Source organism: Stenotrophomonas sp. GD04054 (assembly GCF_029836955.1).
Lineage (GTDB): Bacteria > Pseudomonadota > Gammaproteobacteria > Xanthomonadales > Xanthomonadaceae > Stenotrophomonas > Stenotrophomonas maltophilia_A.
This window is the reverse complement of record NZ_JAOECR010000006.1, coordinates 56,151-110,825: the sequence shown is the minus strand read 5'-3', so window position 1 is coordinate 110,825 and position 54,675 is coordinate 56,151. Positions and strand designations below refer to the sequence as shown.

General features: G+C 65.1%; 50 protein-coding genes (1 of these 50 cut by a window edge). 31 read left to right on the top strand and 19 right to left on the bottom strand.

The features are described from left to right. The 9 genes from N7573_RS05725 to N7573_RS05685 form a co-directional block, all read left to right on the top strand. The coding region (locus tag N7573_RS05725) for a hypothetical protein (protein WP_279943098.1) at positions 1-239 on the top strand (239 nt) is incomplete at its 5' end. Beyond that, complete coding sequence (locus N7573_RS05720; RefSeq protein WP_279913749.1) at positions 230-2,062, top strand: monovalent cation:proton antiporter-2 (CPA2) family protein; 1,833 nt, start codon at positions 230-232, stop codon at positions 2,060-2,062. The genes N7573_RS05725 and N7573_RS05720, both read left to right, overlap by 10 nt. A 239-nt stretch (positions 2,063-2,301) precedes the next feature. Beyond that, complete coding sequence (folD, locus tag N7573_RS05715) at positions 2,302-3,180, top strand: bifunctional methylenetetrahydrofolate dehydrogenase/methenyltetrahydrofolate cyclohydrolase FolD (RefSeq protein WP_005409307.1); 879 nt, start codon at positions 2,302-2,304, stop codon at positions 3,178-3,180. A 433-nt stretch (positions 3,181-3,613) separates the two neighbouring features. Then, positions 3,614-5,071 (top strand): IMP dehydrogenase, encoded by a 1,458-nt coding sequence (guaB, locus tag N7573_RS05710; RefSeq protein ID WP_005409308.1) that lies wholly within the window; start codon positions 3,614-3,616, stop codon positions 5,069-5,071. A 107-nt stretch (positions 5,072-5,178) separates the two neighbouring features. Further along, positions 5,179-5,655 carry a hypothetical protein gene (locus N7573_RS05705; protein ID WP_345781974.1) on the top strand — a complete coding sequence of 159 codons (477 nt, stop codon included), beginning with the start codon at positions 5,179-5,181 and terminating at the stop codon, positions 5,653-5,655. Beyond that, a complete protein-coding gene (gene guaA / locus N7573_RS05700) occupies positions 5,652-7,217 on the top strand; it encodes a glutamine-hydrolyzing GMP synthase (RefSeq protein WP_005413109.1) in 1,566 nt (521 codons plus the stop codon). The genes N7573_RS05705 and guaA overlap by 4 nt, the downstream gene beginning before the upstream one ends. A 348-nt stretch (positions 7,218-7,565) precedes the next feature. Next, positions 7,566-8,717, top strand: coding sequence for a DNA methyltransferase (locus N7573_RS05695; RefSeq protein ID WP_279943095.1), 1,152 nt, complete (start codon positions 7,566-7,568; stop codon positions 8,715-8,717). 3 nt (positions 8,718-8,720) lie between these two features. Then, positions 8,721-10,214, top strand: coding sequence for a hypothetical protein (locus N7573_RS05690; RefSeq protein WP_279912613.1), 1,494 nt, complete (start codon positions 8,721-8,723; stop codon positions 10,212-10,214). Beyond that, positions 10,215-11,285, top strand: coding sequence for a hypothetical protein (locus tag N7573_RS05685; RefSeq protein ID WP_279912615.1), 1,071 nt, complete (start codon positions 10,215-10,217; stop codon positions 11,283-11,285). Between the two features lie 50 nt (positions 11,286-11,335). On the opposite strand, the gene N7573_RS05680 is transcribed toward N7573_RS05685, so the two are convergent. Both N7573_RS05680 and N7573_RS05675 read right to left on the bottom strand, forming a co-directional pair. Next, positions 11,336-11,695 (bottom strand): hypothetical protein, encoded by a 360-nt coding sequence (locus N7573_RS05680; protein ID WP_279912616.1) that lies wholly within the window; start codon positions 11,693-11,695, stop codon positions 11,336-11,338. Positions 11,696-12,236: 541 nt separating this feature from the next. Then, positions 12,237-13,154 carry a LysR family transcriptional regulator gene (locus N7573_RS05675; RefSeq protein ID WP_279912617.1) on the bottom strand — a complete coding sequence of 306 codons (918 nt, stop codon included), beginning with the start codon at positions 13,152-13,154 and terminating at the stop codon, positions 12,237-12,239. A 97-nt stretch (positions 13,155-13,251) separates the two neighbouring features. On the opposite strand from N7573_RS05675, the gene N7573_RS05670 reads away from it, so the two are divergent. From N7573_RS05670 to N7573_RS05655, 4 genes are all read left to right on the top strand, one after another. Continuing rightward, positions 13,252-14,091, top strand: a complete 840-nt coding sequence (locus N7573_RS05670; protein ID WP_279912618.1) for a type 1 glutamine amidotransferase domain-containing protein — start codon at positions 13,252-13,254, stop codon at positions 14,089-14,091. A gap of 98 nt (positions 14,092-14,189) precedes the next feature. Beyond that, positions 14,190-14,921, top strand: coding sequence for a hypothetical protein (locus N7573_RS05665; protein ID WP_088025737.1), 732 nt, complete (start codon positions 14,190-14,192; stop codon positions 14,919-14,921). A 79-nt stretch (positions 14,922-15,000) separates the two neighbouring features. Continuing rightward, complete coding sequence (locus N7573_RS05660; protein WP_279912619.1) at positions 15,001-15,480, top strand: hypothetical protein; 480 nt, start codon at positions 15,001-15,003, stop codon at positions 15,478-15,480. 1,128 nt (positions 15,481-16,608) lie between these two features. After that, entirely contained in the window at positions 16,609-17,391 is a 783-nt protein-coding gene (locus tag N7573_RS05655) for a 3-hydroxybutyrate dehydrogenase (RefSeq protein WP_279912620.1), read from the top strand. Positions 17,392-17,462: 71 nt separating this feature from the next. Here the strand turns inward: N7573_RS05655 and N7573_RS05650 are convergent, their stop codons facing one another. Genes N7573_RS05650 through N7573_RS05640 form a run of 3 tightly spaced genes read right to left on the bottom strand, consistent with a single transcriptional unit; the run spans position 17,463 to position 18,722 of the window. Beyond that, complete coding sequence (locus N7573_RS05650; protein ID WP_032129304.1) at positions 17,463-17,921, bottom strand: SRPBCC family protein; 459 nt, start codon at positions 17,919-17,921, stop codon at positions 17,463-17,465. Between the two features lie 2 nt (positions 17,922-17,923). Further along, positions 17,924-18,256, bottom strand: a complete 333-nt coding sequence (locus N7573_RS05645) for a metalloregulator ArsR/SmtB family transcription factor (RefSeq protein WP_049399064.1) — start codon at positions 18,254-18,256, stop codon at positions 17,924-17,926. A 10-nt stretch (positions 18,257-18,266) separates the two neighbouring features. Next, positions 18,267-18,722 (bottom strand): SRPBCC domain-containing protein, encoded by a 456-nt coding sequence (locus N7573_RS05640; protein WP_279912622.1) that lies wholly within the window; start codon positions 18,720-18,722, stop codon positions 18,267-18,269. 165 nt (positions 18,723-18,887) lie between these two features. On the opposite strand from N7573_RS05640, the gene N7573_RS05635 reads away from it, so the two are divergent. Next, the gene (locus N7573_RS05635; protein WP_279912623.1) at positions 18,888-19,412 is read left to right on the top strand and encodes a GNAT family N-acetyltransferase; all 525 of its coding nucleotides are present in this window, start codon (positions 18,888-18,890) and stop codon (positions 19,410-19,412) included. A gap of 141 nt (positions 19,413-19,553) precedes the next feature. Next, positions 19,554-21,323, top strand: coding sequence for an oleate hydratase (locus tag N7573_RS05630; RefSeq protein ID WP_279912624.1), 1,770 nt, complete (start codon positions 19,554-19,556; stop codon positions 21,321-21,323). Positions 21,324-21,366: 43 nt separating this feature from the next. Here N7573_RS05630 and N7573_RS05625 read toward each other — a convergent pair whose 3' ends face one another. Both N7573_RS05625 and ftrA read right to left on the bottom strand, forming a co-directional pair. Continuing rightward, complete coding sequence (locus N7573_RS05625) at positions 21,367-22,638, bottom strand: hypothetical protein (protein WP_279912625.1); 1,272 nt, start codon at positions 22,636-22,638, stop codon at positions 21,367-21,369. A gap of 95 nt (positions 22,639-22,733) precedes the next feature. Then, on the bottom strand, positions 22,734-23,735 hold the full coding sequence (gene ftrA / locus N7573_RS05620; protein WP_279943094.1) for a transcriptional regulator FtrA: 1,002 nt from the start codon (positions 23,733-23,735) through the stop codon (positions 22,734-22,736). 261 nt (positions 23,736-23,996) lie between these two features. On the opposite strand from ftrA, the gene N7573_RS05615 reads away from it, so the two are divergent. The 9 genes from N7573_RS05615 to N7573_RS05575 all read left to right on the top strand — a co-directional run bounded on the left by N7573_RS05615 (position 23,997) and on the right by N7573_RS05575 (position 34,621). Beyond that, the gene (locus N7573_RS05615) at positions 23,997-26,573 is read left to right on the top strand and encodes a TonB-dependent receptor (RefSeq protein ID WP_279912627.1); all 2,577 of its coding nucleotides are present in this window, start codon (positions 23,997-23,999) and stop codon (positions 26,571-26,573) included. An 80-nt stretch (positions 26,574-26,653) separates the two neighbouring features. Continuing rightward, positions 26,654-27,241, top strand: a complete 588-nt coding sequence (gene msuE / locus N7573_RS05610) for an FMN reductase (RefSeq protein WP_279912628.1) — start codon at positions 26,654-26,656, stop codon at positions 27,239-27,241. Between the two features lie 157 nt (positions 27,242-27,398). Further along, complete coding sequence (locus N7573_RS05605; RefSeq protein ID WP_014036937.1) at positions 27,399-27,761, top strand: DUF3088 family protein; 363 nt, start codon at positions 27,399-27,401, stop codon at positions 27,759-27,761. A gap of 14 nt (positions 27,762-27,775) precedes the next feature. Next, positions 27,776-28,753, top strand: a complete 978-nt coding sequence (locus N7573_RS05600; protein ID WP_279912629.1) for an MsnO8 family LLM class oxidoreductase — start codon at positions 27,776-27,778, stop codon at positions 28,751-28,753. A gap of 18 nt (positions 28,754-28,771) precedes the next feature. Next, entirely contained in the window at positions 28,772-30,115 is a 1,344-nt protein-coding gene (locus tag N7573_RS05595; protein WP_279912630.1) for an LLM class flavin-dependent oxidoreductase, read from the top strand. A gap of 4 nt (positions 30,116-30,119) precedes the next feature. Further along, positions 30,120-31,340 (top strand): M20 family metallopeptidase, encoded by a 1,221-nt coding sequence (locus N7573_RS05590; RefSeq protein ID WP_279912631.1) that lies wholly within the window; start codon positions 30,120-30,122, stop codon positions 31,338-31,340. Next, complete coding sequence (locus tag N7573_RS05585) at positions 31,337-31,888, top strand: GNAT family N-acetyltransferase (protein WP_279912632.1); 552 nt, start codon at positions 31,337-31,339, stop codon at positions 31,886-31,888. Before N7573_RS05590 ends, N7573_RS05585 begins: the two co-directional genes overlap by 4 nt. Continuing rightward, positions 31,885-33,630, top strand: a complete 1,746-nt coding sequence (locus tag N7573_RS05580) for an amino acid ABC transporter permease/ATP-binding protein (RefSeq protein WP_279912633.1) — start codon at positions 31,885-31,887, stop codon at positions 33,628-33,630. The genes N7573_RS05585 and N7573_RS05580 overlap by 4 nt, the downstream gene beginning before the upstream one ends. 16 nt (positions 33,631-33,646) lie before the next feature. Beyond that, on the top strand, positions 33,647-34,621 hold the full coding sequence (locus N7573_RS05575) for an ABC transporter substrate-binding protein (RefSeq protein WP_279943093.1): 975 nt from the start codon (positions 33,647-33,649) through the stop codon (positions 34,619-34,621). An 89-nt stretch (positions 34,622-34,710) separates the two neighbouring features. Here the strand turns inward: N7573_RS05575 and N7573_RS05570 are convergent, their stop codons facing one another. Together N7573_RS05570 and N7573_RS05565 are read right to left on the bottom strand one after the other, a co-directional pair. After that, positions 34,711-37,830 (bottom strand): discoidin domain-containing protein, encoded by a 3,120-nt coding sequence (locus N7573_RS05570; RefSeq protein WP_279943092.1) that lies wholly within the window; start codon positions 37,828-37,830, stop codon positions 34,711-34,713. A 198-nt stretch (positions 37,831-38,028) separates the two neighbouring features. Next, positions 38,029-39,105 carry an MBL fold metallo-hydrolase gene (locus tag N7573_RS05565; RefSeq protein WP_279912062.1) on the bottom strand — a complete coding sequence of 359 codons (1,077 nt, stop codon included), beginning with the start codon at positions 39,103-39,105 and terminating at the stop codon, positions 38,029-38,031. A gap of 104 nt (positions 39,106-39,209) precedes the next feature. Between N7573_RS05565 and N7573_RS05560 the strand changes: the two genes are divergently transcribed. Continuing rightward, on the top strand, positions 39,210-39,821 hold the full coding sequence (locus N7573_RS05560; RefSeq protein WP_049398557.1) for a TetR/AcrR family transcriptional regulator: 612 nt from the start codon (positions 39,210-39,212) through the stop codon (positions 39,819-39,821). Here the strand turns inward: N7573_RS05560 and N7573_RS05555 are convergent. Together N7573_RS05555 and N7573_RS05550 are read right to left on the bottom strand one after the other, a co-directional pair. Continuing rightward, entirely contained in the window at positions 39,818-41,764 is a 1,947-nt protein-coding gene (locus N7573_RS05555) for an EAL domain-containing protein (RefSeq protein WP_279912063.1), read from the bottom strand. The genes N7573_RS05560 and N7573_RS05555 overlap by 4 nt on opposite strands. 63 nt (positions 41,765-41,827) lie before the next feature. Then, complete coding sequence (locus tag N7573_RS05550) at positions 41,828-42,730, bottom strand: LysR substrate-binding domain-containing protein (RefSeq protein ID WP_279912064.1); 903 nt, start codon at positions 42,728-42,730, stop codon at positions 41,828-41,830. 165 nt (positions 42,731-42,895) lie between these two features. Between N7573_RS05550 and N7573_RS05545 the strand changes: the two genes are divergently transcribed. Next, a complete protein-coding gene (locus tag N7573_RS05545; RefSeq protein ID WP_279912065.1) occupies positions 42,896-44,362 on the top strand; it encodes an MFS transporter in 1,467 nt (488 codons plus the stop codon). Here the strand turns inward: N7573_RS05545 and N7573_RS05540 are convergent. The 3 genes from N7573_RS05540 to N7573_RS05530 are packed head-to-tail and all read right to left on the bottom strand — an operon-like array spanning position 44,356 to position 46,509. Further along, the gene (locus tag N7573_RS05540; protein WP_071228927.1) at positions 44,356-45,072 is read right to left on the bottom strand and encodes an SDR family oxidoreductase; all 717 of its coding nucleotides are present in this window, start codon (positions 45,070-45,072) and stop codon (positions 44,356-44,358) included. The genes N7573_RS05545 and N7573_RS05540 overlap by 7 nt on opposite strands. Before the next feature lie 28 nt (positions 45,073-45,100). After that, entirely contained in the window at positions 45,101-45,829 is a 729-nt protein-coding gene (locus N7573_RS05535; protein WP_279912066.1) for a GNAT family N-acetyltransferase, read from the bottom strand. A gap of 14 nt (positions 45,830-45,843) precedes the next feature. After that, entirely contained in the window at positions 45,844-46,509 is a 666-nt protein-coding gene (locus tag N7573_RS05530) for a metalloregulator ArsR/SmtB family transcription factor (protein ID WP_032129739.1), read from the bottom strand. 55 nt (positions 46,510-46,564) lie between these two features. On the opposite strand from N7573_RS05530, the gene N7573_RS05525 reads away from it, so the two are divergent. Next, the gene (locus N7573_RS05525; protein WP_343238859.1) at positions 46,565-47,068 is read left to right on the top strand and encodes a DUF2938 domain-containing protein; all 504 of its coding nucleotides are present in this window, start codon (positions 46,565-46,567) and stop codon (positions 47,066-47,068) included. Between the two features lie 41 nt (positions 47,069-47,109). After that, the gene (locus N7573_RS05520; protein WP_262094839.1) at positions 47,110-47,913 is read left to right on the top strand and encodes an APH(3')-II family aminoglycoside O-phosphotransferase; all 804 of its coding nucleotides are present in this window, start codon (positions 47,110-47,112) and stop codon (positions 47,911-47,913) included. Here the strand turns inward: N7573_RS05520 and N7573_RS05515 are convergent. Next, positions 47,886-48,311 (bottom strand): DoxX family protein, encoded by a 426-nt coding sequence (locus tag N7573_RS05515; protein ID WP_262094838.1) that lies wholly within the window; start codon positions 48,309-48,311, stop codon positions 47,886-47,888. The genes N7573_RS05520 and N7573_RS05515 overlap by 28 nt on opposite strands. Before the next feature lie 143 nt (positions 48,312-48,454). Here N7573_RS05515 and N7573_RS05510 point away from each other — a divergent pair, with 143 nt between their 5' ends. The 3 genes from N7573_RS05510 to N7573_RS05500 all read left to right on the top strand — a co-directional run bounded on the left by N7573_RS05510 (position 48,455) and on the right by N7573_RS05500 (position 51,180). Next, the gene (locus N7573_RS05510) at positions 48,455-49,045 is read left to right on the top strand and encodes a TetR/AcrR family transcriptional regulator (RefSeq protein WP_279912068.1); all 591 of its coding nucleotides are present in this window, start codon (positions 48,455-48,457) and stop codon (positions 49,043-49,045) included. Continuing rightward, the gene (locus tag N7573_RS05505; RefSeq protein WP_279912069.1) at positions 49,042-50,076 is read left to right on the top strand and encodes a heparan-alpha-glucosaminide N-acetyltransferase domain-containing protein; all 1,035 of its coding nucleotides are present in this window, start codon (positions 49,042-49,044) and stop codon (positions 50,074-50,076) included. The genes N7573_RS05510 and N7573_RS05505 overlap by 4 nt, the downstream gene beginning before the upstream one ends. Positions 50,077-50,175: 99 nt before the next feature. Then, positions 50,176-51,180, top strand: a complete 1,005-nt coding sequence (locus N7573_RS05500; RefSeq protein WP_279912070.1) for an aminoglycoside phosphotransferase family protein — start codon at positions 50,176-50,178, stop codon at positions 51,178-51,180. A 141-nt stretch (positions 51,181-51,321) separates the two neighbouring features. Here the strand turns inward: N7573_RS05500 and N7573_RS05495 are convergent, their stop codons facing one another. The 4 genes in view from N7573_RS05495 to N7573_RS05480 are tightly spaced (at most 32 nt apart) and all read right to left on the bottom strand, a layout consistent with a single transcriptional unit that may run on beyond the window. Then, positions 51,322-52,209: a DMT family transporter gene (locus N7573_RS05495; RefSeq protein ID WP_125892989.1), complete on the bottom strand. Its 888-nt coding sequence runs from the start codon at positions 52,207-52,209 to the stop codon at positions 51,322-51,324. A gap of 32 nt (positions 52,210-52,241) precedes the next feature. Next, positions 52,242-53,303: a UDP-N-acetylmuramate dehydrogenase gene (murB, locus tag N7573_RS05490; protein WP_107431775.1), complete on the bottom strand. Its 1,062-nt coding sequence runs from the start codon at positions 53,301-53,303 to the stop codon at positions 52,242-52,244. An 8-nt stretch (positions 53,304-53,311) separates the two neighbouring features. Beyond that, positions 53,312-54,367 carry a quinone-dependent dihydroorotate dehydrogenase gene (locus N7573_RS05485; RefSeq protein ID WP_279912071.1) on the bottom strand — a complete coding sequence of 352 codons (1,056 nt, stop codon included), beginning with the start codon at positions 54,365-54,367 and terminating at the stop codon, positions 53,312-53,314. Positions 54,368-54,375: 8 nt separating this feature from the next. Beyond that, positions 54,376-54,675 carry the final stretch of a class I SAM-dependent methyltransferase gene (locus tag N7573_RS05480; protein WP_071228918.1) on the bottom strand. The gene runs 471 nt beyond the window's last position, so 300 of the gene's 771 nt are visible here — the last part of the coding sequence; the start codon falls outside the window, past its right edge — the gene reads right to left on this strand; its stop codon occupies positions 54,376-54,378.

Sequence of the window (54,675 nt, the reverse complement as noted above, 5' to 3'; positions counted from 1 at the left end):
TGTGCCAACCAAGGTTGGCACCTACCGAAGCGGGTGCATGGTTGGCGCCCGCCGATGCGCATGCATGGTTGGCACCCATCGACGCGCATGCATGGTTTCGGGATGATGCTGGGGGTCGCTCCCTGCATCGTTCCACCTCCAAGACAATCCGGCGCAACATGCGTGCTATTGCCGTCATCGGCATTGCTCTATTGTTGAAGCCGATTCTGGATCTTGGGGAAAACACCGCATGGCGGTAGAAGCAGCGACCAGCGAGCTGGTCAAGGTCGTGGCCCTGTTGGGCGCGGCGGTGGTGATGGTGCCTTTGTTCCGCCGGGCCGGCCTGGGCTCGGTGCTGGGCTACTTCGCTGCCGGCCTGGCGATCGGACCGTTCGGGCTGGGCTGGTTCTCCGACCCGCAGGCCATCCTGCATACCGCCGAGCTCGGCGTGGTGATGTTCCTGTTCGTGATCGGCCTGGAGATGCGGCCCTCGCACCTGTGGAGCCTGCGCAAGGAAATCTTCGGGCTGGGCACGCTGCAGATCGTCACCTGCGCGGTGGTGCTGACCAGCATCGCCAAGCTGTTCGGCCTGCCATGGCAGGTGGCCTTCATCGGCGCCACCGGTTTCGTGCTCACCTCCACCGCGGTGGTGATGCAGCTGCTGGCCGAGCGTGGCGACATCGCGCTGCCGTCGGGGCAGAAGATCGTCTCCATCCTGCTGTTCGAAGATCTGCTGATCGTGCCGTTGCTGGCGCTGGTGGCCTGGATGGGTCCGAGCGCCGGCAGTGCCGACGGTGAGGGTTCGCGTTGGTTGTCGGTGGCGATCGGTGTTGGTGCCATCGTCGGCCTGGTGCTGGTCGGCCGCTTCCTGCTCAACCCGCTGTTCCGCGTGCTGGCCGAATCGAAGGCGCGCGAAGTGATGACCGCCGCCGCGTTGCTGGTGGTGCTGGGTGCGGCGCTGCTGATGCAGCTGTCCGGCCTGTCGATGGCGATGGGCGCGTTCCTCGCCGGTGTGCTGCTGAGCGAGTCGACCTTCCGGCACCAGATTGAAGCGGACATCGAGCCGTTCCGCGGGATCCTGCTCGGCCTGTTCTTCCTCAGCGTCGGCATGGCGCTGGACCTGAGCGTGGTGGCCGCGCACTGGCAGCTGATCCTCGGCCTGGTGTTGGCGCTGATGGCGGCCAAGGCAGTGTGCATCTACGTGGTGGCGCGCATCATGGGCAGCGACCACGCGCAGGCGCTGGACCGTGGCGTGCTGATGGCGCAGGGCGGCGAGTTCGCCTTCGTGTTGTTCTCTGCTGCCGCCTCGGCCGGCGTGATCGACCTGGAGATCAATGCCAACTTCACCGCCGTGGTGGTGCTGTCGATGGCGCTGACCCCGCTGGTGGTACTGGTCTACAAGCGCATCGCACCGAAGCCGACGGTGAACATGGACGGCGTGGACGAGGCCGACGGCCTGTCCGGCAGCGTGCTGCTGATCGGCTTCGGCCGCTTCGGCCAGGTCGCCAGCCAGTCGCTGCTGGCGCGCGACGTGGACGTGACCATCATCGACAACGATGTGGAGATGATCCAGAGCGCGGCGCGATTCGGTTTCAAGATCTACTACGGCGATGGCACGCGTCTGGATGTATTGCATGCCTCCGGTGCAGCGACCGCGCGTGCGATTGCAGTGTGCGTGGACAAGGCCGAGGCCGCCGACCGCATTGTGGAATTGGTGGCGCACGAGTTCCCGCAGGCCAAGCTGATGGTGCGCTCGTTTGACCGCGAGCATTCGCTGCGGTTGATCCATGCCGGTGTCGATTTCCAGATCCGCGAGACCTTTGAATCGGCGGTGCTGTTCGGCCAGGCTGCGCTGGTGGAGCTGGGGGCGGATGAGGATGATGCGGTGGAGATTGCCGAACAGATCCGCCGCCGCGATGCCGAGCGTTTCGAGCTGGAGATTGCCGGCGGTGGTTTGAATGCCGGCGCGCGGATGATCTACGGCAACAGCCCGCAGGGCGTGCCGACGCCGACGCCGTTCACCGCACCGAAGCGGGAGAGCAAGACGCTGAACCCGCAGGATGTGCCGGAAGAGGAAGAGTAGCCCCGGTAGTGCCGGCCGCTGGCCGGCAAATACGGAAACGTTCCGACGTCATGAGGTTGCCGGCCAGCGGCCGGCACTACCGGTGGTCGGCCATTTGCCGTTGTCAGCCAGCGGCCTGTGTTGCCGGTCGGTGGCAATGTGCCGTTGTCGGCCAGCGGCCGGCATTGCCGACGCCGGCGGTGGGCGAGGGGGCCTGAATCGGGGACAATAGCGTCCCCGCCGCCCCACGCCCGCTCCCGATGACCGATTCCGCCTCCCAGCTTCCTGCCCGCATCCTTGATGGCCGCCGCATCGCCGAGGACCTGCTTGACAGCCTGAAGGTGCGCGTCGACGCGCGCGTGGCCGCCGGTGGCAGCCGCCCGGGCCTGGCCGTGGTGCTGGTCGGTGGCGACCCGGCCTCGACCGTGTACGTGCGCAACAAGCGCCGTGCCGCCGAGAAGGTCGGCATCGAAGCACATGACTACGATCTGCCGGCCGGCACCACCGAAGCCGAGCTGCTCGACCTGATCGACCAGCTCAATGCCGATCCGAAGATCAACGGCATCCTGATCCAGCTGCCGCTGCCGGGCATCCCGGACGCGCGCCGCCTGATCCAGCGCATCGACCCGCGCAAGGACGTGGACGGCTTCCACCCGGAAAACGTGGGCCACCTGGCCCTGCGCGAGTTCGGCCTGCGCCCGTGCACCCCGCGTGGCATCACCACGCTGCTGGGCCACACCGACCAGCCGGTGCGCGGCCGCAACGCCACCATCGTGGGCGTCAGCAACCACGTCGGCCGCCCGATGGGCCTGGAGCTGCTGATTGCCGGCTGCACCGTGACCAGCTGCCACAAGTTCACCCCCAAGGACGTACTGGAACAGGCCGTGCGCAACGCCGACATCCTGGTGGTGGCCGTGGGCCGCCCGGGCATCGTGCCGGGCGAGTGGGTGAAGCCGGGCGCGGTGGTGATTGATGTCGGCATCAACCGGTTGGATGACGGCCGGTTGGTGGGTGATGTCGGGTTTGAGGCGGCTGCCCAGCGGGCCAGCTGGATCACCCCGGTGCCGGGTGGCGTGGGCCCGATGACCGTGGCCACGCTGATGCAGAACACCCTGGAAGCCGCGGAAGCGCTGAGCTGACCTTTTGGGGTGGGTGCCGACCGTTGGTCGGCACAATGCCGGCGGGCGATGACCCGCTCCTGGTAGGTGCCAACCTTGGTTGGCACATCCATCGGGGCCATCGGCCCATCTGGGGCACCGGTGCCGGATGGATCGTGCCAACCAAGGTTGGCACCTACCAAAGGCAGTTTCAGGACTGGCCCGAGTGATCCTCTTGGGGTGGGTGCCGACCGTTGGTCGGCACATCCATCGGGGTCATCGGCCCATCTGGGGTCCAGGTGCCGGATGGGCCGTGCCAACCAAGGTTGGCACCTACCAAAGGCGGTATGCCGCTGGCCCGGATGGCCCCCCTGAACCAACCACCGCCCGCGCGACACTGCGTCGCATCTACCCCCTGCCACAGGGCGCGAAAAAGGGGTAAAATGTCGCGCTTCCCCACATCTCGGGTATGCCGATGCTGCGCATCCAGGCTGAAGCACTCACTTACGACGACGTCTCGCTCGTCCCCGCCCATTCGACCATCCTGCCCAAGGACGTCAACCTCGAAACGCGGTTGACCCGAGACCTGAAGCTGAAGCTTCCGATCCTGTCCGCAGCCATGGATACCGTCACCGAAGCCCGCCTGGCCATCGCCATGGCCCAGCTCGGCGGCATGGGCATCATCCACAAGAATCTCAGCCTGGAACAGCAGGCCGCGGAAGTGGCCAAGGTCAAGAAGTTCGAGGCCGGTGTCATCCGCGACCCGATCACCGTCGGCCCGGAAACCACCATCCGCGACGTACTGGCCCTGACCCAGGCGCACAACATCTCCGGCGTGCCGGTGGTGGGCAGCGACGGCCTGCTGGCCGGCATCGTGACCCACCGTGACATGCGCTTCGAGACCGAGCTGGACGATCCGGTCCGCCACATCATGACCAAGAAGGATCGCCTGATCACGGTCAAGGAAGGCGCCGCGTCTGACGAAGTGCTGCAGCTGCTGCACCGCAACCGCATCGAAAAGGTGCTGGTGGTCAATGATTCGTTCGAACTGCGTGGCCTGATCACCGTCAAGGACATCCAGAAGAACACCGACTTCCCGAACGCTGCCAAGGATCTGTCGACCCGCCTGCTGGTCGGCGCTGCCGTCGGCGTGGGTGGCGATACCGACCGCCGCGTGGAAGCGCTGGTCGCCGCCGGCGTGGACGTGATCGTGGTCGATACCGCGCACGGCCACTCGCAGGGCGTGCTGGACCGCGTCAGCTGGGTCAAGAAGAACTTCCCGAACGTGCAGGTCATCGGTGGCAACATCTGCACCGGCGAAGCCGCACTGGCGCTGCTGGACAGCGGCGCGGACGCGGTGAAGGTCGGCATCGGCCCGGGCTCGATCTGCACCACCCGCGTCGTCGCCGGCGTCGGCGTGCCGCAGGTCACCGCTATTGATCTGGTGGCCGAGGCCCTGCAGGACCGCATCCCGCTGATCGCCGACGGTGGCATCCGCTACTCGGGCGACATCGGCAAGGCGCTGGCCGCCGGTGCCTCGACCATCATGGTCGGCGGCCTGCTGGCCGGTACCGAGGAATCGCCGGGCGAGACCGAGCTGTACCAGGGCCGTTCGTACAAGAGCTACCGCGGCATGGGTTCGCTGGCTGCCATGGAGAAGGGGTCGAAGGACCGCTACTTCCAGGACGCCGCCACCGCCGACAAGCTGGTGCCGGAAGGCATCGAAGGCCGCGTGCCGTACCGCGGCCCGGTGGGCGGCATCATCCACCAGCTGATGGGCGGCCTGCGCGCCACCATGGGTTACGTGGGCTGCGCCACCATCGAAGACATGCGCAGCAAGCCCAAGTTCGTGAAGATCAGCGGCGCCGGCCAGCGTGAGAGCCACGTCCACGACGTGACCATCACCAAAGAGCCGCCGAACTACCGCGCCTGATGCGCTTGCGAACTGCTCTTGCGATTACGGGCAGCCTGCTGATGGCAGGCTGTTCGTTGTCCGAACCGCCGCCGCGCTCCGGGTCTCCGGGCGCGGCGGTTTCGCAATTGCAGGACGTACAGGCGTGCCAGAACGCGTTCTCGCTGCCGAAGGGCTGGCAGGTGCAGGCCGCTGGCGAGCAGCGCTGGCTGCTGAAAGGCACCGGCGAGCGCCCGCTGCAGGTCACGCTGCAATGCATTACCGAGCTGCTGCACGGGCCGGATGATCCGGTGCTGACGCCGGTACTGGGCGCGCTGGAGCCCGCACGGATGAGCGTGCGCTGGGCGTCCTGGGGCGCTGCGGATTCTGGCGTCTCGATGGCGGCGCTGCAACGGCGCATCGTGCCCGGCACCGAGGTGCAGGAAATCGCCGAGCTGCCGCGCGCCGACCGCGCCAACCCCAACGCACCGCACGGCCTGCTGATGCTGCGCTGGGATGAGGAAGACCCCTCACATATTCAACAACGCGAGGCGTTCATCGCCACGCTGACGCAGAGCCTTGAAGCACCGGGCACTGCGAAAAACACCACTGGAACGGCACCATGACCAACATCCATAACGACAAGATCCTCATCCTCGATTTCGGCGCGCAGTACACGCAGCTGATCGCCCGCCGCATCCGCGAGCTGGGCGTCTACTGCGAAATCTGGGCGTGGGACCACAACCCGGCCGAGATCGCGGCGTTTGGCGCCAAGGGCATCATCCTGTCCGGTGGCCCGGAATCGACCACGCTGCCAGGTGCCCCGGCCGCGCCGCAGGAAGTGTTCGACAGCGGCCTGCCGATCTTCGGCATCTGCTACGGCATGCAGACCCTGGCCGCACAGCTGGGCGGTGCCACCGAAGCCGCTGACCAGCGCGAGTTCGGCCACGCCGAAGTGAACGTGATCAACCCGGATGCACTGTTCAAGGGCCTGAGCGACCACGGCGGCGAGCCGAAGCTGAATGTCTGGATGAGCCACGGCGACCACGTCTCCGTTGCGCCGCCGGGCTTCACCATCACCGCCACCACCGACCGCATTCCGGTGGCCGCGATGGCCAACGAAGAAAAGCGCTGGTACGGCGTGCAGTTCCACCCGGAAGTGACCCACACCCTGCAGGGCCAGGCGCTGCTGCGCCGCTTCGTGGTGGACGTGTGCGGCTGCCAGACCCTGTGGACCGCCGCCAATATCATCGACGACCAGATCGCCCGTGTGCGCGAACAGGTGGGCGATGACGAAGTGATCCTGGGCCTGTCCGGCGGCGTCGATTCGTCCGTGGTGGCGGCGCTGCTGCACAAGGCCATCGGCGAGAAGCTGACCTGCGTGTTCGTGGATACCGGCCTGCTGCGCTGGCAGGAAGGCGACCAGGTGATGGCGATGTTCGCCGAGCACATGGGCGTGAAGGTGGTTCGCGTGAATGCCGCCGACCGTTACTTCGCCGCGCTGGAAGGCGTGAGCGACCCGGAAGCCAAGCGCAAGATCATCGGCAACCTGTTCGTTGAGATCTTCGACGAAGAGTCGAACAAGCTGAAGAACGCCAAGTGGCTGGCGCAGGGCACCATCTACCCGGACGTGATCGAGTCGGCCGGCAGCAAGACCGGCAAGGCGCATGTGATCAAGAGCCACCACAACGTGGGCGGCCTGCCGGAGCACATGAAGCTGGGCCTGGTGGAGCCGCTGCGCGAGCTGTTCAAGGACGAAGTGCGCCGCCTGGGCGTTGAGCTGGGCCTGCCGCGCACCATGGTCTACCGCCATCCGTTCCCGGGCCCGGGCCTGGGCGTGCGTATCCTGGGCGAAGTGAAGCGCGAATACGCCGAACTGCTGGCCAAGGCCGATGCCATCTTCATTGATGAGCTGCGCAAGGCGGATCTGTACGACAAGACCAGCCAGGCGTTTGCCGTGTTCCTGCCGGTGAAGTCGGTGGGCGTGGTGGGAGATGCGCGCGCTTATGAGTGGGTGATTGCACTGCGGGCCGTTGAGACCATCGACTTCATGACGGCGCACTGGGCGCATCTGCCGTATGAGTTCCTGGGTACGGTGAGCAACCGGATCATCAATGAGTTGCGGGGGGTGTCGAGGGTTGTCTATGACATCTCGGGGAAGCCTCCGGCTACTATTGAGTGGGAGTGAGTTGAGAGAATCAGGGGCGCCGAGAGGCGCCCTTGTCCTGTGTGTGGCGACGCGCCGAGTTGGGTGCGCATGGCAGCGTCGGGGTCACTGCACTATGATGCAAAGTGGTTCACTACTGGATCTTGTGAAGTGAACGCTATCAGCGTCCGAGAGCCGACTGGTCTGGCTAAAGCGATACAGGCGGCCGCGCGAGTACCCCGTGGGAAATTGCCTAGTTCGTCAAAAGGCTGTCAACAGAATGAAAGTGTCGGTGGTTTGGGTAATCCGAGATGTTGCCGAAGAATGTGCTGAAAAAAAAGACCCTCGATGCAGTCATCGTAGAGGGCTACCATGATTTTGGAAGAGTATATGGGTGAATTTGATCGCGGTAGTGTTAATGAGTCTTCTGCATTGGAAGGGGCGGGGCTTGAGGCAATCGATTGGAGTTTCTCTAGCCGTGTGCGTGCCCATCCTATTGAAGCCATTCATCCATATCCTGCCAAGTTCATTGGAGAGATTCCGCGCGCATTGATGCGCGCGCTGCCCTGTCCTTCAGGAACCTCTGTGTTTGATCCGTTTGCCGGGAGCGGCACCACGCTAATGGAGGCCCAGCGAATGGGGCTGCCAGCTGTTGGTGTTGACCTCAATCCAATTGCTTGTCTGATCTCGCGCGTAAAGACGAGCTCTCGCCCAGCGGACTTACTCGAAATTGCGCGTGAGGTAAGCGCTAAGGCAAGTCAGATTCAAAGCGCACAGAAGTGGGAAATACCGAATGTAGATCACTGGTTCAAGCCAGAGATTCAGGGGGCAATCTCTGCCCTACTTTGGGAGATTTCTTCCGTGGCCGATCCTTCATGCCACGATGCTCTTCGCCTTGCTCTTTCTTCTATTCTGGTTCGTGTTTCGAATCAAGATAGTGACACGCGCTACGCAGCAGTGGAAAAGGGAACCACTCGTGAGGCCGTATTCACTGGCTTTGTTTCCGCTGCTCAGAAGCTTGATAGAGCATTGAGTGAAAGGGATTGGGAGATTGGGCCTGCAAAAGTTGTTGAGGGGAATACCTTGACGGTAGCTCCCGAGCAGTTAGGGGGGGCAGTAGGGTTGGTTATTACGTCTCCCCCCTACCCCAATGCCTATGAATACTGGCTTTATCACAAGTATAGAATGTGGTGGCTGGGCTTTGATCCTCTCTCTGTGAAGGAGCAGGAAATTGGTGCAAGAGCGCACTTCTTCAAGCGTAATCCTCACACGGAAGACAATTTTGTCGAGCAAATGCGGGGCACGCTAAGTCTTATTGATCGCGTGCTAGTGACCGGCGGGTATGCATGCTTTGTCATCGGCCGATCAAAAATACGGGGGAAAATTGTCGACAATGCCAGCATCATTCAGAGTGCTGCTGAAAGGCTGGGTTTCGATCCTGTTGCTAATATTGAGCGGACAATCTCGTCTAATCGAAAATCATTCAATCTCGCGCACGCGAACATTAAGACAGAGACAGTACTCGTCCTGAAGAAGAGCTAAAGAATGGCCGAACTGATCCGTCACCCATACAAGTATTTCCCCTATGAGCTTGAGTTGGCTAAGCGAGAGGCTGCCGCTCTTTTGCCTGGTGCCAGTTTTACTGATACCCCCAAAGGGCTGGCTACCCGGACTCAACTTGATGCAGAAGCAGTGCGTAGGCTCGTTTATTTTGCGGGGATGCAAGATGGTGAGCGATACGAGCCGACAATGCAGTCACAGCTCGAGCAATTGAATGGCGCTAACCAAAAGCGGCAGTCAACTCGATATTCCTCGCATGGCCTTCATGAGTACAAAGGAAAGTTTAATCCACAGATTGTTCGGGCAATTTTGAATGTTCTTGATATCCCGAAGCAATCTCGGGTTTTTGATCCATTTTGTGGATCGGGAACGTCTCTTCTGGAGTGTGCTCATCTGGGGATGAGCGCGACAGGTGCGGATATTAATCCTTTGGCTGTTTTCCTCGCCAATGCAAAGTTGGAGGCGCTACGAACTCCAGCGAACATCCTGCGCGAAGAACTTGCCAGAGTTCTTGCTGTTAGAGCGCGGCTTAAGATTAAGTCGGAATGCGCGGACTGTGAGCGCGACGAATACTTGCTGGGCTGGTTCACGCCAAGTGTTTATAAGGAAATTGAAACTCTTCGCATTTCGATTGAAAGTGCGGACGTTACCGCCGCCTCTTGTTTGTTGGCCATTGCGAGCAATTTGCTCAGAGACTATTCTCTGCAAGATCCTGTCGACCTTAGGATTAGGCGACGAAAGTCGCCTCTCCCTGAAAAGGCATTTGTGTTGGCCTATGAAGAGGCTGTTAACACTTTCATTGACAAGCTGGACGCGACGCAGTGTATTGTCGGGGCGATTCGCTCAGACAATAGGGCGGTATTGGCGGATAGCAGGTCTTTGAGCTCGTCTACATTGGGGGGAGGGGGGAAGTTTGATTGTGCACTTACCAGCCCCCCCTACGCGACTGCGCTTCCTTATATTGATACTCAGCGCCTGAGTCTAGTATGGCTTGGCTTGATTCCTGCGGCCGAAATTGTCCCGCTTGAGTCCAGACTTGTTGGTAGTCGAGAGGTTCGAGGAAAGCAGTCCAAGCAAGCGCTTTTCGAGCAGTTGCATAGTAATTCTGCTGAACTTCCGCAAGAGCAAGCGGATTATTGTCTAATGCTTCAACGATCTCTGAGTGATGCTGATGGCTTTAGGAGGCAGGCGGTTCCGCTCTTGCTTTACAGATACTTTGACGGCATGCGTAGGGTGTTCGCATCTCTACTTCCGCTGATGAGTGCTGGGGCGCCGTTTGCATTAATTGTTGGCGGGAATCATACCGTTCTTGGCGGAACGCGATTTGATATTGACACCCCATATCATCTTGCAGAGCTTGCTCGATCAGCTGGCTGGGAGCATTCCGAGATTTTAAAGTTGCAGACCTATCAACGTTATGGCTATCACAAGGAGAATGCAGTGACTGCAGAGGCGATGGTGATTGTGAGGGCGCGGTAAATGGAACTTACTCTGCATCCGAATGTTTATTCGACCGGTCGTAGTAAGGGGTTGGTCAATCTGTTGGAGCGAGTTTGGGTCCGCGAACATACGCCTGGCGATGGCACTATTTTCGTCATGTCGGGCTTCGGGAACTACAATGGGGGTGTTCGATTTTTCGAAACTTTCAAAAAGCACAAGGAGCGGGGCGGCAGCCTAGTTGCGATTTTTGCGGGGAGCTCGCGGGCCAGATTGACCAGTAAACAGCTAATTCTTGAGCTGTTGGAGTGCGGGGCCGAAGTGCATGTTGTAAATCGAAAGCGCCTTCTTCATATGAAGTGCTATGGGGCTGTTTCCGGGCGCGGGCAATCTCTTGTAGTCACGTCTGGCAATTTCACCGGACCTGGAATGTCGCAGAACGTTGAGATTTCCGTCTTGTTGGGGGCGCAGCAAACGGCGGAAATGAGTTTTTCATGGCGCGACATGGTGAATTCAGTGCTCAGTCAAAAATGGGCTCTGTATAGGCCGACTCTTGATAATTTAACTGCTCCGGCATGGCAGTTACTTTATGATGAGCAGGGTGGTTCAGTTATTATGGAGGATACTGATAAAATGACTATGATTCTGCTTCTGGGTCACGCGGACACGGTTCGCGTGCAGGCTACCCCCGGTTCCGTGGAGGGAAAAGGATCGCAGTATTTCTGGCTCAGCAAGGACTGTTACGATTTCTTTCCTGCGCTGACAATTAGAAATGAACGGGGGCATAAAGCGACGTATTCCTGTTTGGTGCGAATGAATTATGTAGACTTGGGTCTTATTGATAATGATTGTCGTGTCACATTCGAAGCTGAGAATAATGTCGACTTCCGCCTTGGTACCGGCCCGCTGAGATATAGTGGAATAGTCTCTTCTGGGGACTTGGCTGCGATCACGAGAGTTGGAGAGTCTAGCTACGAGATGCGTTTTTATAGGCAGGGGACGGCAGTGCACGCGGCACTGCTCCCGGCGGCCGTCCATATGATTGGCCACCAGGGAAAGAGGTATGGATATCTTTCTAACGCCGAATTCGCCACTATAGCCGGGATTAATTAAGCAGCCAGTTTTCTCTGGACAGTTGGTTTTGGGAGTAGTCAAGACGCGCTTCATCGCTCCGGTCGGACCTCTCGACAAGCCCACTCAGCCAATCCGCGGCAAGCCAGAAACAACCCATCTACCACCCCTTCATCCAGATGCCGTTCCGGCTCCGCTGCCACCCGGCAGCGGTCCGCCGCGTGCAACAGCTCCAGCACTGTCAGCAGCCCCACCAACGCGCGCTCGGTTCTTGCCAAGCTCACACGCCTGCCAGGTGACACGTCGTTCTCCGGCCAGGGCAGCCCATCAGCCCCCTCGCAGCCGCGCATGCGCTTGAGGATGCCAAGCAGGGAGTTCAGGTCGGGCAGTGGCGTGTCGTCGTTGACGGGCTCAACAGCTGCGTACGGGGAGAAGGTGTCGGATTCGTTCATGGCGTCGGTTTCCTTGGCTGTGCTTAACAGCGCCACCGCGTAGCGGGGTGGCGGACGATGCGTGGCTGCAAACCGGACGATAGTTGTCAGTACCCGGCGGGCCCGAAGGCCCCCACGCACCGCCCGCCATAAAGGCCGACGGATTACCCGCCGGCACCGGTTAAGGACGGTGCCGACGGGTAAGCGTAAACAACTAACAGTTCGGGTTTGCAGGCCCGGCCACCCGTTGTCGGTGGCACGCCATGGTGTTTACGCCCCCGCTTCGAATGCCAATAGAAATTCGCGAAGGAATCGCGGAATCCGAGAGCGAAGAACTATTGTTGCACGCTCCATTCGTGCAGCACGCGACGCCAGCAGACGCATTCGCGCATCTGCTCTGCTGATAGCGAATCAACATGGCGCAATCGCCCACGCCACAAGCGAATAGCGCGACAGCCTGCTTTGCAACAGTTCTTAGCCCGGCTCGCCAAGTAACGGCGCGCGATCAGCCGCACACCCCGAAAAACGGTTCAATCCCGACACTGTTAACAAGCCCCCGGCTTCAGCCAACACCATCCTCAGCCGCATTCCCCACCAGCAACTCAATCATCGCCCGCGCCGCCGCCGACTGCCGCCGATGCGGCGCATAGATCACCGAGAACGGCCTCGACCGCCCGCGCAACTGCGGCAGCACCTCCACCAGCTGCCCACACTGCAACCGTTCGCGCACGATGAACGCATAGCTCTGGCAGATGCCGATACCCTGTTCGGCCAGCGACACCACGCCCAGCACATCGTCGGAGGTCTCGATGGACGAACGCGGCAGCCAGTCCACGTCGCGCCCGCCGTCGCGGAAGATCCATGGCGCAAGTCGCCCGGTGCGCGGCATCACGAAGGGCAGGCACAGGTGCTGCTGCAGGTCGTCCAGCGTCTGCGGCGTACCCCGACGCTGCAGGTAGTCCGGCGAAGCCACCAGCAGCAGCGGCGCATCTTCCAGCTTCCGCCCCACCAGCCCGCTGTTCGGCAGCTGGCCCAAGCGGATGGCCAGGTCGAAGCCTTCGGCCACCAGGTCCACGTTTCGGTTGGTGATGTTCAGTTCCACCTGCACCTGCGGGTACTGCTGCGCAAAGCGCGCCAGCACGGGCGGCAGCCGGTAGTGGCCATAGGTGGTGGGCACGCTCAGGCGCACGCGGCCGGCCAGCGCACCGTCCTGGGCCAGCACGTCGCGCTCGGCGTCGTCCAGCAGGCCGAAGGCGGTGCGCACCTGTTCCAGATAGAGCCGCCCGGCATCGGTCAGGCCCACGCGGCGGGTGGTCCGCTGCAGCAGCTGCCGGCCCAACCGCGCTTCCAGGCGCGTGACCGCGCGGCTCAATACCGACGGCGTGGTGGACAGCGCCACCGCGCCCGCCGTGAACGAGCCGTGCTCGACCACCGTCAGGAACACCTCCACATCGCCCAGGTAGTCGAACTTGCGGCTCATTTGGCTCTCCGGGGAACAGATGTTTTGCGATGAGGCCAATTTATCGCCGCTGGGGCGATGAATAAAGTGGCCGCCATTCCCTGATAGGAGCTACCCCATGAACCTGATGACCCGGCTGGCCGCAGCGCTGGCCCTGACCCTGGCCGCGACCGGCGCGCAGGCCGCCAACGTGCTGGTGGTGCTGTCCGACGAAAGCCACCTGGACCTGAAGGACGGCAAGGTGCTGTCCACCGGCTTCTATCTCAACGAGCTGATGCAGCCGGTCAAGCTGCTGCTGGACGCCGGCCACGAGGTGACCTTCGCCACGCCGCAGGGGCGGGCACCGACGGTGGATGCGTCCTCGGTGACGCCGGCCTACTTCGGCAACGATGCCGCGCAGCTGAAGCTGCACAAGGATCTGCTGGAGAAGCTGGCGCTGACCTCGCCGACGGCCTCGCCGGTGGTCAGCCTGGCGCGCATCGAGCAGCAAGGCTACGCGCGTTTCGATGCGGTCTACATTCCCGGTGGGCACGCGCCGATGCAGGACCTGCTGAAGAGCCCGGCGCTGGGCCGGTTGCTGGCCGACTTCCACCAGCGCAACAAGACCACCGCGCTGGTCTGCCACGGGCCGATCGCGCTGCTGTCCACGCTGCCGGATGCGAGTGGTTTCGCGGCAAAGCTGGAGCTGGGTGCGATGCCAGCCACGCCGAAGTGGATCTACAGCGGCTACCAGATGACGGTGATCAGCAACCAGGAAGAAGAGCAGGCCAAGCCGCTGCTGGGCGGTGGCGAGATGAAGTTCTACCCGCAGACCGCGTTGCAGCGGGCGGGTGCGAAGTTCAGCAGCAACACCACGCCGTGGACCGGGCATGTGGTGGTGGACCGCGAGCTGATTACCGGGCAGAACCCGGCTTCGGCGCTGGAGGTGGGGCAGCGGTTGGTGGAGCGGTTGAAGTAAGGCGGGTTCTGCATCACATGCGGTGCCGTGGCACCATGGCGGACTGGCCTCGTCCTTCCGGGCGGGGCCGTTTTCCCAGGGAAGCCCTCGAGCACGACATGCGAACGTCCTTCTTCATTCTCTCCGCCCTGTGCCTTGGCTTGCTGTCTGGCTGTGCCAGTGGCCCGGAGGAGCACGCCTCAAGCCGCGAGATCACCGGTGCGTTCGTGGCCGACGACGGCCAGCTGTACCTGCTGCCGCGCTTTGAAGAACCGATGCGCTTCAATGCCGCGCCGTTCCGCGAGTACCGCGCGCTGATGGACAGCCCGCTGCGCGAGGCGGTGGCCTGCGCGCAGATGTACTTCCATGAGGATTGGCGCGACCCGGCCAACAAGGCCAAGGTGCACGGCAGCTATGCGCTGCTGCTGCGGCCGGAGCAGGTGACGCCGGAACAGGCCGCGCAGTTCAAGCTGGAGCGGATCGAGGTGCTCCCGCGCGAGGCGAAGTATGTGGATGAGCGGGCGCGCTACTACCTGCCGCAGGACCGGAGCCGTTATGCGCTGGCGTTTGATCGGGCCTGCAATCTTTCAAAGAAGGGCGGCAGCTACTACAGCGCGCTGTTCGAGGGCGACGGCGAGCGGGTGAAGTTGCCGGACGCTGCTGCGTTGGCGGAGAAGGGGAAGCTGGCGCAGCCGATCAGTGCGCGGGCGCAGCGGATCCTGCCGGAGCGGGAGGACAAGCCGGGTGTTGGGACGGCGGCCGGCAAGGTGCTGGGCGCTGCGTTGATTCCTGTGGCGGTTCCGGTGTTTGTGTTGAGCCTGCCGTTCCTGGGGCCGGATCACTGGAAGTGAAAAGGCGTTGAGGGAGAATCATCCACGCATGGCGTGGATCTACTTGGGCATCGCCTGAAAGTTCATCCGGGAGATCTGTGTGCCCAGCACGCTGGAAACTGTTTTGAAGACTGTAGGCTTCATTGTCGTTGCGGCGCTTCCGTTGGTGATCCTCTGGTTCACCCTTCGGCGAATGTCAGCGACCGCGCGTTCTGCATTGGGATCAGGGCTGCGTTTGGATCCCCCTCGCCGGATTTCTGGCAAGTCCATGACCTTGGTGATGGTGGATGGCAAAGAGGATCGCGAGCACTATTTCTTTGATACAGAATCCTTCTACCTGCGACGTGGGCCGGTGCCCACGGCGGTTCCGCTTTCGCAGATCACCTCAGTCACACGAACGTCCGACAGGATCTACGGGCGCTATGTCTGGAAGGTGTGCTTCAGCAGAGCATCGGGCAGAAAGGGTGTGACGTTCACCAACAACCTGACGCTGTTCAACCGCGACTTCCTGCTGTTCCTGGAGGCGGTGCGGAAGGTCAATCCGCTCGCGACCGTTGAGCGGGCAAGCGTCATCTTCTAGAGCGTGTTTGAAGTTCGGTATGAACAGTGTCACTGCAATGGCATCACAGCGCGCAGCTCCTGTTCGGCCAATGTGATCGATGAGAAATGGGCGTTTGTTGCGCGCTATCTGATACTGAAGCATTCTCATGCGTGGCAGTGCAAGTATGATCTGCGATGAACACGCAAAGCCCGCAACATAGAACGAGGCCCGCTCGTTTCTGCGCGCGATGCGAAGCGTGGGCCTTATCACCTGTGACGAAGACGCATTTGAGGCAATTGTCGAGACGATTTACGTTTAATGCATGCGGTCAATCTCTGCGGAGTAGTTCCTGATGATGTGCCGATCGACGCTGGACGTATCCCTGATTCACGCCTACGCGCTTCCTCTCGGCATATGTGCTTCAAGGATCACGCTGCCTCACCGGCAACTTGGAACGAGCACCGGTGGCGTTGAGCTTGGCAAGTTCCGCATGCACAGCGGTCGCAACGTCTTCGTGCTGCGCATGGACCGTAGCTCTGTTCTCGTCACAGCCAGAGGGGATACTGACTTGATTCTGGACCGACGTCTTCACGAACAGCTCAAAGCATGCTTGGATCAGGTACGTGAGACCGGCGGCCATCGAGGAAGATTGCAATGATCAGCAGGAAGTACTGGTTTACCAGGAAAAAGTACGGATGGGGTTGGGGGATGCCGTGCGCGTGGCAGGGCTGGCTTGTGTACGCAGTCGCATTCGGCCTGCTGCTGGCAGGTCCGTTTCTGTTCTCTCCATTTCGCGAGCCCATCGCGTTTCAGCTCTACACGTGGGCCGTAGTGTTGGTCCTTGTCCTTATCTGCTGGATGAAAGGCGCCCCGCCCGGTTGGCGGTGGGGGGAGTAGAACGGCCGCAGAAGCTATTTTCGGACCTGTTCGATTTCGATCCGCCGGGCAAAGCATGGATGCATTGCTCTATGTCGGAGTCGGACAGTATCGCTAGGAGGCCACGACTGTGCCCCCTCTGAGGTGTACCGTCCGTTTTGAATGAACGCTGGACACTTCCCTCGGCGGGTACCTAACGCGTTCTAACCGTTGATTGACCAAGGTAGCGTCGCTTAAAGGGGCGCGCCGGTGAAGCTACACTGGCCACCTACGCCCAATGGAAGCTCACCCATGTTCAGTGGAAAGGTTGCGGTGGTTACCGGCTCCACCAGTGGTATCGGCCTTGGCATCGCCACCGCGCTGGCGCGGCAAGGCGCCGATATCGTGCTGAACGGCTTCGGCGATGCGGCGGAAATCGAACGCATCCGCACCAAACTGGAAGCCGAGTTCGGCGTGCGGGTAGCGCACGATGGCGCGGACCTTTCCCGTGGCGAGGCAGTGCGCGGACTGATCGACCACGCCGTGGCGACGATGGGGCGCATCGACATTCTGGTGAACAATGCGGGCATCCAGCACACCGCGTCGATCGAGGAATTCCCGGTCGAGAAGTGGGACGCGATCCTGGCGCTGAACCTGTCGGCGGTGTTCCATGCAACGGCGGCGGCGTTGCCCCATATGAAGCAGCAGGGCGCTGGTCGCATCATCAACATCGCGTCGGTACACGGCCTGGTGGGCTCGGTGAACAAGTCGGCCTATGTGGCGGCCAAGCATGGCGTGGTGGGCTTCACCAAGGTGACCGCGCTGGAGAATGCGGGCACCGGCATCACCGCCAATGCCATCTGCCCGGGCTGGGTGCGAACGGCGCTGGTCGAGCAGCAGATCACCGCGTTGGCCGAGCGCGAGGGCACAGATCAGGAGACCGCCGCCCGCGCGCTGCTGACCGAGAAGCAGCCTTCGTTGCAGTTCGTGACGCCCGAGCAGCTGGGGGAGATGGTGGTGTTCCTGGCTTCGGACGCTGCGGCGCAGATCACTGGCACGGCGTTGCCGGTGGATGGGGGTTGGACGGCCCGCTAGCGGACCCGCATCGGCCGCATTGCCGACGCCGCAGCAGCCAAGGCCCTGCGGCGTCGTCCCGACGCAGCCGTCTACTGCGGCTTCGCAAACACATCCAACCCCTTGCCCGTCTCCAACAACGACTTCAGGCTCGACAGCACGATCGGCCAGCCCTGGCGGATGCCGGTATCCATGCCGCTGCCCGGTTCCAGTTCGTCGTGGGTGACGGTCAGCCGCACCATGTCCTGGTAGGGCACGATGTCGAAGGTGACGCGGCTGTAGGCATCCGGGTTTTCGGCCTGCGAGGCGGCGGCCCAGGTGATGACCAGCCGCGAGGGTGGGGTGCTTTCCACCACTTCGCCGACCAGCTCGACCGAGCGCGTTTCGTTGGCGCGCACATGCTGCCAGCGCGAGCCGGGCTTCCAGTCCGAGACGTTCTCGTGGCCCCAGTAGCGGCTGGCGATCTCGGGGCGGGTGATGGCCTCGAACACCTTCTGCGGCGTGGAGGCGATGTAGATCACGTGGATGAAGCGGGTGGACTCTGCGGACATCGTCATTCTCCTTCCAGTTCTCGTTTCAGGTCATGCAGCAGGCTCAGGCGCTGCTGCTCGAACTTGCGTACCCAGCGTTCGTACACCTCGTGCAGCGGCACCGGGTTGATGAAGTGCAGCTTCTCGCGGCCGCGGCGCACGGTGCTGATCAGGTTGGCGTCTTCCAGCAGGCCCAGGTGCTGGGTGACCGATTGCCGGGCCATGTCCAGGTGCTCGCACAGCTGGCCGAGCGTCTGCCCGTTGTCTTCGCAGAGCAGATCCAGCAGCGTCCTGCGCGTGGGGTCGGCCAGTGCCTTGAAGACCTTGTCTGTGTTGCGCGCGTTGTCTACCGCCATGGGAATGTCTTCAATTCCAGTTATCGATCCTGACGTCGTGTGGGTTGGGCTGGCCCTTGCCGGTTTCCAGCAGCGCCTTCAGGCTCATCAGGAACACCGCCCACTTGGTGCTGCAGTGGGAGGTGAACTCGACGCGCTCTTTCCAGCCTTCATGGGTGAACAGCACGATGCAGTAGTCGCCCTCCTGCTTCAGCAGGAAGCGCGCGTGGGTGCCGATCCATTCGGCGGGGCCGGCGAGGAACTGCCAGAGCACGAGCTCGCCTGGAACAAGCTGCTCAAGTTTCATTTCCATGGCGCCGATTTCCTGGCCGTTGTTCGTGAAGCGAACCTTGACCGTCCCGCCGGCCACGCGGTCACCATGGGTGTCTTCGGCCCACCAGGCGGCGACGCCTTCGGGGGTTGCCAGAGCTTGGTACACCTGGCTTGCAGGGGCCTTGATGCCGACCCTGTGTGCGATATCGACCATTGCAGGTTCCTCGCGTGGGCGGACAGGCGCCGTCCTTGGGTGGACTATAGGCAGGTAAATGCCTGCATGTCAAATCCGGTGGACGGGGGGCTGGATCAATACACTGGGCACCTGCCAGGCATGGCCTGGCACTACTGGATCTACGGGACGTCAAGGAGTGCAGGCATGACTGAAGCTGGAAAGGAAATCTTGAACATCCGCCGCGCCAACGTAGACGATGCCCCTGCGGTGCTGATGCTCTTCGACGAAGTCATCGAATGGTTCGTGTCGATCGGCAACCTGCAGCAATGGGGCAGTGAGCCATGGTCCACGATGCCGCGCCGGATCACCCAGGTGACCGATGCGTGCGCGCTGCCGGGTGCATGGGTGGCGCAGAACGAGCAGGGTGACGTGCGCGCGTTCCTGGCGCTGGGCGAGTCGATGCCCTATGTGCCTGCGCCCACCGGCCCGGAACTGTATGTACGGGTACTGGTGGCATCGCGTGATGCGCGCGTGCGTGGCATCGGCCGGCGCCTGATGGCCTTTGCCGATGAGCAGGCGCGCGCTGCCGGGCTCGACCATCTGCGTGTGGACTGCTACGGCGGTGGCAACGGTGATCTGGTGCGCTTCTATGAGACCTGCGGCTACACGCGCATCGCGCCGTTCACTGTGGATGGCTGGCCGGGCATGCTGCTGGGGCGACAGCTCTGACGTGGCTGCGTCACTCGGTCGCAGCCTGTGTGCACGAAACGGTACATCGGTTCGGCGCTAGAGTAGGGGCATGACCTGCATGGAATGGCTGTGTCATTCCACTGCGGGTTCCTGATGACCCCCTCCAGGAAGGAGCAACGCATGTACTACAGCAGTGGCAACTACGAAGCCTTCGCGCGCCCGCGCAAGCCCGCCGGTGTCGATGACAAGCGGGCATGGTTTGTCGGTTCGGGCCTGGCCTCGCTGGCCGGTGCCGCGTTCCTGGTGCGCGACGGCCGCATGGCCGGTGAGCGCATCACCATTCTCGAGCAGCAGCAGATTCCCGGCGGCGCGCTGGATGGCCTGAAGGTGCCGGAGAAGGGCTTCGTGATCCGCGGCGGCCGCGAGATGGAAGACCACTTCGAGTGCCTGTGGGATCTGTTCCGCTCGATTCCGTCGCTGGAGATTGAAGATGCCAGTGTGCTGGACGAGTTCTACTGGTTGAACAAGGACGACCCGAACTATTCGCTGCAGCGTGCCACGATCAATCGCGGCGAAGATGCGCACACCGACGGCCTGTTCACCCTGAGCGAACAGGCGCAGAAGGACATCATCGCGTTGTTCCTGGCCACCCGGCAGGAGATGGAGAACAAGCGCATCGACGAGGTGCTGGGTCGCGACTTCCTGGACAGCAACTTCTGGCTGTACTGGCGCACCATGTTCGCCTTCGAGGAATGGCATTCGGCGCTGGAGATGAAGCTGTACCTGCATCGCTTCATCCACCACATCGGCGGCCTGCCGGATTTCTCGGCGCTGAAGTTCACCAAGTACAACCAGTACGAATCGCTGGTGCTGCCGCTGGTGAAGTGGCTGCAGGACCACGGCGTGGTGTTCCAGTACGGCACCGAGGTGACCGACGTCGACTTCGATCTGGCGGCCGGCCGCAAGCAGGCCACGCGCATCCACTGGACGCGCGAGGGCGTGGCGGGTGGCGTGGATCTGAGCGCAGATGACCTTGTTTTCATGACGATCGGTTCGTTGACCGAGAACTCGGACAACGGCGACCACCACACGGCTGCGCGATTGAATGAGGGGCCGGCGCCTGCCTGGGACCTGTGGCGACGCATTGCCGCCAGGGATCCTGCGTTCGGGCGTCCGGACGTGTTCGGCGCGCACATCCCGCAGACCAAGTGGGAGTCGGCGACGGTGACGACGCTGGACGCACGCATCCCGGCCTACATCCAGAAGATCGCCAAGCGTGACCCGTTCAGTGGCAAGGTGGTGACCGGCGGCATCGTCAGTGTGCGCGATTCGCGCTGGTTAATGAGCTGGACCGTGAACCGCCAGCCGCATTTCAAGAACCAGCCCAAGGACCAGATCGTGGTCTGGGTGTACTCACTGTTCGTCGATACGCCCGGCGATTACGTAAAGAAGCCGATGCAGGATTGCACCGGCGAGGAGATCACCCGCGAGTGGCTGTACCACCTGGGCGTGCCGGTGGAGGAGATCGATGAGCTGGCCGCGACTGGGGCGAAGACAGTGCCGGTGATGATGCCGTACATCACCGCGTTCTTCATGCCGCGCCAGGCCGGTGATCGCCCGGACGTGGTGCCGGAGGGAGCGGTGAACTTCGCCTTCATCGGCCAGTTTGCCGAATCGAAGCAGCGCGACTGCATCTTCACCACCGAGTACTCGGTGCGCACACCGATGGAAGCGGTGTACACGCTGTTAGGTATCGAACGCGGTGTGCCCGAGGTATTCAATTCCACCTATGACGTGCGCTCGCTGCTGGCCGCCACCGGTCGCCTGCGCGATGGCAAGGCGCTGGATATTCCCGGCCCGGCGTTCCTGCGCAACCTGCTGATGAACAAGCTGGACAAGACCCAGATCGGTGGCCTGCTGCGCGAGTTCAAGCTGGTGCAGGAGGACTGAGCGCGCGTCAGCGTAGAGGGGAGCGCGCCGGCAAGGCCGCGGATCAGTCGGCCAGCACGGTACCCGCTCCTTCGCCATAGGTTGCCCTGGCGCTGCCACACACCGCGTAGGTGGCAGCGCTGGCTGGCAGACCAGTGGCCTTGATGCCGCGCCGCGAATCGCCGTCAAACACTTCGGCGTAGCGTTCGGCGGCCAGCGCGTCATCGGGCAGCATGTACAGCAGGACGCGCTGCAATGTGGATTGCCCCTGCAGTGGCCGCGGCTGCCGGAACGCGGGCACCTGCACGCGCGCGCTGTGCCACCGCGTCGGTGCGTCTGCAGTCTGCCATCGCACCTGCAGGGGCAGGTTGAGCGGCAACAGCGCGGGGCTGACCGGGTAGCCGTAGGCCGTGCAATCCCTGGGCGCTTCCGGGATGTTCGCGATGGCCCCGTCGCCGATGTCCAGTGTGAGGCCATTGATTTCCACCCGAAGGATGGGCGCACTGCCGTAGTTGTGGATCTTGAACAGCGTCAGGCCTTCGAAGCGGCTGCGCTCCAGATCATCGGTGGTGAAGCCACTGAGGCGTGCGAGTGCGGGCGCGACCTCTACGTGATCGCTGTAGTGGTAGTAGATATGCACGAGCTCGGGTGTACCCGCGCGTCGCCAGGCCGCATTGAATGACGCAAGCTCGGGGTACGGCCGACGGACCAGCGGCACATCGGTGACGGCGCGATCTCCAGACGGTGTGGCGTAGCGGTAGTGGTCGACGGAGGGCTTCAGGCGCGCTTGTTCATACGGGAAGGACCTGTCTGCATCGGACTGCGGGTTGGGGTAGCGGTGGAAGGCCAGGAAGCGCTGGGGCGTTTCGCCCTGCATGGGCAGGTCCGGGCCAGCGCCAGAACCGGTGGATGCATACGGCGAGGTGTCCAGCCAAAGGGGTTGCCCGCTGAGGTTGACGTGCAGCTCGGCGATGGACACACGTGAGCCGCCGGCCAGGCTGTCCACACTGCCTTGCAGGACGTGCCACAGTGGAATGATGAGCATGGCGGCGGCGGTTGGCACGAACATCAGCACGTGTATGCGGCCCGGCACCTGCCCGCGCTGACGCACCATGTAGCGCAGCCAGGCCAGCAGAAGCACCAGCAGCAGCGGGACGCCGGCCCATATCGCGATGGTGGCCAGCGCCACGACGCCCCAACCCAGGTTGGGGCTGGACACGGCAATCAACGAGAGCGTGGCGATCAGTGCCGCCAACAGCAGCGATACGCCGATTCCGACGCGGTAGGTCCTGTAGGGGCTGTCGGTCATCACCGGTCCGTCGGCAGTGCGGGGCATGCCCCTATAGTGCAGTGGTGGTGATGGCGTGGAAAGTCGTCGACGAAGACGGCGGGGGCCTTGCCTGCCGGTCAAGGGCCGGCACTACCCGGGGCTCAGCAGCCGACCAGACGGTCCGCACTGATGCCGTTGCGATGCTGGCTGCGGTACTCGGTGGGGCTGGCATCGACCTGGCCACGGAAGTGCCGACGGAACGACTCCTGCGAACCAAAGCCGGCCTGCTCGGCAATCCACTGCAGTGGCCGGTCGGTGGTTTCCAGCAGCTCACGCGCGAAGGTCACGCGCTCGCGGATCAGCCAATCGATGGGCGACAGGCCGGTGGCTTCCAGGAACTGCCGCTGCAGGGTGCGCTGGCTGAGCGCGGCCTGCTCGGCGAGGCTGCCTAGCGAGTGCGGCTCGCGCAGGTTACGGCGCATCCACTCCATCAGCTTCGCCAACCGCGTGGGCTCGCCGTTGGGGATGGCCCGGCTGACGCGCTGGCTGCGCCCGGCATCACGCCAAGGTGCCAACACCAATCGCTCGGCCACCAGATTAGCCACGCGCGCGCCGTAATCCTTGCGCACCATGTGCAGCATCATGTCCATGCCGGTGGCCGAGCCGGCCGAGGTGATGATGCTGCCGGTGTCCACGTACAGCACATCCTCGCGCACGTCGATGCGTGGGAAGTCGCGCGCGAGCGCTTCGGTGAGGCGCCAGTGGGTGGTGGCCTCGCGGCCATCGAGCAGCCCGGCCCAGGCCAGCACGAACGCACCGGAGCAGATCGACGCGATGCGTGCGCCGCGTGCATGGGCGCGGATCAGTGCATCGAGCAGTGCCTGCGGCGGACGCTCGCTGGGCTCGCGCCAGCCGGGGATGACGATGATGTCGGCGTCATCGACGCTGCTGAGATCGTAGGGCAGCTGCACCTGGGTGCTGCCGAGCATGCGCAGTGCGCCGGGTTCGCCGGCGCACAGCTGGGTGCGGTACCAGGCCACGCCCAGTTCAGGCCGTATCGGTGCGAACAGGCCGACCGCACAGCCGAACTCGAACAGCCCCTGGCCGTGGCAAGCGACGATGGCGACGAGTGGTGCGGTGGGATCGGCGGAAGGGCTGTGCATGGCCTGATGCTACGGGTGGTGGTGCGTGGCGCAGAGTGGTGCGAGGGCATGAGGTGATGCTGGGCGGGCATATGGAGGCCGGGGTCGGATCCCTTCCGGAGGAAGGGCTCTGACCCCGTGTACGCAGGCCTGCCTAACGTCATTACCAGCGGTCATGTGGGTGGCCGGATATGACGGTTGGGTGACGCGATCCCGCCTGTCGCTGTGGGTGAACAGGCCCTTGAATGGAAGCGTGTTTCCGGCCCACCCCCACGAGCCCCCATGCCTGCTGCCTACGCCCCAGCCTTGAGCACTCTTGCCGTCCTGATCGCGGCCGTCCTTGCTGCATCACCCAGCCACGCAGCGGAAGCCGATGCAGACCCTGCCACCACTGCAGCCACCGCCAATGTGGCGGCCTCCACGCTGGATGCGGTGGTGGTCACCGGTTCACGCACCAGCACGCGTACGGTGAAGAACAGCTCCACGCCCATCGATGTGATCTCCGCAGAAGACCTCGCTGCTACCGGGCAGGGCAACCTGCTGGAAGCGCTGCAGCGCAGCCTGCCGTCGCTGAGCCAGATCGGCGGTTACCAGAGCGACCAGGAGAGCCTGATCCGCGGCTACCAGCTGCGCAACCTGTCGCCGGGCTACACGCTGGTGCTGGTGAACGGCAAGCGCCGCAATGCCAGTGCCTATGTGAGCGGTGCCAATGGGGGCGGCTTCCCCGGACATGCGTGGGCGGACCTGGCGTTGATTCCGGTCTCGGCCATCGACCATGTGGAAGTGCTGCGTGATGGTGCCTCCGCCATCTACGGCTCGGACGCGATCACCGGCGTGGTCAACGTGATCCTGAAGTCGCAGGCGCACGGTGGTGATGTGTCGGTGGAGAGCGGGCAGAGCACCGATGGTGATGGTTCGCGAACCAGCGTGCGCGCCAACGTCGGCCTGCCGTGGGGCGAGGATGGCTTCATCAACCTGTCCGGCGAGACCACCCGCCAGCATCATGCGATCCGTACCCGTCGCTACATCGACGGCTACCTGAGCTATCCGGCAGTGGATGGCAGCGGCAATCTGGTGGCGCTGCGGCCGAACAATCGTTTGCCAGCAGGTGCCACGCCGAATCCGGCCGAGGCCAGCCGCAATGCCGAAGCCAATACCATCCTCAGCTCGCCGTCGTATGCGTTGAAGGCCTTCGCGGTGAACGTGGGCCATGGCCTGGGCGAGAGCGCGCAGTTCTACGCCAATGCTACGGCCAGCGATCGCACTGCACAGGCGATCCAGAATTTCCGTCTGCCGGCGACCATCTTCACTACCTACAAGGCGCCCGGCGTGCTGAGCGTGTTTCCGGATGGCTTCCTGCCGGTGCTGGAAACCAAGGAGAAGCAGTACACCGGTACGGCCGGGGTAAAAGGCCAGATCGCGGGTTGGGACTACGACGCCAGCCTGACCGGCAACCGCAGCACCGTGCGCACCTATACGCGTAACTCGGTGAACTACTCGCTGCCGTATCCCGGTTCACCCACTGATTTCTATGACGGCAAGCTGGACTACCAGCAGGGCATCGCCAACCTGGACCTGCGCCGTGGCTTCGAGGTGGCGGCATTCGCTTCGCCGCTGGAGGTGAGCGCGGGCGCCGAGTATCAGCACGAGCAGTACGAGCGCGGGGCGGGGCAGTGGGAGTCGTATACCGGCTTCGGCGCTGCAGCCTTCGTCGGCTATTCCACCGCCGACGCGGTGAAGGCAACCCGTAACAGCAAGGCGGTGTACGTGGGTGCGGCCACCAACATCACCTCGCGCTGGTACCTGGATGCGGCCGCGCGCTGGGAAGATCACTCCGACTTCGGCAGTGTCTCTACCGGCCGCCTGACCACGCGCTTCGACTTCACCGACGCGCTGGGTGTGCGGGCAACGGTGAGCAACGGTTTCCATGCGCCCAGCCTGGGCGCGCAGTTCTACCAGGCCACCGGCAGCTGCCCGTGCGGGACCACGCTGGTGGCGCAGGTGTCTTCGCCGGCAGCGATTGCGTTGGGTGCCACACCGCTGAAACCGGAAAAGGCCACCAACTACAGCCTGGGCGTGACCTGGGACCCGAGCCCGGCGTTCCATCTGGCGGTGGATGCCTATCAGATCGACATCCGCGGCCAGCTCGGCCAGTCCAGCCAGATCGGCTACAACGCGCAGGATCCGGCGCGCGTCACCGACAACAGCGGCACGGTGCTGAGTGCGGCGCAGAAGAACACCATCGATGCACTGCTGGGTTCGGCCGGCATCAGCATCCTGCCGGGTGATGCGTTCTACGCCAGCTACTTCACCAACGTGGGCAATACCCGTACACGCGGTGTGGAGCTGACCCTGGAGGCGAACCAGGAAACCGCGTGGGGCAAGCTGCGCTGGAGCTACGCCGCCAACGTCGGCCGCACCACCATCCAGAAGGTCAGCGACATTCCGGCGGCGCTGCAGGGCCTGCCGAACATCAACCTGCTGACCAGATCCAGCGAGTATGCGCTGCGCTTCCGCACGCCCAGCTATACGCAGGTGGCGGGGCTGGGCTGGCAGAACGGGCGCTGGCGCTCGAATCTGGACTTCACCTACTACGGCCCGATCAAGCGCCTGAACAACGGCGTGGAGTACAGGCAGCCGCCGGTGCTGGTGACCAACCTGTCCGGTGGCGTGGAGCTGGGCGCGGGCTGGAGTGCGGCGCTGGGCATCAACAACGTGTTCGACAAGCGCACCCGCAAGGTGCCGGAGTACGCGCGCAGTGCCACCGATGTGGCGAGTATCGAGACCACGTGGGACAGCGGCGATGTGCTGAGCAATGTGGGTGCGTACTGGTTTGGCCGGGTCAATTACCGGTTTTGATCTGGAGCAGCCGAGCATGGCTCGGTTCTGCAAAAGCGATAGGCAGCCGAGCATGGCTCGGCTCTACACGGGAGCAGTTCATGTCTTCTGCATTGAGGGTGGTTGCATTGGTGGGGTCGCCGACCAGCTCGGCGACGTCGCGCACGTTGTTGCTGGTACGGCATCTGCTGGACTCGCTGCAGCAGCGGGTGCACGCCAGCGTGGAGCTGGTGGAGCTGGCGCCGATCGCGCGTTCGCTGGGCCAGTCGCTGTCGCGCGGCGAGGCGGAGCCGGCGGTGGAACGGGCACTGCAGACCATCGAAGCGGCGGAGCTGCTGGTGGTGGCCGCGCCGGTGTATCGCGGCTCGTATCCCGGCTTGTTCAAGCACCTGGTCGACTTCATCGAGCTGGAGGCGCTGGTGGATACGCCGGTGCTGCTGGCAGCCACCGGCGGCAGCGAGCGACATGCGCTGGTGATCGACCACCAGCTGCGGCCGTTGTTCAGTTTCCTGCAGGCGCACACGCTGCCGATCGGGGTGTATGCCACGCCTGCCGATTTCGACGGCGAGCACATCAGCAGCGCGGCCCTGCAGGCGCGCATCGAACTGGCGACCGAGCGTGCGGCCGGGCACTTGGCCACGCAGGCGCAGGCGCTGACGGTAGCGGCGCCGCTGCGACGTATTGCCTGACGCCATAACCGGCGGCGCTTTGCTTATGGCTACGCCGCATCTGCGTGGCCGGATCTGACCGCCGATTGTCGCCAGCCGTCGCTGCTGCGGCTGCTGGCATCTCTAGCATCGATATCGAAGCGGCATCGCATTGCCGGCCCCGATGAGGACGACCCCTGTGACTCTCGACGCAGCAAGCAAACCCATCCTGTTCCTGCTCGACCGTGAGTTCGAGGACGGACAGATTCCCGGCCAGCGCTTCTTCTGCCGGCACAGCCTGTTGCTGGAGGGCGCGCTGTCGAGCATCGATGGCCTGGACGCGCAGCTGGACGTGCGCCGCATCGGCTTCGCGCGACCGCGCCGTGAGGTGATCGCCGAGATCGGCGAGCAGGACCAGTCGCTGCCGAAGCTGGTGCTGCCGCAGGGCGTGCGCAGCGAACTGGCCAGTGGCGCGCACCAGGACCGCCAGTACATCTCCGGTGCCGAGCCGATCCTGGCCGCGTTGAACGGCTTGCTCGGCATTCCCGTGGCCCACCCCTGAGCGAGGACGTGACCATGAGCTATCAGATCAGCGTGCTGGACAAGAGCCCGGTGGCCGAAGGTGCCTCGCCGGAGCAGGCGCTGCGCAACAGCCTGCAGCTGGCGCAGCGCGCCGAGCAGCTGGGCTACCACCGCTACTGGTTTGCCGAGCACCACGCTGCACCGACGCTGGCCAGCCCCGCACCGGAAGTGCTGGCTGCGTGGGTGCTGGCGCAGACCCGGCGCATCCGCATCGGCAGTGGTGGGGTCATGCTGCGCCACTACGCGCCGTACAAGGTGGCGGAGAACTTCAACCTGCTGTCGGCGCTGGCGCCGGGGCGTGTCGATCTGGGCGTGGGCAAGGCCCCCGGTGGCCTGCCGGCTTCGACCGCCGCGCTGGCAGCCGGGCGTCCGGCGTTCGCCGACTTCGACCAGCAACTGCGCGACCTGGAAGGTTATCTGTCCGGCGCCGACACCGAGGCACAGGCTCGGCCGGTTCCGCAGCAGGCACCAGAGCGCTTCCTGCTCGGCGCCAGCCCGCAGAGCGCGCAGCAGGCGGCCGAGCTGGGCTGGCGCTTCGTCTACGCCGCCCACTTCGATGGCGACCCGAAGCATATCGAGGCCGCGTTCGATGCCTACCGCAGTGTTTCTACGCAGCCGCCGCTGCTGGCCACGGTGGCGTTCGCCGCACCAACTGCCGAAGCCGCAGCACGTCATATCGGTGCGCTGCGCGTCTACAAGCTGCACCTCGGCCCCGGCCAGACGGTGAATCTGCCCAGTCCCGATGCGGCTGCCGAGTACGCGCGCCAGGTGGGCGTGGCTGACTTTCGTATCGAGGAAACGCGCCCCAGCGTGTTGTCCGGTGATGCGCAGCACGTGCGTGACGAACTGGATGCGCTGCACCGGCGCTTCGGCGTGGGCGAGTTCATCCTCGATGCGCCGGTGGCCGACCTTGATGCACGCCTGACATCCCTTGAACTGCTGTCGCCCGCGCCGCGCGCGGCGGTGGCCTGACCTGCAGGAGCGATTCCCATGAGCACGACCCCGCGCCACATTCCGTTCGGCATCATGCTGCAGGGCCCTGGCAGCCACATGCATGCCTGGAAGCATCCCTCCAACCCGGCCGATGCCAGCGTCAACCTGCAGTTCTACATCGACATCGCGCGTACCGCCGAGGACAACGGCATCGCCTTCGGCTTCGTAGCCGACGGCCTGTACATCAACGAGAAGTCGATCCCGCACTTCCTCAACCGCTTCGAGCCGATCTCGTTGCTGTCGGCACTGGCCACGGCAACGAAGAAGATCGGCCTGGCCGGCACGCTGTCGACCTCCTATAGCGACCCGTTCACCGTGGCCCGCCAATTCGCCTCGCTGGACCTGCTCAGCGGCGGTCGTGCCGGCTGGAACGTGGTGACCTCGCCACTGGAGGGCTCGGGCCGCAACTACGGCCGCCCGCACCCCGAGCACGCGCTGCGCTACCAGATCGCCGACGAGTACCTGGACGTGGTGCAAGGGCTGTGGGATTCCTGGGATGACGATGCCTTTGTGCGCGAGCGCGACAGCGGCACGTTCTTCGCACCGGAGAAGTTCCGCCGGCTCGACCACAAGGGCCGCTTCTTCCAGGTGGAAGGGCCGCTCAACATCCAGCGTTCGCCACAGGGCCAGCCGGTGATCTTCCAGGCCGGGTCGTCCGACGATGGCATCGCGCTGGCCGGCAAGTATGCCGATGCGGTGTTCACCCATTCGCCATCGCTGGAGGAGACCCGCGCGTTCACCCAGAAGGTGAAGAACTCGGCGATCGCCCACGGCCGCAGCGGCAATGACGTGAAGATCTTCCCGGGTATCGGCCCCATCGTCGGCCGCACCGCCGAGGAGGCTGAAGCCAAGTACCAGGCAATCGCCGCGCTGGCCACGCTGGAGGATGCGCTGGCCTATCTCGGCCGCTTCTTCGATCACCATGATTTCAGCCAGTACGATCCGGACGCACCGTTCCCGGAGCTGGGTGACATCGGCAGCAATTCGTTCCGTTCCACCACCGACCGCATCAAGCAGGATGCACGTGAGAAGGGCCTGAGCCTTCGCCAGGTGGCGTTGGAAGCGGTGAGCCCGCGACCGAATTTCATCGGTACGCCGGAACATGTGGCCGACGAGCTGATCCGTTGGTTCGATGCCGGTGCCAGCGACGGCTTCATCCTTGGTTTCGCGGCACAGCGCGAAGGCCTGGACGATTTCGTGACCCAGGTGCTGCCAATCCTGCAGGCGCGCGGCTACCACCAGCGCGTGCTGGAAGGACAGACCCTGCGCGCGCATCTGGGCCTGCCGTACAAGGCCAGCCGTCATTCGACCGACGCCGAACCGGCGCGGAAGGTGGGGTAAGGCGATGAGCGGAGAAAGCGCGGCAGCACCGGGCCATGCCCGGCGGAATTCCCTAACGACTGGCGTGCTGCCGGAAATCGCGGCACGCGCCGAGGCGGCCATCGCGATCCGCCATGACCTGCATCGGCACCCGGAGCTGGCTTTCGAGGAGCACCGCACCAGCGCCCGCGTGGCCGAGCTGTTGCAGCAGTGGGGCTATGAGGTCACCACCGGCCTCGGCGGCACCGGCGTGGTCGGTACGCTGCAGCGCGGGCAGGGCAGCCGTCGCCTCGGCCTGCGCGCCGACATCGATGCACTGCCGATCCACGAGGATTCCGGGCTGGCCTACGCCAGCCAGACCGAGGGGCTGATGCATGCCTGTGGCCACGATGGGCATACCGCCATCCTGCTGTCCGCGGCGCACTACCTGGCCCATCATGGCCGCATCGACGGCACCCTGCAGTTGGTGTTCCAGCCGGCCGAGGAAACCGGTTCGGGGGCCTCGAAGATGATCGCCGACGGCCTGTTCGAACGCTTCCCGGTGGATGCGATCTATGGCCTGCACAACTGGCCGGGCGTGCCTGTCGGCCACTTCGGCTTCGTCGATGGCCCGGCGATGGCATCGGTGGACTGGGCGCGGCTGAAGGTGATCGGCAAGGGCGGTCATGGCGCCGAGCCTCAGGGCAGTGTCGACCCGATCCTGGCGGCGGCGCATATCGTCACCGCGCTGCAAAGCGTTGTCTCGCGCAATGTGGATCCACGGCAGATGGGCGTGGTCACCGTCGGTTCGATCCACGGCGGGCAGGCCGCCAATGTGATTCCAGACGTAGTGGAGCTGAAGCTGACCGTGCGCGCCTACCTGCCCGAGGTACGTGACACCCTGCGGCGCCGTGTTACCGAGGTCGCCGAGCAGACCGCCGCCGCGTTCGGCGCGCGCGCGGAGGTCGAGTTCCCGCGTGGCTTCCCGAGCGTGATCAACCACCCGCAGCAGACCGCCTACATCCGCGACGTGGCCGTGCAGGGCTTCGGCAGCGAGCAGCTGGTGCCGGAGTTCGCGCCACGCACGGCCAGCGAGGATTTCGCCTTCCTGCTGCAGGCGCGGCCGGGCAGTTTCGTGTTCGTCGGCAACGGCGACAGCGCACCGCTGCACAGCCCGCGCTATGTATTCAACGACGCCGCCATCGCACCCGCCGCCAGCCTGTGGGCGCGGCTGGCTGAAGACTATCTGGTGAAGGACGTGGCATGAGCAGCAACGAACGCTTCCTCTACACCTCGGTGGATGATCCACTGGCGCGGCCGCTGTTCGATGGCCTGGAGCAGGAGTACGACAGCCGCTACGCCGACGTGCGTCGACGCATCGGCGGCAGCGCCCGCGAGGAACTGCAGCGCTACCCGGCGCAGGCGTTCGCGGCGCCGGTAGGGGCGTTCGTGTTGCTGCTGCGCGATGGTGTGGCGATCTCCGGCGGTGCCTTCATGCCGCACCGCGATCCGGACACCGCCGAGTTCAAGCGCATCTGGACGCTGCCGGGCCTGCGCCGCCAGGGCATCGCGCGGCGTGTACTGCAGGAACTGGAGGACCAGGCGGCGCGCCAGGGTTACCGACGGGTGTTCCTGACCACCGGCTTCCGCCAGCCTGAAGCCGTCGGCCTGTACCTCAGCCACGGCTACACCGCGCTGTTCGATCTGGAGGCCGATCCGGAATCCATCGCCCACTTGCCGTTCGAGAAGCACCTGGGCGTATCGGCGCCAGCCGCCGTGCCATCACAGGCCGTGCTGCACGGAGCCCACGCATGAGCACGCCTTCGACCGCGCTGGATGGAATTGCCACACGCCCGGCGCCAACCCCGGCGTTGAAGATCGTGCCGGCCCGGCATCCACTACAGGTGGTCGGAACCCTTCTGGCGTTGGCGCTGATCCTGATCGGGCTGCAATCAGTGTTGGGCAATCCGCGCTGGGGTTGGGGCACCTTCGCCGAATGGTTCTTCGCACGCCCGGTGCTGGAAGGCCTGGGTCGCACACTGCTGCTGACCGCACTGGGTACCGGACTGGGATTCGCGCTGGGTACCTTGCTGGCGTTGGCCCGCGTGTCCGGCTCGCCACTGCTGTCGGCGGTGTCGTGGGGCTATGTGTGGCTGTTCCGGTCGATCCCGCTGCTGGTGCTGTTGTTGTTGTTGAACAACCTGGGCTACCTTTACAGCACCATCGAGCTGGGCGTGCCGTTTACCGGCATCAGCCTGTTCTCGTACCCGACCACGCAGCTGATCGGTGTGTTCACCGCAGCAGTGCTGGGCCTGACCTTGAACCAAGCCGCGTTCTCGGCTGAGGTGATCCGTGGCGGCATTCTTTCGGTCGACCACGGCCAGTACGAAGCTGCGGCCGCGCTTGGCCTGCCGCGTGGTCGCCAGGTGCGCCGCATCATCCTGCCACAGGCGATGCGTTCGATCCTGCCGGCCGCGTTCAACGATGTGATTGGCCTGGCCAAGAGCACCTCGGTGGTCTACGTGCTGGCGCTGCCGGAGCTGTTCTACACCGTGCAGGTGATCTACCGGCGCAACCTGGAAGTGGTGCCGCTGCTGATGGTGGCCACGGTCTGGTACCTGGTGATCCTGACCGTGTTGTCGCTGCTGCAGCGGCGCGTGGAGCAGCGCTTTGCGCGCGGCCAACTGCAGCGCGAGCGTTCGGTATCGCGTGTCTCGTCACCGACGCGCGCCACAGGTGAGGCTGCACCGCGCGTGGTCAATCGCCCGCGCATTGCCGCGCAGGTTGAGGCGGGTGAGGGGGCATCGGTGTCGCTGCACGGTGTGGGCAAAGTGTTCGGCGACCAGCCGGTGCTGGAAGACGTGAACCTGGACCTGCGCGCTGGCAGCGTGACGGTGCTGATCGGCCCGTCCGGCGCTGGCAAGTCCACGTTGCTGCGGCTGATCAACCACCTGGAACGTGCCGACAGCGGTTACGTGACCGTCGGCGGGCAGCTGATCGGCTACCGCCGCGATGGCGACACCCTGTACGAGCTGCCCGAACGCGAGATCCGCCGCCGTCGTGCGGAAGTGGGCATGGTGTTCCAGGGCTTCAACCTGTTCCCGCATCTGACCGCGCTGGAGAACATCATCGAGGCGCCGATCGCGGTGCGCGGCGTGCCGCGGGCGCAGGCCGAGCAGCAGGCGCGCACGCTGCTGGACCGAGTCGGCCTGGCCGACAAGGCAGATGCCTTCCCGCGCCAGCTGTCCGGCGGCCAGCAGCAGCGCATCGCGATTGCTCGTGCGCTGGCCCTGCAACCGAAGGTGCTGCTGTTCGACGAACCGACCTCGGCACTGGACCCGGAGCTGGTGGCCGAAGTGCTTAGCGTGATCGAGGAGCTGGCCCGTTCCGGCACCACGCTGGTGATCGTCACCCATGAGCTGAGCTTCGCCCGTCGGGTGGCTGACCACGTGGTGATGATGGACCAGGGCCGGGTGATCGAGCAGGGCACGCCCGAGGCGCTGTTCGAGCGCCCGCGCCAGCAACGCACCGCCGATTTCCTGGCCAAGACCCTGTAACCCCGGAAGGAAGACCATGAGCCCTGCAGCACCGCGTCGCCCCTCACGCAGCACCCTGTTGATCGTGGGTGTGCTGGTCATCGGCATCGCCGGCATCGTCTATTCGCGCGTGCGTCAGGCACCGGATGCCGGCACCGTGGCCGCAACCAGCCTGGCGGGTGCGAACACCGCAATCCTGAAGGGCACGCTCGATCCGAAGGCGCAGGCGTTGATTCCGGCCGACTATCGCTTTGTCACGCCTGGTACGTTCACCGTGGCCACCCATCCGGGGCAGCTGCCGCTGGCCGACTATGGTGCCGACAGCAAGGACGTGGTCGGCATCGAGCCGGACATCGCACGGCTGATTGCCGATGGGTTGGGCCTGAAGCTGGTGATCGTGCCGGTGGCGTGGGCGGACTGGCCGTTGGGGTTGGAATCAGGCAAGTACGATGCGGTGCTGTCGAACGTGACGGTGACCGAGGAGCGCAAGAAGAAGTTCGATTTCTCCAGTTACCGCTACGACCTGCTCGGCATCTATACGCGCAGTGATGGGCCGATCCAGAAGATCGAAAAGCCGGCCGACGTAGCCGGGCTGAAGGTAGTGGTCGGTGCCAGCACCAACCAGGACCAGATCCTGCGACAGTGGGACCAGCAGAACATCGCCGCTGGCTTGAAGCCGGTGGAGTACCAGTACTTCGATGACGCCGTGGTTGGGCGGTTGGCGGTGATCACCGGGCGCGCCGATGTGTCGTTCGAACCGAATGCCACCGGCGCCTATTCCGCACGCGATGGCAAGGTACGGCGTGTGGGCCTGTTCCCCGGTGGCTGGCCGAACGCCGCGGCGATCTCGGTGACCACGCGCAAGGGCAGCGGCCTGGCTGATGCGGTGACGCAGGCACTGAACACCCAGATCGGCAGCGGCACCTACGCGCAGGCGCTGAAGCGATGGAATGTGACCGAGGAAGCTGTGCCGCAGTCGCAGACCAACCCGCCAGGGCTGCCGACGCTCTGACGCCGGGCATGGCCGGCGCGCCCCTGTAGAGTCGAGCTTGCTCGACTGGCGCATGGTGATCGGCGAAATGCAGTCGAGCAAGCTCGACTCTACCAACGCGCCTCCAGCGTCTTGAACGGTTTCGCGAGGCGCACGCCCTCGGCATCGAAGTCGGAAACGCTGCGTCCATCCACGCGCACAGACTTCGGCGCGGTCCGGTTCGGCCACCACATGCGCACGGCGGTGTCCTTGCGCAGCCCCTCGCCAATCACCACTGTCAGCAGCCCGTCGCGCTGCCGCGCCTGCATCTGCAGCGTGCCATACGCGGTCGGCAGGCGTTCCACCGCCAACCCATCCCCGGCCACCCAAGACGGCGGCGTGCCCGGCAGCAATGACAACGCGTCATCGTCCTCGCGCATCAACATGCCGAACAGCGTGCGGCCGTATTCGGCACCGATCCAGGTATGCGGCATGTCGCCCAGGTAGCGCGGGAAGCGCAACCGCGAATGCACGACCTCGGCCAGCACCTGCCACTCAAGCGGGCGCCGATCATGCAGCAGCCCCTGTAGCAGCTCGTCGGCCGCCTGCGGCTGGCCCAGGTGCACATAGCTCAGCACGTTGCGGATCTCGTACGGGGTGTAGGCATACAGCGCCCCGGGCTGGCTGCGCTTGCGAACGCCCTCCAGATAGCGGGCGAAGGTGGTCCGCAATGCATCTGCCGGCAGCACGCTCTGCGCACCGGTGGGGTCCAATGCAATCGAAACGCCGGTGGGATCACCATCGCCCAGATCCGCCGAGGACGGAATGAAGTCGATGCCCTTCCACGCCATCGTCGCCCGGATCGAGGCATGCAATGCGTCGTACAGCAGCTTGTACTGTTCGCGCGCCCAACGGGCGGTTTCATGGTCGCCAAGTGCCTCTGCCAGCCACGCGCCGTCGTGCCAGCCCTTCACTCCCCAGTAGTCATCCCAATAGCTGTGGGTGGGCGACGGATAGCCCTCATGGCTGATCGACGGCGCAAGAATGCCCGCGAAGCGTTCCGGCGCCGATTGGTCGGCCTTGTAACCGGGCACCAGCGTGCGCTCGCGCAGTTCCTGCAGGAAGCGCAGTGCTGCTTTCACTTTCGGCAGGTAGTCACGCACCGACTCGGGCCCGCCATCGAGGCGGGCGACATCGGCCACCAGTGCCACGTACTGGCCCTGGCTGTCGTACTCGATGTCCGAGCCGAAGCCGGTGTTGACGCTGCCATCGTCGTTGAGGATCGGCGAAACCAGTCCGTTGGCATGCACACCGTGCGTGCTGTACCAGGCCAGGTAATCACGCGCGACGCGGGCTTCGCCCATGCGCAGCAGCACCGCCGAGGTGGCCATGCCATCGCGGATGAAGGAGCGGTTGTAGTTGCGCGGACCAGGCTGCATGGCCGGGCCGGTCTGGTTGATCAGCATGTAGGCGGCCTGCGCGCGCAGCATGTCGACCAGCGAGGGGTCGGGCAGGCGCAGGCCGACCTGGCCGAGCCGGGCCTGCCAATCTGCGGACGCCTGCGTAGCCAGCGTCTCGAACGCCGCATTGGCATCACGGGGCAGCGTGGCCAGGTCAAGCGCAGGCGCTTCGGGCAGCACGCCATTGGCATCGGCGGCGGCGGTGCCGAGTGGGAACGCGACGACCACCGCATCGCTGGCACCGGGCGCGAGGCGGATCCGGTAGCTCAATGCGGCTGCGGCCAGTCCTTGCTCGTCACGTGCCTGCTGCGAGGAAGGCAGTTCGCCGGCAGCGATGTCCGCGGTGATCTCCGTTGTGCCGTCCTTTCCGAACGGCGCAACGCCGGACGCAGCCACCGGCGTGAGCGAGCGCAGCAGCGTGCGGCCGTTCACGCGCACCGTGTTGGCTTCGACGGCGACCTCGCGGATCGGCGACAGCCCACCGTTCTGCCATGGCGGGTTCATCTGCATCGGTCGTACCGCCAGGGTCAGCGTGCCGTCGATCGCGGTGCTGCCGGTGTTGTGCAGTCGATGGCGGAGGAAGGTCACCGGCTGGCCATCGCGCTCGATGGCGAACACCTCACTGCGCAGCTCCAGCCCAGGCTGCGGCGACCAGGTGGCCGAAGGCATAGGCTTCCAGCCATCGCGCAGGGCGTGCTGTACGGGCTGACCGGCGGCACCTGCAGCACGCCCGTCGGCGCTTCGCCAGAGCGGCTGCACCAGCGGCGCACCCTTGAACGCTTCCAGGTTGCCGTATTCGTCGAAGATCGATTTCTGCCGGCCCGCGTGCACACCCACGGCGGTCCAGTAGGTCTGCTGCATCTGCAGCGAGGCGGGGAACAAGGCACGTTGCGCACCGCTGGCGGCAATCTGGTAGCGCTTCATCGGCGTCATCACGGCTTTCGGGCCAAGCAGGCGCAGGCGCGCGATCTGCGGGGCAGCGCCGTCCACGGCCAGGCGGAATGCACGTAGAGGGTGTGCCGTGTCAGCAGCCAGCCAACTCTGCCGATGGCTGGCCGCCTGTGCATCGTGCGCGAGGTCCTGCCATCGGCCCTGTGCGTCCTGCGCCTGCAAGCGGGCGGCGCCGCGCCCGCCATCGGCCCAGTCGACCGCGAGACCGGCCGTGGACTGGGCGCGAGGCAGCATGATCTCGAGCGTATGGGATCCACCTTTTCCGGCTGGAACCGCGACGGTGCCACCGCCTTGCCAGAGCGCCGCCGCCTGCGTTGCATCGACACCGCTGATGCGTGCGCTGAGCGTGCTGTCCAGTGGCTCCATCTCGAAAATCGACACGCCCCAGTCGGACGTGCGCTGCGGGCTGGCCAACCGCAGGTAGCGCGCCTGGCGTGGCGCGAAGTACAGCGTTTCCACGTCGCCCAGCGAATCGGCCATGGTGTACGCGGTCTGCCACTGTGTGCCGTCCAGCGAGGTCTGCAGCGAATAGCCTTCCGGGTTGGAGACATCCCAGGTGAGGCGTGCGCCGGCCAGCATCGTCGGTGCACCCAGATCGATCTGGAACCAGTGGCCCGGACTGAAGGCGCCGCCGGTGACGGTCTTGGGGGCGCCGTCGATCAGGTGGCTGATCGCCATCGCCGGTACCTGCTGCGAGGACGCGCTGGCCTGCCATTGGCTGCGTGGTGGCAGCGTCTGTGCCTGTGCGCTGAAGGCCAGCGCGGCCAACAGCAGGGCAGTGGCAGATCGCCATGGGATAGCTGAGCGGGAGACCTTGGAGCGTTCGGCGCGCAACGTCATTACGGACAGCCTCGCAGGTTCGACCAGAATCGGGCGAGCGCTACGCTAGCAAGGGATGTAATCGGTTACATGACGCACTGCAGCGGCGCAGGCCGTTTCTGCGTAGAGCCGAGCCTACGCTCGGCTGCCGTTCGGGTAGGCGCAGCCGAGCATGGCTCGGCTCTACATGGCTTCCGGCAGGTCAAGCGGCATCCTCCATTACAGCTCCACCGTCTCCCACCAGCGTGTACCCGCCTGCGGCGCCTGCATGTCCAGTGCTTCGCCCATCATCGGCGTGGCCACCGGCACGTTCTTTGCGCCAGCCAATGCAGTGATGCGCTCGAACGGTTGCTGCCAGGCGTGCAGCGCCAGATCGAAGGTGCCGTTGTGGATCGGCAGCAGCCACTTGCCGCGCAGGTCCAGGTGCGCCTGCAGGGTCTGCTCGGGCTGCATGTGCACGAAGGCCCAGCGCGGGTCGTAGGCACCGGTTTCGATCATGGTCAGGTCGAACGGACCGTACTTCTCGCCGATGGCCTTGAAGCCGTCGAAGTAGCCGGTGTCGCCGCTGAAGAAGATGCGGAAGTCGCCGTCCTGGATCACCCATGACGCCCACAGGCTGCGATCGCTGTCGCCCAGACCGCGGCCGGAGAAATGCTGGCCCGGGGTGGCGGTCAGGCGCAGGCCACTGGCCTCGGTCGATTGCCACCAGTCCAGCTGTTCGACCCTGCTGGCGTCCACGCCCCACGCAATCAACTGGTCGCCCACACCCAGCGGTGCGATGAAGCGTGCGGTCTTGCCGGCCAGCTGCATCACCGCGGCATGGTCCAGGTGGTCGTAATGGTTGTGCGAGAGGATCACGCCGGCGATCGGCGGCAGTTCGTCGATGCTGATCGGCGGTGCGTGGAAGCGCGCCGGGCCCAGCCACTGTACCGGCGAAGCGCGCTCGGAGAACACCGGATCGGTCAGCCAGTATTGGCCACGCAGCTTCAGCAGGATCGTGGAATGCCCGAGCCGGAACAGGCTGCGATCAGGCGCGGCGTCCAGGGTGGCGCGGTCCAGCGGCAGCACCGGAATGGGGTGGGCGGGCACGGTGCCCTTGGGCTTGTTGAACAGGAACGTCCACCAGATCTCCGCGGCATCGCGCAGGCCCATCGCCGGACGCGGCAGGGCATTGCGGAACTTGCCGTCGCGGTACTGCGGCGAATCGGGGAAGTCAGGGAGGGACCAGGACTTGCAGAAGGTGTAGGCGGTCACGGCGAGGATTCCAAGCAAAAGGACAAGGAGCAGGCGCTTCATGGGTGACGTCCGCTGGGTACACTGCACAGTGTAGTTTCGTGTTTTTCAAAAGTACACTGCTGGGTGTAAAATGGTGGCGTCCGTTCAGTTATCTGGTTCCTGCCATGTCCCGTGCCCCGCAACGCCTGACCGACCGCAAACGCGAAGCCATCGTGCGTGCAGCGGTGGAGGAGTTCCGCGCGTCGGGCTACGAGGCGACCAGCATGGACCGCATCGCCGAGGTGGCCGGGGTCTCCAAGCGCACCGTCTACAACCACTTCCCGAGCAAGGAAGCGTTGTTCTCGATGATCCTGGAGGAGCTGTGGGAGCGCAGCGTGGCCAGCGACGCACTGCCGTACCGCGCCGATCAGCCGCTGCAGGCCCAGCTGATGCAGCTGCTGGGGCAGAAGCTGGAACTGCTCAGCGATGCCAACTTCATCGACCTGGCACGGGTGGCAATGGCCGAGATCATCCATTCGCCGGAACGTGCGCAGGCCATCGTCTGCCGCATGGGCGAGAAGGAAAGCGGTGAGAGTGCGTGGATCCGCGCGGCAATCGCCGATGGCCGGCTGCGCCAGGTCGATCCGGAGTTCGCCGGCCACCAGCTGCACGGCCTGGTGAAGAGCTTTGCATTCTGGCCGCAGGTGACGATGGGGCAGGCGCCGTTGAACGAACAGGAGCGCGCACGCGTGGCCGAATCGGCGGTGGCGATGTTCCTGGGTTACTACGCGGTCTAGCTGGCGGCGAAGCGGCGGAACTCGTCGGCCGGCAGCGCGGCCGAGTACAGATAGCCCTGGCCGACATCCACACCCAGTGCGCGCAGTTGCTGTTCCTGCGCGAGGGTTTCGGTACCCTCGGCCACCACGATGGCGCCGCAGCGGTGCGCGACTTCGACGATGAAGCGAACGATCGACTGCGACTTGGCGTCGGACAGCGTGGCAATCAACGCCTGCTCGATCTTGACCTCGGCGATGGCCAGCTGCGAGAGCAGGATCAGGGTTGAATAGCCGGCACCGAAATCATCCAGTGACAGCGTGACCTCCGCCGCCAGCAGCTGTGCGATGTTGGCATCGACCACGTCGCGCTCGACGATCTCGGTCCATTCGACGATCTCCAGGCGCAGCATCACGCCGGGCACATCGTGCAGTGCCAGCAATTCCTGCAGGCGCAGGCCGAAGTCGGGCAGGCGCAGTGACTCGGCCGAAACGTTCACGGCGATCTTCAGCTGCGAGCCATCGCGTCGGCACTGCTGCAGGAAATGGATGGCCGACTGCAGCGTGGCCCATTCCAGTTCAGCCAACCGCCCCTGCCGGCGCAGCAGCGAGATCACCCGCATCGGCGCGATCAGCCGGCCCTCGCCGTCGCGCATGCGCAGCAGTGCTTCGGCGCCGACCAGCTGGCGATCCTGCAGACGATGCTTGGGCTGGTAGCACAGGGGGGCATCTCCCTGCTGCAGCCAGCGTTCGAGGGCGACTTCGATCAGGGCGTCGATCTCGCTGTCGCGCTGGATCGGGTCGTCGAAGAACACGACGCCGGATTCGATCGCACTCAGCGCCACGGTGATCGCGCGGAACGGAAGATGTCCTTCGTCGGCATCGGCGGGGGGCTTCAGTTCGACCACCGCACAGCGGAACAGCGGCCGGAAGCCGGGCCAATCGCGGCCGACCCGATCGGCCAGGTTGCTGGCCAGCTCAGTGATCTGCGGCTGCGTGCGCAGTTCGAACAAGGTCAGGTCGCGCACCAGGATCGCCAGCGCGGCATCGCCGAACTGGTAGATCTCCAGCTGCCCGGCTGGCAGCGAGGGCAGCAGCCGATGCACCTCGTCGGTGCTGTCGCGCTGCCACAGGCCGTTGTCCTGCAGCGGCCCGTAGCGCAGGCGCAGATCGCGCAGGTTGCCCATCTCGGCCACGATCAGGCAGGCCTTGCCGATGCCGTCGTTGTCGCGCCAGTAATGCTGCAGGCGTTCGCCAAGTGCACGCATGTTGGGCAGGCCACTGATCGGATCGATGCGCAGCCAGGCCTGTTCGCGCTGACGCTGTGCATCGATCTGCGCATCGTTGTAGACCAGCGCGAACACCGCGCCGAGCATCAGCAGCGATAGTGGCAGTGCCAGCAGCCGCTGGATTGCCAACTCCTCCACGGGCAGCTGATTGGCGCCGATGATTGCGACGCCCAGTGCCAGGCCCAACGCAGTGACGGCGATACGCACGCTCCAGGCCTGCAGGATCACGCGCAGCGAGAGCTCATTGAGCATGCGCGGGTGCAGGCGCCTGCGCAGCCAGACGCCGGCCAGCATCTGCAGCGTGGCCTCGAGGCCGGCCGGCAGGAAATACTGGGTGCCGGCAAACTGGTAGCGCGCCAGCAGGCTGGCGGCCAGGCAGGTCAGGCCGCCGTGCCAACCGCCCAGCAGGCCACTGACCAGCAGGATGTCGAAGCCGAGGTGCAGCTTGACCACACCCTGGGTGTAACGGGCCACGAACCAGGAATTGAACAGGTAGATCAGGCCCAGCGCCACGCCGACATACAGGCGACGGCCTTCAATGGCATGGCCGGCGCGGCGGGTGGCGATCAGCAGCACGCCGATCATGCCGATCACCGCCGTGGCCTGCAGCAGGTACAGCGGCAGGCTGGGCAGGGCGCTGTCCAGGACCTGGGCCGAGACCCGTGAAAGCGCATCCATAGCAGGTTCCCGCCTGTGACCGACGGCCAGTGACGAGCAGCGTAGTCGCAGCAGGGCGCAGGTTCAATTGCACTGGCTGGGTTCGGGCAGGAGGTGGTCGGCCATGAAATCGACAAACGCGCGTACACGCGGTTGCTGATGGCGATGGCTTGGCCAGAGGGCCCAGAAGGTGCTGCGCTCGGTGCTCCATGGGTCCAGGACGCTGACGAGTTCACCGCGGTCCAGCGCATCACGCGTGGCGAAGTCGGGCAGGCACGCAATGCCATGGCCATCAATGGCCATGTGCAGGATCGTCTCAAGATGATTGGCGGTCATTGCGGCAGTCAGCCGTGGCTCAGTGCCTCCCTCATGCGTGGGCAGCGGCCAACGTTCGATCAGGCCGGTGCCGGGAAAGCGATGGAGGAGGCACGCGTGGCCGCTCAGATCATCCGGGTGCTGTGGCGTGCCGCGCTTGGCGAAGTACGCAGGGGCGCCCACACAGAGCAGGCGGGCACTGCCGAGGCTGCGGCCGCGCAGCCTGGAGTCGGCGGGGTTGCCCGTGCGGACAACGGCGTCGAAGCCCTCCTCGATGACATCGACAAGACGGTCGCTGAAGTGCAGGTCGAGTTCGATGGCCGGGAAGCGGTGCGCAAAGGCCGATAGCACCGGCAGCATCAGTCCGCTGGCGAGTGGAAGACCGACCTTCAAGCGACCGCTGGGCGCGGCCTGGGCGTCGGTCAGCTCGCGCTCCGCTGCGGCGACCTCGATCATGATGCGACGGCAGCGTTCAAGGAACTGCTCGCCTTCGGCAGTCAGGCTGACGCTGCGGGTATTGCGATTCAGCAGGCGGGCGCCCAGGCGCTCTTCCAGCCGGGCGATGGTCTTGCTTGCCGCCGAAGGGGTGATGCCACGCTGTCGTGCTGCGGCCGCGAAGCTGCGTGCCTCGGCGACCAGAACGAAGAGGCTGAGACCGGCAAAGCTGTCCATGACATGGCCATTGATGACGTTCCTGTCATTAAAGCACGGACGCAACGATGGATTCTTAGGCGATAGCGTCGTCGCTAGCATCAATGCGGTGGCGCCTCGCCACGCTGGAGTTTCATCGACATGTCAGTTGCTTCTGCTGAGACGGCCGGATCATCACGCTTTGGAGTGGCGCTGGCGGGCTGCCTGACGGCGCTCACCATTCCGTTGAGCATTGCCAGCCCCGCCGTTGGCATTCCCGCCATCCGGGACGCGCTGGGCGGTTCGCCTGCGGCGTTGTCCTGGATCATCAACGCTTATCTGTTGACCTACGGCTGCACCACGCTGGTGGCCGGTGGGCTGGCCGATCTGCATGGCAGGCGCCGGATCTGGCTTCTGGGCGGCGCGTCGTTTGCGCTGGTCACCGGCCTGATCCCCTTGATGCCCGATGTGGCGTGGATCAATGCACTGCGACTGCTTCAGGGGATGGCGGCGTCGGCTGCGTTCGCCGGTGCGATGGCGTCGCTGGCGCAGGTGTTCGACGGCCAGGCGCGGGCCAGGGTGTTCAGCCTGATCGGCACCACCTTTGGTGCAGGAGCTGCAGGCGGTCCGCTGCTGGCAGGCGGATTGATCGATGCGCTGGGCTGGGAATGGGTGTTCTTCCTGCCTGCGTTGCTGGCCACCCTGACCGTACCGTTGGTCGCCCTGTCATCCGTCGAATCGAAGAGCACCGGTTCGCCACGCCTGGATTGGCTGGGCGCCGTCACCTTCATGCTGGCGCTTGGGTCTCTCACCTACGCCATGATCGTGCTGCCGGAACGCGGCCTGTTGCATCCGCAGACGCTGGTATCGCTGGCGCTCTCGATGGTGTTGCTGGCCGCGTTCATTGCCGTCGAGCGCTCCCATCGAACACCGCTGCTGGATCTCGGGCTGTTCCGCAACCGGCGCTTTGTCGGCGTGCAGATTCTCGCCGCCGCGCCTGCGTTCTCGTACGTCGTCCTTCTGGTGGTGCTGCCGGCGGGGTTCATCGGTGTTGAAGGACTGCGGCCCACCGAGGCTGGACTGGCGATGGCAGCACTGTCTGCACCCTTGCTGGTTGTGCCCCTGGTTGCCGGTTACCTGCTGCGCTGGATTCCGGCGCGGACGCTGTGCTGTGCGGGCCTGTTGATCGGCGCGCTTGGGCTGGCATGGCTGGCCCAGGTGTTCCAGCTACCTTCGGTGCGCTGGATGCCGATGCTGGTCATCGGGATCGGCATCGGTCTGCCTTGGGGGATCATGGATGGCCTGGCGGTCAGCGTGGTTGGCAAAGAGCAGGCAGGCATGGCCGCGGGCATCTTCAACGCAATGCGACTGGCAGGCGATTCCATTGCCCTCGCACTTGTCGGCATCATGCTTTCTGCCCGGATTGGCGGGAGCGTAGCGCTGGAAGCCGGCGTCGTGGCCCGTGCAGCTGTGCACCGGCTGTCCATGGGCGACCTTGGCGGAGCGGTGGAGGCATTGCCCGGCGTTTCGAGAACGGCGCTGGCCCAGGCATACATGGAGTCCGTCCGTGGCCAGCTGTTTGTCCTGGCGATGGCGACCGTGCTGACCGCCATCGTGCTTGGGTACCTGTTGCGCGAAGAGGTCGAGCCTGGCCTGCGCAGAGTCGGTCAGTAGCGCGGGTCGGCGATGGCCGGCAGCACCAGTTCGCGCACGAAGCCGGACGGTGACAGCTGCAGCAACGCGCGCACCATCGCAACGACGTCGTGCACCGGCACCAGCTCGCCGTCGCCGCGCGCTGCGGCCTCGGCCACCGGCACTGAAAGTGCATCGTCGGTGTTGAGGTAGCCCAGCTGCAGGCTGGTCACCGCCAGGCGGCGATCGCGGAAGCCCTCGCGCAGTGCATCGGCGATACCGTTGAGCGCGAACTTGGATGCGCCGAACGCCACTTCCGGGCGGCCGCTGCGTGGCAGTGCCGAGGTCGAGCCGGTCAGCACCAGCTGCGGGCGTGGCGCGCCCAGCACCCGCGGCAGAAGGCGCTGCAGCAGCACCAGGGTGGCGGTGATGTTGACGTCGACCAGTTGGGTGAGCGCGGCATCGGTTTCGTCGAGGAAGGCGTACTCGTCGCTGAAGGCGGTCTGTTCCCAGATGCCCAGGTTGTGGATCAGCACATCCAGATCGGCAGGTGCCTGTGCTGCGATGTGGTCGGCAGCCACGGTCGGCTGGGACAGATCGGCTTCGATCCACTGCAGGGTGACGCCCTCGGGGCATTCAATATCGCGCGGTCGGTTGCGTGAAACGCCGATGACGGTGTCGCCTGCACTGCACAGGCCTTCCACGAACGCCCGACCGAGGCCCCTGCTGGCGCCGATGACCATCAATTTCATGTTGCTTCCTTGTTGTACTGCGGCGGCCTCAGTCGACCGCCAGAACGGTGTCCCAATCGGCGAACGCACGCAGGCCGCTGCGTTCGGCGGTAATGATCGAGGCGGTGTTGTCGAGCTGGCAACGGTACTGCGGCTGCAGCCCGGCCGCCCGCGCGGACACGGCCATGGCGTGTACCAGCTGGCGCGCGTGCCCGCGACCGCGGGCTTCGGGCAGGGTCAGCACGCCCATGTCGGCCAGGGCCGGATCCAGGCTCCACGGGTACATGCTTCCCGCGGCAACCAGCCGCTCGCCATCGAAGGCGCCGAACACCTGCCAGTGGTCCAGCTCGACCCAGGCGGCATCCAGATCCTCCTCGCTCGCGCTGGCCTGGAACCCGTCGAACGCGGCTGCGTCGGCCGGGCCAAGACGGCGGATATGTGGCGGTGCAGGGCGCTCGGCCAGGGCCGCAAGTTCTGCGGCGGGGAAGTAGAAGACGCGATCCGCGCCATGCGTGCGCTGGCCGAGCTGCTGCAGGCGCAGTTGCAGCTGCGGGAGCGTCCAGTGCGGTTGCGCGTGCAGTTGCAGGCGAGCGGCCAGGGCCGGGCGCAGCAGTGCGCGCGCGGGGCCCGTGACCGGCTGCAGCAGCATGCCGTCCTCGCCCTCATCGAAATCATCGCTGCACGCCAACTGCAGCAGTGGATCATCCTGCAGCATGCGCTGCCCGGAGAACACGCTGCGCCAGGTCGCATCGATCAACGGGGCAAACACATCATCCATGACCGGTGTCTCGCTCAGTGCCGGGGCAGGTCCACCTGCAGGCCGGCGGCCTTCCATTCGGGGTAACCGGCGGCGAGCCGCTGCGCGGTCAGTCCGGCCTCGCGCAGCATCGCCACCGCATCGTTGGACAGCACGCAGTAGGGACCGCGGCAGTACGCGACAATGTGGACGGCACGCGGCAGTTCGTCCATCCGTGCACGCAGTTCCGTAACGGGAATGTTCAGCGCGCCGGGCAGGTGTCCCAGATCGAATTCCTCACGCGGCCGCACATCCAGCAGCACCACGCTGCTGCGTTGTTCCAGCAACTGCTCGACAGTCAGGCCTTCCAGAGCATCGCGGCGCTGCAGGCTGTCGTGGATCACGCCGTGCATCTCGCTGCGCTGGTGGTCGGCATAGTCGCGCAGCGCGGCCAGCAGGTTGCCCAGCGGACCCTCACCACTGCGGTAGAGGATGCGCTTGCCATCCCGTCGGGTCTGAACCAGGCCAGCACGGCGCAGCTGCTGCAGATGCTGGGAGGTATTGGCCACAGACAACCCGGTCAGTTCGGCCAGGCGTTCCACGGCGCGCTCGCCCTGGGCGATGTGCTCCAGCAGGGCCAGGCGATGGGCATGGCCGAGCGTGCGGGCGATCTCGGCCAAGGCTTCCAGCGGTGAGAGCGGTGGCTCTGTTGCAGCGTTCATGCGGCGCACGCTAGCATCGCTCTATCATTCAAGCAAATAATTGAATGTGTGCGATATGGCTGGCCTGGCGACATTCGTGATGGATTCGGTGGTAGTCGGCGTGGGAGCGACCGCAGTGATGGACCTGTGGGCGCTGGTGCAGCGGCGGCTGCTCGGCATTCCCTCGCTGGATTTCGCGATGGTGGGCCGCTGGCTGGGGCATCTGTCGCGCGGGCGCTTCCGCCACGATGGCATCGGCCGCTCGGCAGCGGTCAGTGGCGAGCGCGCGCTGGGTTGGACCGCGCATTACGTGATCGGTGTGGTCTTCGCCGCGTTGCTGCTGGCCGTAGTGGGGAACGGTTGGGTGCAGGCGCCGACACTGTGGCCGGCGCTGGCCTTCGGCATCCTCAGCGTCGCCGCACCGTTCCTCATCCTGCAGCCGGGCATGGGCGCGGGCATTGCCGCTTCAAAGACCCCGGCGCCGGGCAAGGCGCGCCTGCGCAGCCTGGTGGCGCACAGTGTGTTCGGCCTGGGCATGTACCTTTCCGCGTTGTTGTTGGCTGCGGTCCATGCAGGATGAGCGAGAATCCGTGGGGTCACCGGCAACAGGAACACCTCGGCATGGAAGCACCCGAATCCATCACTGATGACATGCCGCTGCCGTGGGCGTGGCAGGACGCATTGGCCGATGCGCGCATCGAGCGGCAATCGATCGGTGTGTCGCGTGCGGATGTTGCCCGCGTGCATCGGCCGGGCCAGGCCGATGCTTTCCTGAAGTCGGAAGTGATCGACGCCTTCAGTGAGCTGGGCGATGAGACCGCACGCCTGCGTTGGCTGCAGGCACAGGGACAACCGGTGCCAACGGTGATTGCCACTGCCGAAGAGGCGGGCCGGCGCTGGTTGCTGATGAGCGCGCTGCCTGGCCGCGACCTGGCCTCGTCGCCGGAGCTCGCGCCGCAGCAGCTGGTGGAGCTGCTGGCCGACGCGCTACGCGGGCTGCATGCGTTGCCGGTGGCAGCGTGTCCGTTCGACCAGCGACTGGCGTCGCGCGTGCAGGTTGCGCAGGCCCGCGTTGAAGCGGGCCTGGTGGATGCCGATGATTTCGATGACGAACGCCTGGGGCAGAGTCCGCAGCAGGTCTTCGCCGAACTGTGCAGCACCCGGCCCGACCATGAAGACCTGGTGGTCAGCCATGGCGATGCGTGCCTGCCGAATCTGATGGTGGTCGAGGGCCGCTTCAGTGGTTTCATCGACTGTGGCCGGCTGGGTGTGGCCGACCGCTACCAGGATCTGGCGCTGGCCGCGCGCAGCCTGGTCCACAACTTCGGCGACACGCGTTGGGTCGCGCCGTTGTTCCAACGCTACGGCGCGGTGGCCGACGAGCGCCGGCTGGCGTTCTACCGGTTGCTCGACGAGTTCTTCTGAGCCCGCGCATGGCTGGCGATGGCCGCGCAGATCAGGCCACCGACCACGCTCAGGTGTTCCAGCGCGAAGAACAGGGCCAGCTGCTGTTCGGCGCCGTGCTTGTTCCAGAAGGTATGCACGATGACGATGGTCAGCAGCATGAACACCGCCAGCGCGCCGCTGCCCAGCCAGAGCAGGCGATCGAGCAGCAGGCACACTGCGCCGCCCAGCAGCACCACGGCGCTGGCGATGTTGAACAGCACAGGCGGTTGCAATCCGGCGGCCTGCATTTCGGCCACGCTGTTGTCCCACGCCAGCAGCTTGGCCAGGCCCGAGGACAGGAATACCACGGCCAGCAACAGCCGCGCGAGGAGCCACAGCACGCGGCTGTCGAGCAGGGTGGTGATCATCCGTGGCATGCAGGAACTCCGGGTTGAGCGTGGGACAGGCCGCGCAGCATCGGGCCTCAACCGCAGTTGAGGTCAAGGCTGGCTGAACGGAGCCCGATGGTGGCCAGGTCGACGTATTTAAATTGGACGAACGTTCGTTCACCATTTGTGGCATGAACCGAATCGACCGCAATGAGCAGCGCGTGACCCTGATCCTGCAGGCGGCCCTGCGGTGCTTCCTCGCCAAGGGGTTCCACCAGACCAGCATGCGTGACATCGCACAGGCGGCCAGTGTCAGCCTGGGCAATCTCTACAACCACTTCCCGGGCAAGGAAGCGATCATCCTGGCGGTGGCGGTGGCCGAGAGCGAAGAACTGGCACCGTTGCTGCAGCGACTGGCCGCGTCCGATGGCGAACGCACACAGGTGATGGCCTTCCTGCAGGACTTCCATGCGCTGTGCCGGCAGCCGGAATGGGCAACACTTGCGGTGGAGGTGCTGGCCGAGAGCGCACGCAATCCGGCCGTGGCCGAGGCCTTCGCGGCCAATCGCAGGCAATTGCAGGCGACGCTGGCCGAAGCCCTGCAGCAGATGGCACAGCGCGAACGTCGGCGTCCCGTACTGGCGCCGGCACTGCAGGCGCAGGTGCTGCTGGATGCCATCGAAAGCGACGCACTGCGTCGGGGGCTGGGCGAAGCCGAGGGCACCGATGAAGCATCGCTGGATCTTGGCCTGCTCGCGCTGCTGCTCGGGGCGCGCGCATGAGCGCCGTGGACCGGCGGCTGCACGGCCTGGATCTGGCACGCTACCTGGCACTGGCCGGCATGGTGCTGGTGAATTTCCGTCTGGCGATGGCCGTGCCGGCAGAGGGTGAGGGTTGGCTGGCAGGGTTCTTCCATCTGCTGGAAGGCAAGGCTTCGGCGACGTTCGTCACCCTGGCCGGTCTTGGCCTGGTGCTGGCCACGCAGCGGCAGGCTTGGTGGCCGGCCAGCGTGCAGACCTGGAGGCGCGCGCTGTTCCTGATGGTGCTGGGCCTGCTCAACCTGACCCTGTTCCCGGCCGATATCCTGCACTACTACGCGGTGTATTTCGCGCTGGCCGTGGTGTGGCTGCGTGCCTCGCCGCGGGTGTTGCTGGCCAGCATCGTGGGCCTGGCGGCCTGTTCGTTCTGGGCGTTGCTGCATTGGGATTACAGCCAGGGATGGAACTGGCAGACGCTGGAATACACCGGTCTGTGGCAATGGCCGGGCGCGGCCCGCAACCTGCTGTTCAATGGCTTCCACCCGTTGATGCCGTGGCTGTGCTTCTTCCTGCTGGGCATGCTGCTGGCGCGCCTTCAGTTGTCGCAGCCTCGGGTGCAGCATGCATTGCTGGTGCTGGGCCTGTTGCTGATCGCGGCTGGACATGGCATGCAGCAGCTCGCACAGGGAACGCTCTGGCAGGCGTGGCTGGGAACGCAGCCGATGCCGCCGGGACCCGCCTACGTGCTTACTGGTGCGGGCGCGGCCTGCAGTGTCATCGCCGCCTGCCTGTGGCTGGCACGGGTACATCCGGGCGACTGGCTGGAGCCGTTCACCGCGGCCGGGCGCATGACCCTGACCCTGTACGTGGGTCACATCCTGCTGGGCATGGGCACGCTGGAAAGCCTGGGCCTGCTTGATGGCAGTGCCTCGCTCGCGTCGGTGCTGTTGTGGGCGCTGCTGTTCCTGATGCTGGCGACCGCTGCGGCGTGGCTGTGGTCATGGCAGTTCGCGCGCGGTCCACTGGAGGCGGTGATGCGCCGTATTGCAGGCTAGTTCTTTGGTCGTGCCGAGGCGATGTTGTGACGGACATGTCTGTGTCGTGGCGAGCGCATCTGCGATAGTGGCGGCAGGTAACACTTTCCGCTTGCATCCATGTCATTCGCTTCGGCGCAGCATCTCGGCGAAGTCCTGCAACAATCCTATGGCATCACCCCGACCGCCGTGGTGCCACGCCCGGTGGGCGCCGACGCCAATGCCAGCGTGTATCGCGTCGATGCGCGGCACGGGCAGTGGTGGTTGAAATGCCGCACCTACCAGGTCGACCCATCGGTGTGGGACAGCCTGCACTGGATGCGCGGCACGTTGGGTATCGATGAGATCGTCGCGCCGTGGCCGGCACTGACCGGTGGTGCGTCGGTGCAACGTTGGGGATTGCAGTTCACCCTGTTCCCTTATGTGGAAGGCCAGTCCGGGTTCGAGGCAGCGTTGAGCCGCACGCAGTGGAAACGGCTGGGTGAGGTGCTGCGGCGCCTGCACGGCGCGCAGCTGCCACCGGAACTGCAGCAGGCGTTGCCGATCGTGCGGCTTGAAACGGCGGCGCTGGAGACCGTTGGGCAATGGCTGGCCGGCGAGGGCCTGGCGGCCGCGAAGGACGGGCTGGGCCGCGCATTCGTTTCGGTATGGGACCAGCAGCACGCGCGCATCACAGCGCTGCATGCACAGGCACGGGAACTGCTCGCGGCCTTGCAGGACGTGCCGGTAGACCTGCATCTGTGCCACACCGATCTGCATGCCGGCAACCTGCTGATGGGCAATGACGGTGGGCTGCACCTGATTGATTGGGATGGCCTGTCGCTGGCACCGCGCGAGCGCGACCTGATGTTCATCGGTGCGGCGGTTGGCGGGCGCTGGGGGCGCGAGAATCCGCTGGGCTTCGAGGACGGCTACGGCAGCGACCGCGGCGACCCGCGCTGGATCGCCTGGTACCGGCACTGGCGCATCCTGCAGGACCTGATCGAGTTCCAGCAGGTGCTGCTGGGCAGCGATGGTGAGGAGCGCTCGCCGCAACTGCGCCGGCAGTCGCTGCATTACCTGGGCGAGCAGTTCGCGCCGGGCAATGTGTTCGATGCGGCGGAGCGGGTGTATCGCGCGTTGTAAATGCACGTCACCTGCCATGGGTGAACCGTCGCGCTTCGCGCGATGAGTCGAGCATGGCTCGACTCTACAGTTACGCTCGGCAGCTCTTTGTGTCGCCATCGTTGATCGGGCGGACAGGAATCATCCGCGCAGGGCGCGGATCTACTCGGCGGGCTTGGCTGCCGCCGAGGCCGCTGCGCTTGCGGCGCGGCGCGACAGCACGGCCTCGCGATGGGCGATGTAGGCGTTGGCGGCGAGGATGATGCCGGCACCGATGATCGTCCAGCGGTCCACCGTTTCGTTGAACAGCAGCCAGCCGAACAGCGTCACCAGTGGCAGTTGCAGGAAGCTGATCGGGGTCAGTGCCGAGACTTCACCCAGGCGCAGCGCACGCGTCCACAGCAGCTGGCCGATGGTGCCGAGCACGCCGGTGGCCAGCAGCCACAGCCACGCCACGCCGGTGGGCCAGACCCAGACGAACACTGCCGGGATCAGCGACAGCGGCACCCAGAACACGTACGTGTAAAGCACCACGGTGTCGGCGCTGTCGATGCGGGTCAGCTGCTTGATCTGGATCGCCACCAGCGAACTGAGCACGGCCGCACCCACCGCCACCAGGCTGCCAGCGGTGAAGCCCGCGGTACCGGGGCGCACGATCACCAGCACGCCGATGAAGCCGACAACCACCGCCGCCCAGCGACGCACGCGCACGGTCTCGCCCAGCCACAGCACGGCGGCAATGGTGACGAACAGAGGGGTGGAGTACGAAAGCGAGACCGCCTGCGCCAACGGCAGATGGCCCAATGCCCAGAAGGCGCACAGCATCGAACCCAGGCCGATCGCACTGCGCACGAAGTAGCGCGGCAGCTGCTGGGTTTTCAGCGGCGCGTGGCCTGGCCGCAGCAGCATCGGCAGCAACGCCAGCAGGCCGAAGGCATTGCGGAAGAACGCCACTTCCTGGGTGGGCACGTAGCGCGTGGCATAGCGGATCGCCACGGCCATCAGGCCGAATGCCATCGTGCTGCCGAGCATCAGCAGCGCCGCCCGCATCGGGGTGGCGCTGGGGGAGAGGGCGGGGGTGTTCACCACTGTGCGCCGAGCAGGCGGGGCTCCGGTTCGATTGGCACGCCGAACTTCTCCAGCACGGAAGCAGAGATGCGTCGCGCCAGCGCCAGCAGTTCAGCGCCGGTGGCGTTGCCGTGGTTGACCAGCACCAGTGCGTGGCTCGGCGCCACGCCAGCATCGCCTTCGCGGAAGCCCTTCCAGCCGCAGGACTCGATCATCCATGCCGCCGAGACCTTGCGCTTGCCGTCCTGGTCGGACGGGAACACCGGCAGCTCGGGGAAGTGCTGCAGCAGCACGTCGACCTGTTCCAGCGGCAGCACCGGGTTCTTGAAGAAGCTGCCGGCGTTGCCCAGTACATCCGGGTCGGGCAGCTTGCGGCGGCGGATCGCGATCACCGCATTGGCCACGTCCACCGCACTGGGCAGCTCCACACCCTGTGCCTGCAGTTCCTCGCGGATGCCGGCGTAGTCCATGCGCAGGTCATGCAGCAGTGGCAGCTTCAGTTCGATGGCGGTGATCAGGTAGCGGTCCATCTGCTGCTTGAACACGCTGTCGCGGTAGGCGAAGCCACACTGTTCGTTGTCCAGCCGCACCCAGGCCTGCTCCTGGCAGTCCCAGGCTTCGACGGCCTGGATGAACTCGCCGACCTGCGCGCCGTAGGCGCCGATGTTCTGGATCGGCGCGGCACCGGCGGTGCCGGGAATCAGGGCCAGGTTTTCCAGGCCGGACAGGCCTTCCTGCAGCGACCACATCACCAGGCCGTGCCACGGCACACCGGCACCGGCGCGGATCACGGCATGGTCGGCGCGATGCTCGAGGAAGCTGATGTCACGGTTGCCGAACACCAGCACGGTGCCCGGCAGGTCCTCGGCGATCAGCACATTGCTGCCGGCACCCAGCACCAGCAGCGGGCCGCTGGCCACTTCGGGCAATGCCAGCACTTCCGGCAGCAGCGTGGGATCGTGCAGTTCCAACAGCTGAGCGGCGCTGGCCTGCACATGGAAGGTGTTCAGGGCCTGCAGCGGCGCATTGCGGGTGAGCGTCCAGCGCAGCGGGGCGTTGCCGTCGACGGTATCCATGGGTGTGCTCACAGTGGGGCCACCGCGCCGCGGCTCGGCGCTTCGCGGCGGCGACGGATCGCCTCCACGCATTCGGAGACCAGCGCCGGGCCACGGAAGATCAGGCCGCTGTAGCACTGCACCAGCGCCGCACCAGCAGCCATCTTGGCCACGGCGTCGGCACCGGACAGGATGCCGCCGACCCCGATCAACGGCACCGACTCGGGCAGCCGCGAACGCAGACGGCGCAGTACCAGGGTGGACTGCTCCAGCACCGGCGCGCCGGACAGGCCACCGGCCTCGTTGGCCAGCGGGTCGCCGGCCACCTTGCTGTGATCGATGGTGGTGTTGGTGGCGATCACGCCGTCCACCTGCAGTTCGCCCAGTACGCGGGCAGCGGCATCGATGTCGCGCTCGCTCAGGTCGGGCGCCACCTTGACCAGCATCGGCACGCGGCGACCGTGGCGGGCCGCGAGATCTTCCTGGCGGTCGCGCAACTGGCTGACCAGCTGGCGCAGCGCGGTTTCTTCCTGCAGTTCACGCAGGCCGGCGGTGTTGGGCGAGGAGATGTTGACGGTGATGTAGTCGGCCAGTGGGTACACCTTGTCCAGGCAGGCGACGTAATCGTCCACGGCCTGTTCGTTCGGGGTGTCCTTGTTCTTGCCGATGTTGATGCCGAGCAGGCCGCGGCGGTTGCGCGCGCGCTCGACGTTGCGCACCAGCGCGTCCACGCCCGCATTGTTGAAGCCCATGCGGTTGATGATCGCGTTGTGTTCCGGCAGGCGGAACAGGCGCGGCTGCGGATTGCCGGCCTGCGGGCGCGGCGTGATGGTGCCGATTTCGACGAAGCCGAAACCCAGCGCGAACAGCGCATCAATGTGCTCGCCATTCTTGTCCAGGCCGGCGGCCAGGCCGACTGGATTGGGGAAGGTCAACCCGAACACCGTGCTGGGCATCGGCGCGATGCGTGCGGCCAGCAGCGGCGTGGTGCCGGTGCGGTAGGCCAGGTCCAATGCGGACAGGCCAAGGCCGTGGGCGCGCTCGGCGTCGAGCGAGAACAGGAAGGGGCGGGCAAGCGAATACATGCGTCGGTTCAGTCCAGCGTGCCGAGGAAGGCTCGGGTTCGATATTCAAAAGCGACCTGGCCGTCGACCGCGTGGGCGGCGAACAGGTCCTGCAGAGCGTCGATCATCGGCGCGTGACGCGGATGACCGGCTTGCGGGGCATAGGAGGAGGACAGCAGGCGCCCGCGCAGGGCATCGAAGTCCAGGTGCTGCACGTTCGGCAGCTCCACCATGCCGCGCAGGCCGGGGCCGAACCAGGCCTGCATGGTGGCATCGTCCTGGTAGCGCTCGGCCACGGCGGAGTAGTCGGTGCCGTAATCCAGCAGCAG

What these genes read in the sequence shown, in the direction of transcription:
- N7573_RS05685 (WP_279912615.1), top strand. Translation starts at nt 10,215, where the DNA reads ATGGAACTTACTCTGCATCCGAATGTTTATTCGACCGGTCGTAGTAAG.
- N7573_RS05615 (WP_279912627.1), top strand. Translation starts at nt 23,997, where the DNA reads ATGCCTGCTGCCTACGCCCCAGCCTTGAGCACTCTTGCCGTCCTGATC.
- N7573_RS05640 (WP_279912622.1), bottom strand. Translation starts at nt 18,722, where the DNA reads ATGGTCGATATCGCACACAGGGTCGGCATCAAGGCCCCTGCAAGCCAG.
- N7573_RS05645 (WP_049399064.1), bottom strand. Translation starts at nt 18,256, where the DNA reads ATGGCGGTAGACAACGCGCGCAACACAGACAAGGTCTTCAAGGCACTG.
- msuE (WP_279912628.1), top strand. Translation starts at nt 26,654, where the DNA reads ATGTCTTCTGCATTGAGGGTGGTTGCATTGGTGGGGTCGCCGACCAGC.
- N7573_RS05580 (WP_279912633.1), top strand. Translation starts at nt 31,885, where the DNA reads ATGAGCACGCCTTCGACCGCGCTGGATGGAATTGCCACACGCCCGGCG.
- N7573_RS05510 (WP_279912068.1), top strand. Translation starts at nt 48,455, where the DNA reads ATGAACCGAATCGACCGCAATGAGCAGCGCGTGACCCTGATCCTGCAG.
- N7573_RS05565 (WP_279912062.1), bottom strand. Translation starts at nt 39,105, where the DNA reads ATGAAGCGCCTGCTCCTTGTCCTTTTGCTTGGAATCCTCGCCGTGACC.
- N7573_RS05585 (WP_279912632.1), top strand. Translation starts at nt 31,337, where the DNA reads ATGAGCAGCAACGAACGCTTCCTCTACACCTCGGTGGATGATCCACTG.
- N7573_RS05575 (WP_279943093.1), top strand. Translation starts at nt 33,647, where the DNA reads ATGAGCCCTGCAGCACCGCGTCGCCCCTCACGCAGCACCCTGTTGATC.
- N7573_RS05650 (WP_032129304.1), bottom strand. Translation starts at nt 17,921, where the DNA reads ATGTCCGCAGAGTCCACCCGCTTCATCCACGTGATCTACATCGCCTCC.
- N7573_RS05655 (WP_279912620.1), top strand. Translation starts at nt 16,609, where the DNA reads ATGTTCAGTGGAAAGGTTGCGGTGGTTACCGGCTCCACCAGTGGTATC.
- N7573_RS05505 (WP_279912069.1), top strand. Translation starts at nt 49,042, where the DNA reads ATGAGCGCCGTGGACCGGCGGCTGCACGGCCTGGATCTGGCACGCTAC.
- N7573_RS05695 (WP_279943095.1), top strand. Translation starts at nt 7,566, where the DNA reads ATGGGTGAATTTGATCGCGGTAGTGTTAATGAGTCTTCTGCATTGGAA.
- N7573_RS05665 (WP_088025737.1), top strand. Translation starts at nt 14,190, where the DNA reads ATGCGAACGTCCTTCTTCATTCTCTCCGCCCTGTGCCTTGGCTTGCTG.
- N7573_RS05535 (WP_279912066.1), bottom strand. Translation starts at nt 45,829, where the DNA reads ATGGATGATGTGTTTGCCCCGTTGATCGATGCGACCTGGCGCAGCGTG.
- N7573_RS05530 (WP_032129739.1), bottom strand. Translation starts at nt 46,509, where the DNA reads ATGAACGCTGCAACAGAGCCACCGCTCTCACCGCTGGAAGCCTTGGCC.
- N7573_RS05540 (WP_071228927.1), bottom strand. Translation starts at nt 45,072, where the DNA reads ATGAAATTGATGGTCATCGGCGCCAGCAGGGGCCTCGGTCGGGCGTTC.
- N7573_RS05675 (WP_279912617.1), bottom strand. Translation starts at nt 13,154, where the DNA reads ATGAGCCGCAAGTTCGACTACCTGGGCGATGTGGAGGTGTTCCTGACG.
- N7573_RS05550 (WP_279912064.1), bottom strand. Translation starts at nt 42,730, where the DNA reads ATGGACAGCTTTGCCGGTCTCAGCCTCTTCGTTCTGGTCGCCGAGGCA.
- N7573_RS05625 (WP_279912625.1), bottom strand. Translation starts at nt 22,638, where the DNA reads ATGCCCCGCACTGCCGACGGACCGGTGATGACCGACAGCCCCTACAGG.
- guaB (WP_005409308.1), top strand. Translation starts at nt 3,614, where the DNA reads ATGCTGCGCATCCAGGCTGAAGCACTCACTTACGACGACGTCTCGCTC.
- N7573_RS05670 (WP_279912618.1), top strand. Translation starts at nt 13,252, where the DNA reads ATGAACCTGATGACCCGGCTGGCCGCAGCGCTGGCCCTGACCCTGGCC.
- N7573_RS05520 (WP_262094839.1), top strand. Translation starts at nt 47,110, where the DNA reads ATGGAAGCACCCGAATCCATCACTGATGACATGCCGCTGCCGTGGGCG.
- N7573_RS05570 (WP_279943092.1), bottom strand. Translation starts at nt 37,830, where the DNA reads ATGACGTTGCGCGCCGAACGCTCCAAGGTCTCCCGCTCAGCTATCCCA.
- N7573_RS05680 (WP_279912616.1), bottom strand. Translation starts at nt 11,695, where the DNA reads ATGAACGAATCCGACACCTTCTCCCCGTACGCAGCTGTTGAGCCCGTC.
- N7573_RS05495 (WP_125892989.1), bottom strand. Translation starts at nt 52,209, where the DNA reads ATGCGGGCGGCGCTGCTGATGCTCGGCAGCACGATGGCATTCGGCCTG.
- N7573_RS05555 (WP_279912063.1), bottom strand. Translation starts at nt 41,764, where the DNA reads ATGGATGCGCTTTCACGGGTCTCGGCCCAGGTCCTGGACAGCGCCCTG.
- ftrA (WP_279943094.1), bottom strand. Translation starts at nt 23,735, where the DNA reads ATGCACAGCCCTTCCGCCGATCCCACCGCACCACTCGTCGCCATCGTC.
- N7573_RS05560 (WP_049398557.1), top strand. Translation starts at nt 39,210, where the DNA reads ATGTCCCGTGCCCCGCAACGCCTGACCGACCGCAAACGCGAAGCCATC.
- N7573_RS05485 (WP_279912071.1), bottom strand. Translation starts at nt 54,367, where the DNA reads ATGTATTCGCTTGCCCGCCCCTTCCTGTTCTCGCTCGACGCCGAGCGC.
- N7573_RS05525 (WP_343238859.1), top strand. Translation starts at nt 46,565, where the DNA reads ATGGCTGGCCTGGCGACATTCGTGATGGATTCGGTGGTAGTCGGCGTG.
- N7573_RS05515 (WP_262094838.1), bottom strand. Translation starts at nt 48,311, where the DNA reads ATGCCACGGATGATCACCACCCTGCTCGACAGCCGCGTGCTGTGGCTC.
- N7573_RS05595 (WP_279912630.1), top strand. Translation starts at nt 28,772, where the DNA reads ATGAGCACGACCCCGCGCCACATTCCGTTCGGCATCATGCTGCAGGGC.
- guaA (WP_005413109.1), top strand. Translation starts at nt 5,652, where the DNA reads ATGACCAACATCCATAACGACAAGATCCTCATCCTCGATTTCGGCGCG.
- N7573_RS05630 (WP_279912624.1), top strand. Translation starts at nt 19,554, where the DNA reads ATGTACTACAGCAGTGGCAACTACGAAGCCTTCGCGCGCCCGCGCAAG.
- N7573_RS05635 (WP_279912623.1), top strand. Translation starts at nt 18,888, where the DNA reads ATGACTGAAGCTGGAAAGGAAATCTTGAACATCCGCCGCGCCAACGTA.
- folD (WP_005409307.1), top strand. Translation starts at nt 2,302, where the DNA reads ATGACCGATTCCGCCTCCCAGCTTCCTGCCCGCATCCTTGATGGCCGC.
- N7573_RS05500 (WP_279912070.1), top strand. Translation starts at nt 50,176, where the DNA reads ATGTCATTCGCTTCGGCGCAGCATCTCGGCGAAGTCCTGCAACAATCC.
- N7573_RS05590 (WP_279912631.1), top strand. Translation starts at nt 30,120, where the DNA reads ATGAGCGGAGAAAGCGCGGCAGCACCGGGCCATGCCCGGCGGAATTCC.
- murB (WP_107431775.1), bottom strand. Translation starts at nt 53,303, where the DNA reads ATGGATACCGTCGACGGCAACGCCCCGCTGCGCTGGACGCTCACCCGC.
- N7573_RS05600 (WP_279912629.1), top strand. Translation starts at nt 27,776, where the DNA reads ATGAGCTATCAGATCAGCGTGCTGGACAAGAGCCCGGTGGCCGAAGGT.
- N7573_RS05720 (WP_279913749.1), top strand. Translation starts at nt 230, where the DNA reads ATGGCGGTAGAAGCAGCGACCAGCGAGCTGGTCAAGGTCGTGGCCCTG.
- N7573_RS05690 (WP_279912613.1), top strand. Translation starts at nt 8,721, where the DNA reads ATGGCCGAACTGATCCGTCACCCATACAAGTATTTCCCCTATGAGCTT.